Below are 56,614 nucleotides of genomic sequence, written 5' to 3' on the forward strand. Positions count from 1 at the left end.
TTCGATGAGCGGGGAGAGGAAACGGAACGATGGCCGCTGGCCTCAAGTCACCGCGCCTCTCCTCGACTCTACCAAAGGTGCGGCCGTGCTGTCTCCCCATGCGAGGTCGCGGTGGCGCCGTGCCCACCGTCGCGCAGTGGAATGCGCTGATGCGCGGTGGGCACGCGACGACTTTCGGCGTCGCTTTGCCCACCCTACGGCTCGGCCCAGTCCGCTACAGCGGCGCGGTTGCCTGGTCGAGCCAGTGCTGGTCGGCCTCGTCGAGCGACGCGCGAACAATGTCCCTGACGCGGGCATGATAGGCGTCGAGCCAGGCCCGCTCCTCGGCGCTGAGCATCGCCACGTCGATCAGCCGGCGATCGATCGGCGCCAGCGTCAGCGCCTCGAACCCGTTCATCGGCTTTTCGGCGCCGGGGATATCCCTGGGCACGACCAGCTCGAGATTCTCGATGCGGATTCCGAACGCGTCGGTCTTGTAGTAGCCGGGCTCGTTGGACAGGATCATGCCGCGCTTCAGCGGCGTGGTGCCGAGCTTGGAGATCCGCGCCGGACCCTCGTGCACCGACAGATAGCTGCCGACGCCGTGGCCGGTGCCGTGCTCGAAATCGATGCCCGCCTGCCACAGGAACTGCCGCGCCAGGGTGTCGAGCTGGGCGCCGGTGGCGCCGTCCGGGAAGGCCGCGCGGGCGATCGCGAGATGCCCGCGCAGCACGCGGGTGAAGCGGTCGCGCATCTCCTCGGTCGGCGTGCCCACCGCGATCGTGCGCGTGACGTCGGTGGTGCCGTCCTCGTACTGCGCGCCGGAATCGATCAGCAGGAGATCACCGGGCATGATGCGGCGGTTGCTCTTGCGGGTGACGCGATAATGCACGATGGCGCCGTTGGGACCGGTGCCGGAGATGGTCGGAAACGAGACGTCCTTGAGCGCGCCGGTGTCGCGGCGAAAACTCTCCAGCGCCTCGACGGCGTCGATCTCCGTCAGGGAGCCCTTCGGCGCCTCGCGATCGATCCAGGCCAGAAAGCGCGCCAGGGCTATGGCGTCGCGCCGGTGCGCGCGCCGCGTGCCCTCGATCTCGACGGCGTTCTTGGCTGCCTTGAGCAGGCTGACCGGATCGGCGCCGCGCACCGCCTTGCCGCCGGCCCCCTGGATCAGCCGCGTCAGCGCGTCCGCGGCGGTGGCGCTGTCGAGCGCGATGGCTGCTCCGGTTTGCGCGAGCTCCGTCAGGCGCGGCGACAGCATGTCCGGCTCGGCCACCTCGGCGCTCTGTTCGAGATGATCGCGCGTCAGGTTCGAGAGCTTGCGGGAATCGATGAAGATGGTGGGGCGCCCCGTCTTCGGCACCAGCGCGTAGGACAGCGGCAGCGGCGTGTGGGAGACGTCGCTGCCGCGGATGTTGAAGGTCCAGGCGACGTTGTGGGAATCCGACAGCACCAGCGACTCGACGCCGAGCCGTTCGATCTCCTTGCGGATGCGTGCGAGCTTCTCGGCCTCGACCTCGCCTGACAATCCCGCGCCGTGAACGGACACCGCGCCGAGCGGCGGCAGCGGGCGCTCACTCCAGATGCTGTCGATCGGATTGGTCTCGACCGGCACGAGTTCGGCGCCGGCCTTGGCGCAGGCGGCCGCGAAGCGCTCGGCGGCGGCTGTCGTATGCAGCCACGGATCGAAGCCGACGCGGTCGCCGCGCTGCAGATGGCCGGTCAGCCAGCTCTCGGGCGGCGGCTCGATCAGCGATTCCACCGTCCACGCCTTGCCGTCGACCTGCTTGCTGGCCTGCAGGGTGTAGCGGCCGTCGACGAAGATCGCGGCTTGTTGCGGCAGCACGATCGCAAGGCCGGCCGAGCCGGTGAAGCCGGTCAGCCATGCCAGCCTCTCCTCCGACGGCGGCACATATTCGTTCTGCTGCTGGTCGGCGCGCGGCACGATGAAGCCGGTGAGCTTGGCGCTTGCCAGCTCCTCGCGCAGAGCGGCAAGCCGCGCCGTGAGCGCCACACCGGTTTCGGGTTCTTCGAACGTCTGGAACAGAGCTTCGAACATCGGTCTCATACTTTAGGCGGTGAGTCTCGTCTGCGACAGATACTCATCCAGTTGACGGTGCAGTGCACGAAGAATCTCCTTGCATTCGCTTGTGCAAAAAGATTTGCTGTCGCACGCCGGTCATCCGCAAGAGATGTCGCGAGGAAACGTTTGGATGTTGCGACCACGATCGTAAAGATCAACCACGGTCGCCAAATCCGGGGAGTGCCTCAACTCAATGGCGAGGGGGTGCGCGATGCCTGCTTTTACCTTCGAGAAACTGTCGGCGCCGACGCCACGCGCACCGGCTCCAGCACCCGTCGAGAAGCCGCGCAGTGCGCTGGCCGATCTCGTCAACCGTCTCGTCGAACCGCGATTGCGACGTGCGCCGCGTGATCAGTCCGAATCCGCCTCCCAGCAGAGCCAGCCGAAAACGTAGAAGACTTAACGGGCGAGACGTCACCTGATCCTCGTTCACAGCCGCCTCTGCAACAGCAGGCTGCTCCATCCTTCGATTCTCAGATGCCGGACTGGAACCACGCCGCGCGCCCGATAGGCGGCGACAACCGCGCGTGATTGCGGCGTCAGCAGGCCGGACAGGATGACGAAAGCGCCGGGTGCCAGATGGCGCTGCATCGGCGCGGCCAGCTGCCGCAGCGGATTGGCCAGGATGTTGGCCAGCACCAGGTCGAACGGGCCGCCTTCGGCAAATTCCTGCGCGGCAAAGCCCGTGGCGCGGATCACCTGGACCAGGGGTCCCGCGCCGTTGAGCCGGGCATTGTCCCGCGCGACCTTGACGGACGGCGCATCGATGTCGCTGGCCAGCACGGAACGGTGGGTCGCCTTGGCCGCGGCGATGGCGAGCACGCCGGTGCCGGTGCCGAGGTCCAGCACGCGCCGTGGCGAGCGGCTCTTCAGGACATGGTCGAGCAGCAGCAGGCAGCCGCGGGTGGTGCCGTGATGGCCGGTGCCGAAGGCGAGCGCCGCCTCGATCTCGATCCCGAGCTTGTTGCCGGGCACGCGCTCACGGTCGTGGGCGCCATGAACCATGAAGCGGCCGGCCGGTACCGGGACGAGGTCGTCCAGGCTGGCCTTGACCCAGTCCTTGGCTTCGACCGCCTCGAACGTCAGGTTCTGGGCCACATCGGCGCCAGCCGCCCCGCCGACGAGCTCACGCACCAGCGCCTGGTCGGGCGGATCGGCGAAATGAACCGTGACGTCCCAGCGCCCGTCCGGCCGCTCGAAGGCGGCAACGGCTGCATCGCCCTCGAAGAACACCTCGGTCAGGATATCCACCGCCGGCCGCGCGGCCGCCTCGTCCGCGACCGTGAAGCTGGCTTTGTGGGTCGCAGGCGTCGTGGATGATGTCATCTGGTTGGGTCCGGGCTGATTTCGATGGCGTGGTTAAGCAATCTGACCGCCAGTGCAAGCTCCTTGGCGCGAATCTGCCCCGTTTTTGCGCAGCCATTGATTGTATTTGGGTGTGGGGATCACTCGTCTAAAATACGTCCGGCAATTGCTGCAAAATACGCCGCGACTTGAGCCGGGCTCATTATCTCAACTTTAGGTTCTCCTGAGCTAGGGTTCCCGCGTTGGGAACCGGCTGCCCTCGGTTCCCGGTTGGGAAACGAGGTACAGATGAAAACCCTTCTCTCGAAGTTCTTGCGTGACGAATCCGGCGCGACCGCCATCGAATACGGTCTGATCGCAGCCGGCATTTCCCTGGCGATCATCGCAGCGGTGAACGGGCTGGGCTCCTCGCTCAGCAGCAAGTTCGACTCCATCAACACGTCGTTGAAGTGACGTCTCAAGCGATACGGCGCTCTCGACGGACCGGGCCCTGGTGCCCGGTTTTTCGTTTCTGAGGGCGGATTTCCACAGCCTGGCTCCCGCGATTCCCGCAGGTATTGCACAGCCTTCGGGGCGCTTTTTCCCCATGGTCGATCGCCTCAGGTCCACAGCTTTTCCACAGGCTTGCTCGCAGGCCTTTCCACCGTCCGTCCTCAGCCGAACGGGGCGCGGTGGTCGGCCAGAATCGCCCGGGCCGCATTGTGGCCGGGTGCGCCGGTGACGCCGCCGCCGGGATGACTGCCCGATCCGCAATGGTAGAGACCCTTCAGAGGCGAACGATAGTCGGCATGACCCAGCATCGGCCGGGCCGAGAACAGCTGGTTCAAAGTCAATGCGCCGTGGAAGATGTCGCCGCCGAGCAGCCCGAACTGGCGTTCCAGATCCAGCGGCGACAAGACCTGCCGGCCGATCACGCTGGCCGCAAAGCCAGGCGCATAGCGATCGACGGTCGCGATCATGAGGTCGGCCACCTCGTCGCGATGATCGTCCCAGGAGCGGCCGTCCGGCAGCTCCGGCGCGACATGCTGGCAGAACAGGCTGGCAACATGCTGCCCCGCGGGCGCCAGCGTGGCGTCGAGCGTGGATGGGATCAGCAGTTCGACAACCGGATCGCGGCTCCAGCCCTGCGCGCGAGCATCGAGATAGGCCTGGTCCATGTAGCCGAGGCTGGGCGCCAGGATGATGCCGGCTGAAAGATGGTCGCCGTCGCCGGGCAGGGCGCTGAACGAGGGCAGGCGGCTCAGCGCCACGTTCATGCGGAACGTTCCGGAGCCGTTGCGCCAGTTTCGTATCCGGCTCAGGAACGGCGCGGGCAGGGCGCCTCCCGGCACCAGCCGCGTATAGAGCAGTTTCGGATTGACGTTGGCGACGACGTAACGGGCGCGGATGGCGCGGCCGTCCTCCAGCACGACGCCGACGGCGCGATCGCGCTCGACGATCACCTCGCGGACGCCGCAGTCCAACTGGACCAGTGTTCCCAGCTCCTTCAGCGCGCGCGCCATGGCCTGCGTGATTGCGCCCATGCCGCCGATGGCGTGGCCCCAGACGCCCTTCTTGCCGTTCACCTCGCCGAAGGCATGATGCAGCATCACATAGGCCGACCCGGCCGCGTAGGGGCTGGCATAGTTGCCGACGATGGCGTCGAAGCCGAACAGCGCCTTCACCAGGTCGGTCTCGAAGATCTCGTCGAGCATCTCGCCGGCCGAGCGCGTGAACAGATCCAGCAGGTCGCGCTGCTGCTCCAAGGACAGCGCGCGCAGCGTGTTGGCGGTGCCGAGCGCGTTGAACGCCTCGCGGATCGCGGGCAAGCCGAATTGGGCCACCAGGTTCGGCGGCGCCCGCAGCACCAGGCTGCGCAGCACGTCCGCGATCGCCTCGAGCCGCGCCGAGAACGGGCCGATCGCATCGGCATCCCCGGGGCTCAGCCGCGCCACCGAGGCCTTCGTGCGGCCCTCGCCGGTCAGCAGATAGCGGCCATCGGGGGACGGCAGAAAATTCTGCGCACGGCGCTCGACGATCTCGAGCCCGTGGTCGTGCAGCCGGAGGTCGGAGATGACGCGCGGATTGAGCAGGCTCACCGTGTAGGACGCGACGGAGTTGCGGAAGCCGGGGTGAAACTCCTCGGTGACGGCGGCGCCGCCCACCACCTTGCGGCGTTCGACCACATGCACGCGCAGGCCGGCCATCGCGAGATAGGCCGCACAGGTCAGGCCGTTATGGCCCGCGCCGATGATGATCGCGTCGGTCTCGTTCATGTCCGCTTCAAAAAGCCCTGATTAATGACCGCAGGTGCCGTCGTTCGGGAACCTCGACTGGTGCTGTCGCCCCGGAGCGGCGCCGCGTCAAGGAAAACTCGGTTTTGCCACGGCTGCTCGCCATACCGCCCTTCGATCCGCTATGTGTCGTCTGCACGCCGCGGTCTGGCCCTCGGACCTGACGCCGGCCGCCGCTGGAGTTGCCATGACCTCAATCGCCTCGTCCGTCGCCGTCGCTCAGCCTTCCGCCGCACGCAACCGGCTGGTGCTCGTCGTCTACACCGCCGCGATCTTCGTCAGCGCGCTGCTGCTGTTCTCGGTGCAGCCGCTGTTCACCAAGATGGTGCTGCCGCGGCTCGGCGGCTCTCCGGCAGTCTGGTCGGTGGCGATGGTGTTCTTCCAGACACTGCTGCTGGCGGGCTATGCCTATGCGCATTTCCTCACCCAGCTGCCCAGCCGGGTGCTTCCGATCGCGATCCATCTGCTGTTGCTCGGCTTCGCCATCCTGACGCTGCCGCTGTCGATCGCGGGTCATTGGGGTGATCCGCCGAATTCGGGCTATGGGCTGTGGCTGCTCGGCCTGTTCACCGTGTCGATCGGCTTGCCGTTCTTCGCGCTCGCCGCCAACAATCCGCTGTTGCAGGCTTGGTTTGTTCGCACCGGTCATCCGGCCGGCCCCGATCCGTACTTCCTCTATGCGTCGTCGAACATCGGCAGCTTTCTGGCGCTGCTGTCCTATCCGCTGCTGATCGAGCCGATCTTCAGCCTGCGCACGCAGAACCTGATCTGGACCGGTGGCTACGCCGTGCTGATCGCGTTGATCGCCGGCTGTGGCGTGCTGCTGCTGCGTTCGCCGGTCACCGTTGCGAGCCTGCTGCACGGCGATGACAGCGCCGCGCCGGCGCCGCGCTGGCTGCTGCGCCTGCGCTGGATCTTCCTCGCCGCCGTGCCTTCGGGCCTGCTGATCGCGGTGACCGCGCACATCTCGACCGACGTCGCGGCGGCGCCCTTGCTGTGGGTGCTGCCGCTGTCGCTCTATCTGTTGACCTGGGTGCTGGTGTTCCAATCGCGGCCGCTGCTGCCGCACAAATGGATGCTGGCGCTGCAGCCGCTCGCGATCGCCGGCGTCGTCATGCTGCTCGCCTTCGGCGGCGAGCAGAACCTCGCGTTGACGCTCGGCGGCCACCAGCTCTGCTTCTTCGTGATCGCGATGGCCTGCCATGGCGAGCTCGCACGCACGCGTCCGGCCGCAAAATATCTCACCGGCTTCTACGTCGCGCTGTCGTTCGGCGGCATGGTCGGCGGCCTGTTCGCGGGGCTGATCGCGCCCTACACCTTCTCGTGGGTCGCCGAATACCCGATCCTGCTGGCGCTGGCCGCGCTGTGCCGCCCGGCGGCCGGCGAGCGGCTGCCGAAGCTCACGCGCTGGTACTGGATCGCGCTGGCTGCGATCGCGCTCGCGCTGCTGGTGCCGGCCGCGATGACCGGCAAGGTCACGACCTATCTGGAGGAGCACCGCGTCTATGTTGCGGGCGCAGTGGGCGCGCTGGCGGCACTGATCGCGCTGCTGCTCAACGCCGGCCGTTGGAAGGTGTTTGCGACCGCGGCACTCGCGCTGGTGCTGATCCGCGCCTATCCGGCCGACGACGGCCGCGTCGAAACGGTGCGCAGCTTCTTCGGCGTGCACAAGATCGTGGTGACGTCCGATGGCCATTACCACGTGTTGATGCACGGCACGACCATCCACGGCGCGCAGAAATATCTCAATGCCGACGGCTCCAAGGCGACGGGCCGTCCCGAGCCGATCACCTACTATCACAAGGACGGCGGCATCGGCCGTGCGATCAGCGCGATCCGCGAGCGCAAGGGCGCGCCGTTGAAGGTCGCCGTCATCGGCGTCGGCGCCGGCACGCTCACCTGCGCCGCCGAGCCCGGCGAGAGCTGGAACTATTTCGAGATCGACCAGACCATGGTCGATACCGCCAGCGATCCGAAATATTTCAGCTACATCAGGAACTGCGCGCCCGACTTCAAGCCCGTGATCGGCGACGCCCGGCTGACCTTCGCCAAGGAGCCGGACGGGGCTTACGACCTCATCATCGTCGATGCCTATTCGTCCGATGCGATCCCGATCCATCTGGCAACCGAGGAGGCGATGGCGATCTACAAGGCCAAGCTGGCGCCGCAGGGCGCGGTGGTGATGCACGTCTCCAACCGTCACCTGGAGCTCGAGAGCGTCGTCGTCGGCATCGCCGATGCCAACGACCTGAAGAGCTGGGTCTACAACGAGGACTCCGGCCGCGACGACGAGTACATCTTCTCCACCGACGTCGTCATCAGCGCGCGCGAGGAGGCGGATGTCGGCAAGCTGGCGGCCTCGGACAAATGGACGGAGACCGAGCCGACCGACGGCGAGCGGGTCTGGACCGACGACTATTCGAACATTCTCGGCGCGGTGTATCGGCGGCTGCGCGACGGCGAATAGCGGGCGACGCGCGGTTCGCGCGCTCCGGCGTCGACCGCGTCATCGTGGAATCTCGCGCGACCGATTGAGAGGTGCGTGCCTCGGCTGGAGCTGGACGTCGGTTGCAATGCCGCAAGGCAACCCCACGGACGCCGTCCATCATCAGACGTACTGCATCGCAAAACAGCGGTGTTTCTTGCTTTATGCACGGGCATCTGTTGCACGCCTGAGATGACCATGCTACCTTGAGGTGCGCCCCTCATTCGAGGCCCGGGCCAACCTTCGTCAGGCGGGCTGCGTTTGGGGCGCGCACGTCTAGCCAACTTCAGTAGTCAATTTCACTAGCCAACTTCAGACGACATCCGAGCGGCGAGGGGCCGGTCCGATCGCGCCGAGCAGAGCGAAACTCACTCGGCGCTGTCAGGACTCAACCATGCGTGTTGTCTCGTCTGGGCCGCAGCGGCTCCTTCGGGCAAGAGATGTCTGTCGAGCGTATCTGTCGTGACCACAAAAATGCCGGCTGCATGAAAGCAAGCCGGCTTCACATGGGAGGGGTTCGATGAAGCGTCTTTGGATTGCCGGTGCGTCTGCCTTGTTGTCGATGGCGCTCGGTGTCGGCTCGGCGGGAGCCGCGGACAAGAAGGTACTTGCCTTCGTGGTCAACGGCGCGTCCGATTTCTGGAAGATCGCCGAGGCCGGGCTCAAGAAGGCGCAGGGCGAACTTCCCAACTATAATCTGCAGCTCAAATATCCCGAGCAGGCCGCAGCCGCCGTGCAGCAGCGGATGCTCGATGATCTCGTCGCGGCCGGGGCTGCCGGAATCATGGTGAGCGCCGTCGATCCGAAGAACCAGACCGAGCACCTCAACAAGGTCGCCGCGCAGACGGTGCTCTTCACCACCGACAGCGACGCGCCGCAATCGAAGCGCATCGCCTATATCGGCTCCTCCAACACCGAGCTCGGCAAGGATGCCGGTAAGCTGATGCTCAAGGCGCTGCCGAACGGTGGCAAATGCGTTGGCTTCGTCGGTCTGCCCGGCGCCGACAATGCGCGCGAGCGCATCGAAGGCGTGAAGGAGACCATCAAGGGCTCCAAGATCGAGCTGGTCGACGTCCGCGGCGACGAGATCGATCAGACCCGTGCCAAGCGCAACGTCGAGGACATCCTGGCCAAGATGCCCGATGTCAGCTGCCTGGTCGGCTTCTATTCCTACAATACCCCGCGCATCTACGAGGTGCTGAAGGAGGCGGGCAAGCTCGACAAGATCAAGATCATCGGCTTTGACGAGGATCCGATCACGCTCGGCGGCGTCAACGAGGGCAGCATCGTCGGCACCGTGGTGCAGCAGCCGTTCGAGTGGGGCTATCAGGGCATGAAGCTGATGGCGAAGGCCATCGAAGGCGACAAGTCCGGAATTCCCGCCAACGGCATCATCATCGTGCCCGGCAAGGTCATCGACAAATCGAATGTCGGGGACTTCATGGCCCAGATGAAGCAGATGTTGCAGAAGTAGAAGATGTAAGGGAGTGCCGGCACTGCCTGCAGTCCGGCCGTCGAAAGCAGCCCAACCGGCGGATGGTCTCATCCCGCCGGTTGGCTTTGCGATTGGTCCCGTCACGCTGGCGACGTCGGTCTGAATGCAAGCCCCCCATGGCAGAGCCGTTTCTCGAACTGGTCGACATCAGCAAGATCTATCCCGGCGTGGTCGCGCTCGACCACGTCAGCTTTGCCGTGGCGCCCGGTGAAGTGATCGCGCTTGTCGGCGAGAATGGTGCCGGAAAGTCGACCTTGATGCGCGTGCTCGGCGGCGTCGTCGCGCCGAGCGGCGGTCTGATCCGGGTCGATGGGGCCGAACGTCCGGCGTTGAGCGTCACGGATGCGATCAAGGCCGGAATCGCCTTCGTTCACCAGGAACTCAATTTGTTCGACAATCTTGATGTCGCCGCCAATGTCTTCATCGGCCGCGAGCCGGTCTATGGCGGCCCGTTGAAGCTGATCGATCGCAAGCGGCTGCACGCCAAGGTGCGGCCGCTGCTCGAACGCCTGGGGGCGGATTTTGCCGCCGATGCGCCGTTGGCCTCGCTGTCGCTGGCGCAGCGCCAGCTGGTCGAGATCATCAAGGCGTTGTCGCTCGATGCTCGTCTCGTCATCATGGATGAGCCGACCTCCAGCCTGACCTTGACCGAGACGGACCGGCTGATGCAGGTCATCGCCGGCCTGAAGGCCGAGGGCGTCAGCGTCATCTTCATCACGCATCGGCTGAACGAGGCGCAGCAATGCGCCGACCGCGCGATGGTGCTGCGCGACGGACGCATGGTCGGCGCGCTGGCGCGCTCCGAGCTCACGCCGGCGGCGATGATCCGGCTGATGATCGGGCGCGATCTCAAATCGCTCTACGTGCCGCCGGCGGCGCCTCCGGGCGACACGGTGCTCGACATCGTCGACGCCGTCACCCAGACCTATCCGGAGCGGGCCGTCAGCCTGCAGGTCCGCCGCGGCGAAATCCTCGGGCTTGCGGGCCTCGTCGGCTCGGGACGCACCGAACTGGCGCGCGCCATTTTCGGTGTCGATCCATTGCAGGGCGGCGGCATCAGGCTCGAGGGCGAGCCGATCCGCATTTCCACGCCGCGCGCGGCGATCGCGCATGGCGTCTACCTGATCCCGGAGGACCGCAAGGCGTGCGGCCTGCTGCTCGACCTCTCGATCGCCGAGAACATCTCGCTGCCCGACCTTGCGTCCTATTTGCGCTGGTTCCTGGTGGACACAGAGCGCGAGACTTCGAACGCGAACGGCCTGCGCGAGCAGCTCAAGATCCGCGCGCCCGACGTCGCGACCCCGGCGGCGGCGCTGTCTGGCGGCAATCAGCAGAAGGTCGTGCTCGCCAAATGGCTGTCGATGCGGCCGAAGGTCCTGATCTTCGACGAGCCGACCCGTGGCGTCGATGTCGGAGCGAAGCAGGAGATCTACGAGATGCTGCGCCGGCTGACCGATGCCGGCGTCGCCATCCTGATGATCTCGAGCGACATGGAGGAGGTGATCGGGGTGAGCGACCGGATTGCGGTGATGCACGAGGGCGCGATTTCGGGCTTTCTGACGCGCAGCGAGTTCAGCGAGCACCATGTGCTGAAGCTTGCCGTTGGCGAAACGATCGAGGTGAGGGACCGTGCGTAAGAAAGATCTGAGCCTGCTGGTCCTGATCCTCGTGGTCGGCGCGGTCGTCACCCTGATCAACCCGCGCTTCCTGTACGCCGGCAATCTGTCCAACACCGCCAACCAGATCGGGATGTTCGGCATCTTCTCCATTGCGGAGGCCTGCGTCATCATCATCGGCGGTATCGAGCTGTCGGTCGGCTCGGTGATCGCGCTGCTGGGCGTGCTGTTCATCGACCTGATCGTCAACCATGACGTCGACTGGATCCTGGCCCTCGGGCTCATCTTTGCCGGTGGACTTGCGATCGGGGCCGCGCACGGCACGCTCGTCACCAAGATGAAGATCCAGCCCTTCGTGGTCACGCTCTGCGGGCTTCTGATCTATCGCGGCGCGGCGCGCTACTACACGGAGGATGCCACCGCCGGGTTCGGGTTCGGCGCGAGCTTTCCGATGCTCGAATGGCTGACCGCCGGCCGCACCAACGTGCTCGGCTTTCCGTTGCCGCACAGCGTGGTGGCGCTCGCCATCGTCACGGCCATTGCATGGGTGGTGCTGCATCGTTCGGTGTTCGGCCGCTATCTCTACGCGGTCGGCAAGAACGAGGAGGCGGCGCGCTACTCCGGCATCCGTTCCGATCGCGTGGTGATCGCGGCCTACGTGATCTGCGGCGGGCTGACCGCGCTGTCCGCGGTGCTGATCGCGATGTACACCCGCTCGATTTCGCCGGCGGTGCACGGCTCGTTCTATGAGCTCTACGCGATCGCCGCGGCCGTGCTCGGCGGCTGCTCGCTGCGCGGTGGGGAAGGCTCGGTCATCGGCGTCGTGCTGGGGACGATCCTGCTGCAGGTGCTGCAGAACCTGGTCAACCTGCTCGGCATTCCGAGCTCGCTGAACTTCGCCGTGATGGGGACCGTGATCCTGATCGGTGTGCTCGCCGACCAGTATTTCGTGCAGCGCCGCAAGCATGCGCCGGCGGTCCGCGGGCAGGCCGCTGCCGGATCCACGCCGGCCGCGCTGGAACGCGTCAGCGCCGAATGAATGCGGATGGCTGGGTGGAGCCGGATGCCGCAAAGCGGGCCCGGCCCCACCGCTCGGCCGGGATCAGTTCTGGTAGGTGTAGAAGCCGCGCGGCTGATAGGGCCGCGGCTGGTAGTAGCGCGGCTGCGCGTAGCTCGGATTGCCGTTGTCGTAATCATACGACGGCTGCTGCTGCGGATAGGCCTGGGCGTCGTAGACGCGGCGGGCGGTGCCGCGCGGCGCCGGATAGCGCACGCCATTGTCGGTGCCGTCGGCCGGATAGATGTAGCCGTCGTCCGCGCGCGCCTGCGGAACGACCGGGCGGCCGGGCAGCAATTGCGGCTGCGGCGTCAGCACGACCGGCTCGCCATTGTCCTCATATTGCGGCTGCTGAATCTCGCGGCGTGCCACGGCAGTGCCGCGACGTGGATTGCGCGCCAGCGCGACCTCGGCCGATCCTGTCAGGGTCACCGTGGTGTTGAGCACGCCGTCCTTCTCCACAAGCGCGTAGAGCGTGGCGGCATTGGCTTTCGACAACCGGACGCAGCCATGGGAGGCGGGCATGCCGAGCCGGCCCTCCGAGTCGGTGCCGTGAATGGCGTGCCCGACCTTGGTGAAGAAGATCGAGTGCGGCATCGGCGCGTCGTCGAATTCCTTGGAAAAGTGATCGGCTTCCATGCGGAAGGCCCGGAAGGTGCCGCTCGGGGTCTCGCGCGAGGGGATGCCGCTCGACACCGGCCAGCGATAGCGCTCCACGCCATCGACCGCGACGGTCATGATCTGGTTGTTCTTATCGACGGTGATGTCGATTTTCGCCAGAGCCGGCGTGCCCGACAGCAGCATGAGACCTGCAAGTGCAAATAAAGTGGTACGCATGTAACCTCTGGCCTCCAGGCTCTCGACGTGGCGAGGCCTCAGAACGGGTACGTTGAAAACGCCGCGCATCATCGTCACGGCCTGCACTATGTCGGAAATCGGGGCTTTGTTCCAGCCAAGGGCGCCCTCAACCTTAATGGCGTGCGCATTTCGCGCATAGTCTCCCGCACGTTCATCTGGCTGACATTCTCGCGAGCGACAATCGCGTGTCGGGCCGGTGTTTAGGACCTCTCTAATCCGCCCATTCGACACCGCCGTGCAACTTTTTCGCCGCATCTGCGTTTCAACCATTCCTTCCATGCGGTTCCCAGGATTCAAAATGTTGACGATGAAGGCGAAGACGGCGGTGCTCGACGATCGCGCTCCGCAGAAGCTGACCTATGCGCTCGCCGCGCTCGCGCTTCTCACCCTTGCGCTGGCATGGCTGGCGCTGCCGCAGTTCGCTCATGCCCAGGGCATCATCCGCGGCGCTCATGAAGGGGCCCACGAAGGCAACAGGATCGCAGGACCGGTGGGCGGTGTCGTTGGCGGCGCCGTCGGCGCGGGAGTCGGCGGAGTGGTCGGTGGCGTCGAGGGTGTTCTCGGTATTCCGCACCGGTCGTATTATCACCGCCATTATCACTGCCGCGGCTATCGCGACGGCTATGGCCACTTTCGCTGCTACCGCTGAGCCGAACCTGGATTTGAGGCGGCGCCGGCTCAGCGCTTGAGCCGGTAGCCGGTCTTGAAGATCCACCAGATGATGGCCATGCAGATCACCAGGAACGCCAGCGTCATCGCGACGCTGATTTCCACCCTGACGTCGGCGATCTCGTAGAAGCTCCAGCGGAAGCCGGAGATCAGATAGACGACCGGGTTGAGCAGCGCGATCGTGTGCCAGGCCGGCGGCAGCATGTTGACCGAGTAGAAGCTGCCGCCGAGAAACGTCAGCGGCGTCACCACCAGCATCGGAATCATCTGCAGCTTCTCGAAACCGTCGGCCCAGATGCCGATGATGAAGCCGAACAGGCTGAAGGTGACGGCGGTGAGCACCAGGAACGTCAGCATCCACACCGGATGCTGGATGTGCAGCGGCACGAACAGCCCGGCCGTGGCCAGGATGATCAACCCGAGAATGATCGATTTGGTGGCGGCCGCGCCGACATAGCCGAGCACGATCTCGATGGGCGAGATCGGCGCCGACAGGATCTCGTAGATCGTGCCGATGAATTTCGGGAAGTAGATCCCGAACGAGGCGTTGGCGATGCTCTGCGTCAGCACCGACAGCATCACCAGTCCCGGCACGATGAAGGTGCCGTAACTGACGCCCTGGACCTCGCTGATGCGCGAGCCGATCGCAGCACCGAACACCACGAAATAGAGCGAGGTCGACACCACCGGCGACACGATGCTCTGCAGCAGCGTGCGCCAGGTGCGCGACATCTCGAACTTGTAGATTGCGGCGACCGCGCGAAAATTCATTACCGCACCAGGCTCACGAAGATGTCTTCCAGCGATGATTGTTTGGTTTCGAGATCGGCGAAGCGGATGCCCGCGGCCCTGAGATCGCTGAGCAGGCTGGTGATGCCGGTGCGCTCGCCCTTGGTGTCGTAGTCGTAGGCGAGCCGCCAGCCGTCGTCCGACAGCGTCAGATGATAGGGCGCCAGCGCCTCGGGAATGGCGTCGATCCGGTGCTGCAGATGCAGGCTCAGCCGCTTGCGGCCGAGCTTGGCCATCAGCTTGGCCTTGTCCTCCACCAGCACGATCTCGCCCTTGTTGATGACACCGACGCGGTCGGCCATCTCCTCGGCTTCCTCGATGTAATGCGTGGTGAGAATGATGGTGACGCCGGCGGCCTTGAGTTCGCGCACGACGTCCCACATCCCCTTGCGCAGCTCGACGTCGACGCCGGCCGTCGGCTCGTCCAGGAACAGCACCCGCGGCTCGTGCGACAGCGCCTTGGCGATCATGACCCGGCGCTTCATGCCGCCGGACAGCGTCATGATCTTGGCGTCCTTCTTGTCCCAGAGCGACAGGTCCTTGAGGATCTTCTCGATCAGGGCCGGGTTCTTCGGCTTGCCGAACAGGCCGCGGCTGAAGCTCACGGTCGCCCACACGCTCTCGAACGAATCGGTGTGCAGCTCCTGCGGCACCAGCCCGATCATCGCCCGCGCCGCGCGATAGTCGCCATCGATATCATGGCCGCCGACCGCGACCTTGCCTGCGGAGGCGTTGACGATGCCGCAGACGATGCTGATCAGCGTGGTCTTGCCGGCGCCATTGGGGCCGAGCAGCGCGAAGATCTCGCCGGGCTCGATGGCGAGATCGATATTGTTGAGCGAGGTGAAGCCCGAAGGATAGGTCTTCGAGAGGCCGGTGACGGAAATGACGGGAGACATTCGACGGATTCGATGCGATTCGGGAAACTGCGCGGTCGGTCTCCGCGGGGCAGGGCGAAGCGCACAGATAGGGACGTCGATGCTCTCCCGCAATCACAGCGGCGGCGGTCGATCGTGTCGCTCGTCGGGTTTTTTTGCGGCCGAATTGGGCAAGTGTGGCCGCGCGGTCACGTCTGAGCGATGAACGCGCCCCGCGACGCCTGACGATGTTGCGTCTGCGAGCGCCTCGGGTACGGTTCGCGCCGTCTCGACAGTTCCACGGTGGAGAAGGACCGATGACGCCGCGCGCCAGTACCGTTCGAACCCTTGCAAGACGCAGCCTTTCGGCGCGCTGGTTTGGCATGGCCGCGTTGGCGCTCGCGCTGGCGCTACCGCTCGGGACCGCATCGGTTCGCGCCGCGCCGAGCCAGGCCGCTGCCAGCGCGGCCGGCACGACGCATGTCTACCTGTTGCGCGGCGTCCTCAACATTTTCTCGCTCGGGCTCGACGACATCGCCGCCAAGCTCGATTCGCAGGGCATCCCGAACACGGTCGCCAACTTCGTGTCCTGGTCGTCGCTGGCTGACGAAGCGGCGGCCGCTTATCGCGCCGGCCGCGTCAAGACCATCATCCTGGTCGGCCATTCCTCCGGCGCGACCGCGCTGCCGGACATGATCAACAAGCTCGGCCAGCTCGGCGTGCCGGTGAAGCTCGCGATCGGCCTGGATTCCGTGTTCAAGACCAAGCTGGTCGGCGGCAACGCCGAGCGCTACATCAATTTCTACATCGCCAGCGGCGCCGGCGAGCCGGTCCGCCGCGCCGATGGTTTCCGCGGCAAGCTCGAGAATGTCGACGTCCAGTCGGTTCCCGGCGTCGGTCACGTCACCATCGAGAAGAACCAGGTCATGCAGCAGAAGGTGATCGGCGCGATCGACGCGGTCGTGTTCGGCGGCAAGGGCCGGCCGGCGGCGCCGCCGACCCGTATGGCCGCCCCGCAGCCTGCGGCTACCGGATACCGCTAAGCCGGCGGCGGCCCGTCCGGCATGCCCCAAAATGCTCCCATTCGGCAACGACAAGCGGTATGGCAGGGTGACATGACCCTGCTCGATCAAAGTTCTGAGCTGTCCCGGGAGCGCGGATGACCGGCGTGTCGCGAATCGCGAAGGGCTGCCGCCGTGCAGCCCAGGCTGCAGCTGAGCTCGCGGCCGGCCGCTGGCTGCCCGCGCTGCTGATCGTGGGGCTCGCCGCGTCCACCCTCCCGCAGACCGCCGGAGCCGCGTCGGCCACCGCGCCCACCCGATCTGCCAAGGCCGCCACGCAGCCGGCGCCCGCGGCCATCCGTTCGGCGCCCACCCCACCCGCCGAGGCGCCCCAGCCGCTGCCGCCGCCGCGGGTCTACCTGTTCCGCGGCGCGCTCGGGCCGCTGTTCTCCACCGGCATGGACCGCCTGGCCGAGAAGATCGAGCAGGCCGGTTATCGGGCCAATGTCTATGAATTCACGCTGTGCGACCTGATCGAGCTCCAGGTGGCCAAGAACTACCGCCAGGAGCCGGGGCCGATCGTGCTGATCGGCCATTCGATGGGCGGGCTGTGCGGCGTCCGCATCGCGATCGCGCTGCAGGAGCAGAACATTCCGGTCAGCCTCGTCGTCACCATCGACCCGGCCCATGCGACCAAGAGCGTGCCGCCGAACGTGCAGCGCTTCATCAACCTGTTCCTGTCGGACAACATTCTCGGCGGCGGCGACGTCAAGCCGGAGCCGGGCTTCCGCGGCCATTACGCCAGCTTCGACATGAAGGATCATGACGAGGTCACGCACATCAACATCGACAAGATGGAGGACGTGCATGCCCAGCTGGTGGCGATGATCAGCCAGCTCTCGCAGACCTCGGCCACCGCCGAGGCCGACCCGGTGCCGCTGCGCTATCTGGTGCCGCCGACGGCGTCGGTGGAGCTGTGGGACAGCGGCACCGCGCTGGCGGTGCGGCCGGGCGAGACCCTGGACCAGATCGCCGCCAATTACCGCGTTCCGCTCTGGGCGCTGCAGCAGTCCAACCGCGGCCTCGCCGCCCAGCCGCTGGTGCCGGGCCAGCGCATCATCCTGCCGCGGCATCTGCTGCCGCAGGCCGCCAGTCCGCCGCAGCCGGAAGTGGCCGTCCGGCGCTGAGCGCTCTGCGGTCAGCCCGGCGGCAGGAACGGAATGATCATCGGCACGCGCCGGCAGTAGGTGACGTAGTCAGGGCCGAGCTCCTGGCCGAGGAAGCCCTCTTCCATCTTGGCCTTCCAGGTCATGCCGAGCGAGATCAGGATCGCGCCGAGCACGGCGCTGATGGTGCCCACAGCAAGACCGGTCGCGAGCATGCCGAGGATCAGGCCGGTGTAGATCGGATGGCGGACCATGCCATAGGGACCGGTATCGATGACCTTGTGGCCTTCCTTGTGGGTGATCGCGTTCGACCAGAAGCGGCCGAGATGGATGCGCGCCCACCAGGTGAAGGCGATTCCGGCCAGGGTCACCACGGTCAGCAGATAGACGCCGGTCTCGCCCGGGTTCCAGAACGGTCTCTCGCCGAGCAGGCGCGAGGTCCAGGGCGTGAACAGGATACCGCCGAGCACGATCAGCGCGTGATAGCGGCTGGTCTTGATCACGGTCACATGCTTGCGGGTCCGCCCCGACCAGAACGAGGCCCCGACCCAGCTCGCGAGCCAGATCAGCCAGATGATGGCGAGCAGCGAGGTGGGCCAGGTGGTGGTCCACCCGTTGAACGCAAACGACGAGACGGGGTTGGCATCACCGGACATGTCTTGGCACCGTTATGAGACGTGGGACCGGCTGCTCTTAGCTATTCGGCCGCGGTGCGAAAAGGGTGTTGTTTCTCGTCGAGCCGCTTGCCCTGCTCGGTATCGAGCAGGAAGGCGATGGTCTCGCGCAGGGTCGGCTCGATCGGGCGCGGTACATAGCCAAGCTCGCGCTTGGCCCGGTCGATCGACAGGTCCGAGGCCGACCGGGCGATCCGCACGCCCTCGGCGGTGCCGGATGGGCAGCGCTTGGTGAGGTGATCGGAGACGAATTCCAGCATCCCCGCGGACAGTTCGGCGAACCGGCCGGGCACCGAGATCGCCACATGCTTGCGGCCGCTGATCGCCGCCATCAGGTCCAGGATGCGGCCGAGCCGCAGGCTCTCGCCGCCGAACACGTAGCGGCCTCCGACCTTGCCGCGCTCCATGGCCAGGATCAGGCCGGTGGCGACGTCGCGGACGTCGACCAGATTGACGATGAAATCGAGATAGAGCTGGACCCGGCTGTCCAGGAAGTGACGCAGCATCGCCGACGGCGGTGTCAGGTTGCTGTCATGTGGTCCGATCGGCATCGTCGGCGTGCCCACCACGACGGGGAACCCGTCCGCGGCCGCAGCCATGGCGCGTTGCTCGGCCAGCGCCTTGGAGCGGGTATAGGCGCCCGGCATGGCGTCGGCCGGCGGCGCGGTCGGCGCCGATGCCGCGCCGGTCGAGCCCGGATAGTCGAACAGGATGGATTCGGTCGAACAGTGCAGGAAGCGGCGGACCCGGCCGGCGCGCGCCGCCGCCAGCACCGTTTCAGTGCCGCTGCAGTTGACGCGGTAGAAATCCTCGCGGTCCGGCATCCACATGCCCGGCAGTCCGGCCAGGTGATAGACCTGATCGACGCCGGCGACCGCCTGCCTCACCAGGCCCGCATCGAGCACCGAGCCTTCGATGTACTCCACCTCGGCGATCATGTGCGTCGGACAGCGGATGTCGAGCACACGCACCTCGGCGCCCCGCGTTGCGAGCGCAGAGACGAGGTGATGTCCGATAAATCCGCTGCCGCCGGTGACGAGGACTTTCATTAGGGACGCGAGTGCTGATCGCCTTGAAGGTGGTCCGATGCGAGCCGAGCCGGCGACCCGCCGGGCGTGACGAGATCAGCCACCGAAGGCGTAAATCCCAGCGCCACGTACAATTTCGCCATCACGAACATCGGTCCAAGAAAGAGATGCGCCGGATGATCCAGCAGAGACGGGTTGTTGCGCTCGAACAGCTTGTGGCCGACGGCCTGCGACACCAGACCGAGGATCACGAGCGCGGCACACAGGGCCCAGAGGGCAAATCCGTGGACGTGATCGGCAATCATCATGGCCACAGAAAGGAAGAGAACGGCAAAGGCGAGAATGCCGGCGCCGAGTGCGGCGTCGAGCAGCAGCCAGTAGATCAGCACCGGCAGCGCCAGAACGGCGCCAAGGCTGATGCGGATACCGAACGCGTCGAAATGCCACAAGCTCAAGGGGAGCACCGCGCCCAGGAACAGCAGGATGATCCCGAGCACGTGCATCAGGCCGTTGCGCGGATCGCGATGATATTCGACGTAGTCGATCATCTGGCGTCGGAACATGGCGTTCATGGCTGGCTCACTCGTCACTGAGATCGACCACCGCTCAATCGACGGCCGTAAACATGGGGCTATACCATCAAGCGGCTGCATCGACAAACCGGCAATCGCGGCCCTTCCATCCGCCCAACGCAGCCGTGACGCGATCCAACAACGGGTTCCATTCGCGCCGACGGGCCGCGCTTACCGGCACAATATCCCATGATAGGAAGTCGCGCCGCGACCGCCTGGGGTTCATGGCCTTCGCGCAGGGCGCGATGGCATCACTTGCGATGCTTGCGCGGGGCCTGCTTGCCGGGCGCTGCCGCAGCAGGTGCCGGGGGCGGTGCTGCGACCTCTTCGGCGGCCTTCGCGACCGTCATGATCTGGATCTGCTGATTGACCGGCGCGGTCGGCTTGGACGGATCGAGCAGCTGCTCCTCGCCGAGTCCTATGGATTGCAGGCGCTTGACCGAGATCTTGAAGGTGTTCGCGAGGATGTCGCGGATCGCGTCGGCGCGGCGCTGGCTCAGGATGACGTTGGACTCGCGCTTGCCGTTGGCTTCGACGTGGCCAACGATCAGGAACGTGTAGGGCAGCAGGTCGGAATACACCATCGCATCGGCGATCCGCCCGACGGTCTGGTAGGATTCCGGACGCACGATCGGCGTATCCTGGTCGAACTGGATGTCGACGTTGAAGGTCGGCAGCGTCATCAGCTCCGGCGCGATCGGCGTCCGCTTCGAGGCCGGCGGTTCGTTGCGGCTGCGAATCTTGGAGCGTTCCTGGGTCTGCTGCTTGAGCGCCGGCAGGTCGAGCGCGGCGGCGTTTTCGAAGCGGGCGAGCTGGCGCACGATGTCCTCGCGCGTCACCTCCTGCGCGCGTGCAGGTGCGCTCGCCACCGAAGCGGCGATCAGTGCGAGCAGAGATGTCGCCATCCGCCGCATCAGCGATACCCCGCCTCGCCCAGCGCCTGCTGGCAACGTGCATTGACACCGTTCGCGGTCACCAGGCACGGAATCGATTTGCTGGTTTCCTTGGTCGAGCCGCCGCACAGCTTGACGATCTCACGCTGGCAGGCGTTGGCCACCGTGACACGGGCGGCGATGCGCTTCTGGATCGCCTCGAACGCCTTGAAATAGGTCGCCTTGCACGGCGCGGAGACCACGTCCTGGTTGCGCGACAGGCATTCCTTGAGGCGGTTGGAATCGAGATTGACGCCGCGGCAATTGGCGGTGATGTCGGCGCCGCAACTCGCCGCGATCGTCCCTGCGGACTCGCCAAAGCTCATCGTCTGCGCCGCCGCAAACGACGGAACACCGAGCGCAACCACGACACTCAACAGAATGTATCCCCGGACCATGATTGCATCTCATACGATGCGCACTGCCATGGTCAAGGCCTAACGAAGGCGAAGTGTGAAGTTCGATTGCCTTGATCCGCTTGCCGCCGGGCGGGGGCAGGCCCGCCGCAGCCGTCGGGTCACGCCCGCTGCACGAAGCTGTCGACGACGTGCTTTTCGCCGGCCTTGTCGAACGCGATGGTCAGCTTGTTGCCATCGACCTTGATGACGTTGCCATAGCCGAACTTCTGGTGAAACACGCGATCGCGGGGCGCGAATTCCGACGTGGTGCCGGTGGATTTCGCCACCAGTTCGCCCTCGATCGTCAGCGGCCCGCGCTTGTTGCGGCCGAAAGTACCGCCGAACGGATCACGCCCGGAGAACGGCGACTGCTCTTCCTTGAAGCCGCCCCCCGACGAGCCGCTTGCGCCGGGGCGCCGTGCCTGCGCGCGCTGCCAGCCCGGCGTGGAATAGCTCGATCCGAACGATTCGACATTGTCGAAGCGCGAGGGGCCATAGCTGCCGGCGCCGCCCCAGCCCGAGCCGCCCTTGGACTCGGTGATCTCGACGCTCGCGGCCGGCAGTTCGTCGAGGAAGCGCGACGGGATCGTCGTGGTCCAGGTGCCATGGATGCGGCGGTTGGTGGCGAAATAGAGTTTGGCGCGACGGCGCGCGCGCGTCAGGCCGACATGGGCCAGGCGGCGCTCTTCTTCGAGGCCGGCGCGGCCCTGTTCGTCGAGCGTGCGCTGGCTCGGAAACAGCCCTTCCTCCCAGCCCGGCAGGAAGACGTTGTCGAATTCCAGGCCCTTGGCGGAGTGCAGCGTCATCAGCGACACCGCCTCCTCATCGGCGGCGCCCTCGCGATCCATCACCAGCGAGATGTGTTCGAGGAAGCCGTGCAGGTTCTCGAACTCCTCCATCGAGCGGATCAGCTCTTTCAGATTGTCGAGGCGCCCGGCCGCATCGGCCGAGCGGTCCTTCTGCCACATCTCGGTGTAGCCGCTCTCGTCGAGCACGATCTCGGCGAGCTCGGTGTGCGGCGTCACCTCGCGCTGGGCGCGCCAGCGCTCGAACTGCAGGATCAGCCCGCGCAGCGAGCCGCGCGCCTTCGGCTTCAACTCGTCGGTCTCGACCACGGCACGCGCCGCCTCGAACAGCGGGATGCGGCGCTTGCGGGCATGGTCGTGCAGCATCTGCACGGTGGCGTCACCAAGCCCGCGCTTCGGCACGTTGACGATGCGCTCGAAGGCGAGGTCGTCGGCCGGCGAGTTGATGACGCGCAGATAAGCGAGCGCATCGCGGATCTCGGCGCGCTCGTAAAATCGGGGACCGCCGATGACGCGATAGGGCAGGCCGAGGGTGACGAAGCGGTCTTCGAACTCGCGCATCTGGTAGGAGGCGCGCACCAGGATCGCGATGTCGTTGAGATGCTCGCCCTTGCGCTGCAGCTCCTCGATCTCCTCGCCGATGCCGCGCGCCTCCTCCTCCGAATCCCACGCCCCGGTGACGGTGACCTTCTCGCCCGCGACGTCCTCGGTGCGCAGCGTCTTGCCGAGCCGGCCTTCATTGTGCGTGATCAGATGCGAGGCGGCGGCGAGGATGTGTCCGGTCGAGCGGTAGTTGCGCTCCAGCCGGATCACCTTGGCGCCGGGAAAATCGTGCTCGAAGCGCAGGATGTTGTCGACCTCGGCGCCGCGCCAGCCATAGATCGACTGGTCGTCGTCGCCGACGCAGCAGATGTTCTTGGGTGCGTTCTTCTCCCTCTCCCCGCTTGCGGGGAGAGGGTCGGGGTGAGGGGGACTCTCCGCGAGCTCCGCTGTTGGAGAGTCCCCCTCACCCGGATTGCTTCGCAATCCGACCTCTCCCCGCAAGCGGGGAGAGGTGGAGGACGACGACGGCGCCTGCGACAGCAGCCGCAGCCACAGATATTGCGCGACGTTGGTGTCCTGGTATTCGTCGACCAGGATGAACTTGAAGCGGCTCTGGTACTGCCGCAGTACGTCCGGATTCTCGCGGAACAGCCGGATGCTCTCGAGCAGCAGGTCGCCGAAATCGGCGGCGTTGAGGATCTTCAGCCGCTCCTGATAGCTCGCATAGAGCTTGCCGCCCTTGCCGTTGCCGAACACGGCGGCCTCGCCCGACGGCACCTGCGACGGCGCCAAGCCGCGATTCTTCCAGCCGTCGATCAGGCCGGCCAGCATGCGCGCCGGCCAGCGCTTGTCGTCGATGTTCTCGGCCTGCAGCAGCTGCTTCAACAGCCTGATCTGATCGTCGACATCGAGCACCGTGAAATTCGACTTGAGCTGCACCAGCTCGGCATGGCTGCGCAGGATGCGGCCGGAGATCGAGTGGAAGGTGCCGAGCCACGGCATGCCTTCGACCGCCTGGCCGAGCATCTCGGCGAGCCGCGTCTTCATCTCGCGCGCGGCCTTGTTGGTGAAGGTCACCGACAGGATTTCGCTCGGCCGGGCGCGGCCCTGGCTGAGAATGTGCGCGATGCGCGTGGTCAGCACGCGGGTCTTGCCGGTGCCCGCGCCAGCCAGCACCAGCACCGGACCATCGAGGGTCTCGACCGCGTCGCGCTGCTCCGGATTGAGGCCGGCCAGATAGCGTGCGCCGCCGCTGGCTGCGGCACGCGCGCGCGCGGCGATGCCGCCCGCGACCGGCTGGTGGTCAGGCACAGGAAAAGGGCTCACGCGGTTGGGCTCGGTCATCGGCGAATCAGTCTCGTCCCTGTGATGGCATCATACGACGACATCAAAGGGTCTGCAGGAAGGAGCCCTCATAGCAGGGATTGACGGCTATATGGGGCCGTCCGAGGCGTTTTACAGCCCTAAATCGGGTCGGTAGCCGGCGTCGTGGCCGTCCGGATGCGCAATTGTTCCGGCGAATCGCGAATTTTTAGCGGCGCGAACGGCCGGAACCTTTGTTCCCGGCCCCGATTGTCCTGGCAACGGCGCAAGATCAGCGTCGCATTGAACCGCAATCGAGAGACAGAGGTCGTGTCATGTTGAGCTGGGTCGTCACCTTCCTGGTCATCGCATTGATCGCCGGCATCCTCGGCTTCGGCGGCGTCGCCGGTGCCTCCATCGAGATCGCCAAGATCATCTTCTTCATCGCCATCGTGCTGTTCCTGGTGTCGGCCGTCGTGGGCCTCGCCCGCGGCCGCACCCGCGTGTAGTCGGCCTCATCCCCTGACAATGAGGACGGCGAAGGGCGCAGGACCTCTCATGAGGTTCTGCGCTCTTTGCGTTTTGCAGCGGCCTGATCAGGCCGGCGCCGTCAGCGCCACCTGAACCTTGGCGAGCGCGGGATCGAGCGCCACCGAGGCGAGCCGGGCATCGCTGGAAAGCGCGGTGAGCGTCAGCGTCTGATCCTGCACCCGGAAAATGCGGCACAGCGTCGTCGCTTCCGACGAGTCGCGCAGCATGACCGACAGTGGCGCGATGTGGTTCTCGTCGGCGATCTTCTCCGCCACCAGCGCGAGCCGCGTCGCCGCTGCAGCAAGCCGCTCGGTGTGATGGGCGGTCGTATTGGCGGCGAGCGGCAGACCTTCCTCGTTGGTCAGGAGCACGGTCTCGAAGCGGCCGACCTCGGCGATCCTGTCGAGCAGCGGCACCAGTTCGCGCCGTCGCCCGGGGCTGCTCGCCAGTTGCGCGAGGTCGAGCGAGATGCGCTCGCGTTCGACCAGCGGTGCCAGCACGTCCTGGATGGCGTTGCGCAGGCTCGTCTCCCGCTCGGACGCGTCGTGACTGCCGTGCTCCTGCAATTGGTCGAGGCTGGCGGCCTGCATCTGCACCTGCCGCCGCAACAGGTCGCGCGCCTGCGCGCCCTGCCGGGCGCCGAACAGATAGCCTGCCGTCAGCAGGAGGATGGCGGCGCCGAGGCCGCTCACGATGGCATAGATCGTCATGGTCGCTTCGTCGCTGTGAGTTGATTGCAATCGTCGACGCCGGCGATGCGCAGCAGCGCGCTGCGTTCGCCAGCGGCGGCGTCCGCGTTGCCGCGCGCCTCGCCGGATCCCGCGGCGCGTACCGACATCCGGTCGGTCGCGATCCCTTCCTGCTTGAGCAGCGCCGCGACGGCCTTGGCGCGCGAATAGCTGAGCAGCACGTTCAACTCCTCGCCGCCGGTGGCATCGGTGTGGCCCTCGATGATGATGGTCGCGCCGCGATGTTGCGCCAGCCAGCGCTGAAGAACGGCGAGCGAGCGCTTGATGTCGGCAGGATTAGGCCGCGCACTGCCACGCTCGAACAGGATGCTCAAAGGGCCGAAGCAGGCGGGTGCCGGATCGCCGCGCTCGGCAGCGCGCGCGGTGGAAGTCGCCGCTTGTGCCACTGGAGGCAGGACCGCAGCGCTCGGCGGAGCGGGCGGCTCCGCAGCGACGGCGGCTATTACAGGCCTGGGGGCGGCCATCGTCGGGGCCGGCTCCGGCGACGGCGCCTCCGGTCGCCGGGGCGCGGCGTCGGCCGTGCTCGCCTCCCGTGCGGGCTCGGGCGGGGCTGCGGCGAAGGCGACCGGCGCTTGGGCCTGCGGTGGACGCGCGACGCTCTGCTGCCAGAGCGCTGCGGACATCATGGCGATCAGCGTCCCGGCAATCGCGAACGCCGCTGCGAGCCAGGCGGGCGCTTCCTCGCCGGCGACGATGCAGGAATCGATCCGAAGTCCGGCCGGCGGCATTGCCGATCGCCGCGGCGATGAGTTGAAACCGGGGGAGGGCGCGAGCATGTCAGGCCGTGGGGACCTTGTACATCGGCGTGATCAGATCGATGCCGCATTCGAGGCCGGCGCACCAGTCTATGAACTGGCGCGACATTGCCGCATCCGGAAACAAGGCGCCGTGCTGCGGGGCGATGATCTCGATGTCGAGCGGCCGCACCATCTGCGCCCAGGCCTTCATGACGCGGTTCGACACCATGTAGCGCCGGTGAAAGCCTTCCATGAAGCGCGTATGTGCCTTGAAGTCGCGCACCACCGTGTAGTCGATGCCGATCGAGGCGCCGAGGTCGCCGCTGTAGAGGATCTTCGAAATCGGATCGTAGAGCTGGAAATTGCCTTCGCTGTGCAGGAAGTGCGCCGGCAGCGCGTAGAGCTGGCTGCCGGCGAGATCGAACACCATGCCCTGGTCCGGAATCGGCTTCAGCCGGTCGGCGACGATGTGGTCGAAGCCGAAATGCGGCACGAAGCGGGTCCACAGCTCCGAGATGTAGGCGTCGGCATCGGTGGTCATCAGCCAGCCGTTGATGGCCGCGACGATGTCGGGGTCCTGATGCGACAGGAACAAATATTTCAGCCGGCCGCCCGCGAGCTCGCTGAACGTCTCGCCCAGCACCTTGGAATAGACCTTGTGCCCGCCGGGATCGAGCAGCATGCCGACGCGGTCATGGATGATCAGGTGCTGGTTCGCCTGCACCGCGAGGTCGCCGGCGCCGAAATCCTCCAGCAGGATGTTCTTGTGAACGCCGTCGTCATAGAGGACGGTATTGGCCATGAAAATACTCCCGCCGGCGCTGCGCGATCGAAGCGCGTTCGGCTCATTGCTAGGACGCCGCTACAGAACCTTCTGCAGCGACCGGACCGCCTCGCGCATGTCGAAGAATGTGAGTCCGAGCTTGCTGTTCTCATTGGTGAGCGCGAGGAGCAGCGCGCCGCGGCCGGCGCTGACCAGCACGGCGTAACCGGACTCGCCGCGGATGATGACTTCCTGCAGATGACTCCGGCCGAGCTCCGTCGCAGCGCGGCCGCCGAGCGACAGCAGCGTCGCGGTCATGCCCGCCACCCGCGTCTCCTCCATGTCGGCCGACAGCACGCTTGCAATCATCAGCCCGTCTTCCGAGATCAAGGCGCACGCTTCGACGCCAAAGGAGTCGCTTTGCAGCTTGCGCAGAACACGGTTGATTTCATCGAGTCGTGACATCGGCTTTTCCTCGACGGCGCGGGGCGAAAACTTGGACTGGAACGGACTCTGGGCCATGGCATCATCATCTTCGGTTGTTGAAACGGAACGATCGGAAATGGCGGCAAAAAGGGCCGAGAACGGAATGGGCGGGTTTTCCTGTGCCGGCGCCATGGGATCTTCGGCGGCGTCCGGCTGCGTGGTGAGAGCCCGAGTCTCGATCGTCTCGACCGCATCTTCCAGGGCGCGCTGTTCAGCCCTCAGGCGCGATCGCGAGACGGGAGGATCCATCCCCTCGAGCTGGGTCACCAGGGCATGGCGTGCCGATTTGTAGACCTCAGCGCGACTTTCGGCGCTCGGATCTGATAGCCCTTCCATCGCGCGCGACAGCAGAATGAAGTAGTCGGCTGTGGTCGCGGCCACGATGGACGTCTCCTCACGGGAGGCTTGCGGTATCTTGAGCAGGCTCGCGAGTCGTCCCATCGTTGTACTCACTACTCGATGCACACAACGACGAGCAGCGTAGTGGGTGGTCCATGCGCGTAAGAATGATCTGAATCAAATTGGCGCGAATCCTGACGCAGAAAGTCGCTCAATTCGCCGAATGAGCTGACGGCGGTCATATTGTGGCCGGACCGGCCGTCGTGACGCCGCAATGCCGCCGAATTTGCTGCGAGTTTGCCATCTTTCGCGCAAGAATCGGCTACGATGAGAACGCGCTTGGTTCGTGTGTCATGTGAGGACGAGACGTGAACGCCTTCGAATATATGCAGCGCGATACCGTTGCGCTCGCGGAAGCGATTGCTCGTGGCGAAACGACCGCTGCCGAGCTCCTGCAGCTTGCGTTGAAACAGAGCGAGCGTACTCAGCCCACGACAAATGCAATGAGTACGTTGATGGAGCGCGAGGCCCGCGCACAGCTGGCACGGCTGGGAGCCGGCCCCTTCACCGGGGTACCGTTTCTCATCAAGGACTGCGCGCAGGACTATGCCGGTCTGCCGACAGCCTATGGCAGCAAGGCATTGGCGGGCAACGTCGCGGCCGAACATGCCCATGTCGTCCGACGATATCTCGAGGCGGGCCTCGTTATCTTCGGCAAGACCAACCTGCCGGAGCTCGCGCTCAAGGGCGTCTCGGACTCGCGTGCCTTCGGCCGCGTCAGCAATCCCTGGAATGCGGCGCATACGCCGGGCGGCTCCAGCGGCGGCGCCGCGGCGGCGGTGGCCGCCGGCGTCGTGCCGATGGCCGCCGGCAATGATGGCGGCGGCTCGATCCGCATTCCCGCCGCCTGCTGCGGCCTGTTCGGGCTGAAGCCGTCGCGCGGGCTGGTATCGTCGGGGCCGGGCTTCGGCGAATATTGGTTCGGTGCCTCCTGCGAGGGCGTGATCTCGCGCAGCGTGCGCGATACCGCGCTGGCGCTCGATATCATCGCGGGCGCCGAGCCCGGTGATCCGTTCCTTGTCGACGAGCCGGGCGTGGTGTTCGCCAATGCGGTGAAGCGCGATCCGCCGCGCCTGCGCATCGGTGTCACGACGGCCTCGCCGATCGGCACCGAGGTGCACGCCGAGGCGAAGCTGGCGGTCGAGAACGCGGTGAAGCTGCTGCAGGGGCTCGGTCACGAGGTCGAGGAGGCGGCGCCCGACATCGACGGCGCCGCGCTCGCGACCTCGTTCCTGCACATCTATTTCGGCCAGGTCGCAGCCCTCGTGACCGAGGCGCGCGCCAAGGGCGCGAAGCGCGAGGAGTTCGAACTCCTGACCCGGGTGCTGGCGACGCTGGGCGGGGCGATCTCGGCCGGTGCGCTGACGACGCAGCTCCTGAAATGGAACGGCTTTGCCCGCGCGCTGGCACGCTTCCATGCCCGCTACGACCTGCTGCTGACGCCGACGCTCGCGCACCCGCCGATTCGGCATGGTCAGGGCGATCCGACCACGGCCGAACAGACGCTGCTCGACATGCTCGACCGCGCTGGCCTGCTCGGACTGCTGGCGCGCTGGGGGCTGCTCGACGGCATGATCGAGAAGATCGCCCGCGACAGCCTGCAATACGTCCCGTTCACGCAAGCGGCCAATCTCACCGGCACGCCGGCGATGAGCGTGCCGCTGCATTGGACCGCCGACGGCCTGCCGCTCGGCGTCCAGTTTGTTGGCCGCCTCGGCGACGAGGCCCGGCTGTTGCAGCTCGCCCGCCAGCTCGAACAGGCGCAGCCCTGGTTCGACCGCCTGCCCGAGTGGGTGACGCAGAGCTGATCGTCTCAGCGTTTGGTGACGACCACCTCGAGATAGTCCGACGGCACCACCATCGTGCCGTCCTCGGCGCGATTGAGCGCCCCGATCAGCGCCAGCATGTCGCGTTCGAGCTCGGCCTGCCGGCCGCCATCGAGCGCAGCGAAGGCCTTGAGCACGGGGCCATAGTAGGTCTTGAACACGTCGACGAAATGCTCCGGTGAGCGGTAACGCATCGTGAAATGACGCCGATCGCAGCGGATGTCGGCGGCATCGGCGAACATCTCGCGGATGCGTGCTTCGGTGCCCCACAGGGCCGGTGATTTGGCGCCGGCCGGAGGCGGCAGATATTTGCCGAGGGTCTTGAACAGCTGGCCGATGAAGCCGTCAGGCGTCCAATTGGCCAGCCCGATCTTGCCGCCGCTGCGACACACCCGCGCGAGTTCGGCGGCGGCGCGCTCCTGTTGGGGCGTGAACATCACGCCGAACGTCGAGACCACGACGTCGAACGTGCCATCACCGAACGGGAGCGCCTCCGCGTCGGCCTCCTTGAACTGAACGGAGAGGCCATCGGCGGTGGCACGTTGGCGGCCACGGTCGAGCAAAGCGGGCACGTAGTCGGTCGAGACGACGTCGCACCAGCGCCGCGCCGCAGCCAGCGTGACGTTGCCATTGCCGGCGGCGACATCGAGCACCTTCTGGCCGGCGCGGATGTCGAGCGCCTCGCAGAGGCCCTCGCCGACGATCTGCAGCGTGGTGCCGACGATGGCGTAGTCGCCGGCCGACCACGCGCCATGCTGGCGTGCCTTCAGCGCGGCGAAATCCGGTTCTGCGGTCACGCCGGTCTGAATTGCAGGTGATGCGGTCATGATGGTCTCCTCCGGAGAATGCGGCACAGATGCGCGTACGGTGCGCGAGACGTACCCGGCAGGCCGCGGGCCGCGCTATCCAGATCGCGACACGGCCATCCGTATCGTGAACTTTTCCGGCGTCGCCGGTGACCCATTGGCAATTGGACATCGTCGCATGATGGACAGAGATCTCGTTCCCCAGGCTGCGCGGCAGCCCTTGCCGCGCAGCGTGCGCCGCGCGCTCGAGGCAATGCATGACGACCTCGGACGGCGCTGGACGCTGGGCGATCTGGCGAAGCTGGCCGGCGTCTCCGGGCGGACCTTGCAGCGCCATTTCCTCAGGTCGATCGGCAGATCGCCGCAAGCGGTGCTGCAGGAGATCGGCTACGCGCGCGCCCGCGTCGAGCTGCTGCAAGGCCGCAGCGGCGAGAGGGTGATGGACGTCGCGCTGCGCTGCGGCTTCCCGCATTACGGCCGCTTCGCCGCGGGCTACCGTCGCTATCACGGCGAGACGCCGTCGGAGACGTTGAAACGGCAGGCGGTGTTGATGGCGCAGCTCGCGGCATCCCGCACCACCATTGCGCCCGTGCGTGATCGGCCGACCGTCGCCTTCGCGACGATTGCGGCCGATCCAAGCGCGCGCGAACTGGCAGACGACCTCGCGGCCGAGCTCACGCTGGCGCTGACCCGTGCGGGCCTGGCGGTGACGACCCGACCGGACGCGGCGCGCTACCGCATGAACGGGTCGCTTCGCGGTCGCGACGGCGCGTCACGGCTGCTGCTGCAATTGATCGACGACGACAGCGGCGCGCTGATATGGGCGCATCGCGGCGAGGTCATGCTGCACGGGGAGGCCGAAAGTCATGAACGGCTGGCCGCCCGGGTGGCGGCGTCGCTGCTCCCCAGCCTGCGCCGCGCCGAGATCGATCGGGCGTTGCGCAAGCCGGATGAGCATTTGACCGCGCAGGATCTCGCGCTGCGCGCCATGCCCGGCGTGCTGTCGCTCGACGCCGACGGCAACCGCCGCGCGCTCGAGCTGCTGCATCAGGCGATCGCCAGCGATCCCGATCACGCTCTGGCCACCGCGCTTGCCGCCTGGGCCTACGGCCAGCGCGTGGTCTATCATTTCGGCACCGCACCCGGCCCGGACCGTCAGCTTGGCCGCGCCCTGGCGCTGCGCGTGCCGACCGAGCTTGCGGATGCGACCGTGCTCTGCGTGCTCGGCAATGCGCTGACCTTGCTGGATGAGCTCGCCGAGGCCGAGCAGGTGGTGGGCCGGGCGCTCGCGCTGGATGGCGGCGCCGCCTGGGCCTGGAGTCGCAGCGGCTGGCTCGATGTCTATCGTGGTGATGCCGCGTCGGCGATCGAGCGCTTTCGGATTGCGCTGGACCTCGCGCCGCAGGACCCGCTCGCCTTCAATGCCTTCGTCGGAATCGGCTGCGCGCATTTCGCCGCCGGGACCTACGCGGAGGCAGCGCGCTGGCAGCAGCGCGGCCTGCGCCAGCACCCCTCATCGCTGTGGGTGCACCGGACCATGTGCCCGTCGCATGTGCTGGCGGGCGAGCGGTCCGAGGCCCTGCGCAGCCTGCGGGAGTTGCGCGCCGGCTATCCGGACCTGACCCTGGCCGAGGTCCAGCGCGGCATGCCGCCGCTGCCGGATACCTATTCGACCCGGGTGTTCGAAGGCTTGTCCGACGCCGGGCTGCCGGCGTAGCAGCGGCCGATCACGTCATCTCTTCGGCATGCCGATGGCGCGGCCGAGCCCGTCGGGACGCGGCAGCGCCGCATGGGCCTGCAGCACGCGGCTGATGTTGGCCTGGATGTCCGGTGGGAACGGCGCGACCTTGCGCCTGGTCATGTCGATGTGCACCGACATGTTCTCGGAGGTGGCGGAGACCCAGCCTTCTTCCGCATGGCGCAGCTCCTCGAAGGTGTGCAGCCGCTTCTCATCGGCGGCGATCAGCCAGACCGCGACCCGGACGGGATCGCCGAGATGAATCTCGCGCAAATAGCGCACGTGGCATTCGGCGGTGAAGGTCGAGCCCTGGCGCTCCTGCATATAGGCCGGCCCGATGCCGAGTTCGGCCCAGATCTGGTCGATCGCGCGGTCGAACATCACGTTGTAATAGGCCATGTTGAGATGGCCGTTATAGTCGATCCATTGCGGCTCGATCTGCATGACCTGTGACAGGAACGGCCCGTTCGCGGCCGGCGTGGGCACTGCATTATCGCTCATCGGCTCTTCCGTTTGCTCCCTTGACCCCTGTGGCGTCCTTTGCCACGGTCCGCCCAACTCGCGGAGGACAAAGTGGCGACGACGATCCCCCATCATGACCTGAAGCGGCCTGCGCCGGAGGCGCTGAAAAGCGCGCTCGACGCGCTCGCGGCCCGCTTCGGCAACAAGCTCATCACCTCGCAGGCCGTGCGCGAGCAGCATGGCCATACCACGACCTGGCTGCCGACGCAGCCGCCGGATGGTGTGGTACTGGCGCAGGAGACTGCCGACATCCAGGACGTCGTTCGCATCTGCGCTGCCCACGGCGTGCCGATCATTCCGTTCGGCACCGGTACCTCGCTGGAGGGCCAGGTCAATGCGCCGGCGGGCGGCATCTGCATCGACATGCGCGACATGAACAAGGTGCTGGAGGTGCATGCCGAGGACCTCGACTGCGTGATCCAGCCCGGCGTCACCCGCAAGGCGCTGAACGAATATCTGCGCGACCAGGGCCTGTTCTTCCCGATCGATCCCGGCGCCGACGCGTCCCTCGGCGGCATGGCCTCGACGCGCGCCTCCGGCACCAACGCGGTGCGCTACGGCACCATCCGCGAGAACGTGCTGGCGCTGAAGGTCGTGCGCGGCGATGGCGAGATCATCAAGACCGGCACCCGCGCCAAGAAATCTGCCGCCGGCTACGACCTGACGCATCTGTTCATCGGCGCCGAGGGCACGCTCGGCATCATCTGCGAGATGACCATCCGCCTGCGCGGCATCCCCGAGACCATCGCGGCGGCGTCATGCTCGTTCGAGACCGTGCGCGGCGCCTGCCAGGCGACGATCCTCGCGATCCAGACCGGCATTCCCGTCGCGCGCATCGAGCTGCTCAACGCAGCGCAAGTGAAGGCGTGCAACGCCTATTCGAAGCTGACGCTGCCGGAGACGCCGCTGCTGCTCCTGGAGTTTCACGGCAGCGAGGCCGACGTCGCCGAACAGTCGAAGAACTTCGCCGAGATCGCGGCCGAATGCGGCGGCGGCGACTTCGCCTGGACCACCAAGCCCGAGGACCGCACCAAGCTGTGGCAGGCGCGGCACGACGCCTACTGGTCCGTCAAGGCGATCCGGCCCGGCGTCGGCGTGGTCGCGACCGACGTCTGCGTGCCGATCTCGCGTCTCGCCGATTGCGTGACCGAGACCGAGGAGGATCTCGTGCGTCTGCGCCTGACCTCGCCGATCGTCGGCCATGTCGGCGACGGCAATTTCCACTGCTCGCTGATGTGCGACGTCGACGATGCCGACGAGATGGCGCGCGGCGAGGAGTTCATGCATCGCTTGGTCGAGCGCGCCCAGGCCATGGGCGGCACCTGCACCGGCGAGCACGGCATCGGCCAGGGCAAGCAGAAGTACCTCAAGTCGGAACTCGGCCAGGAGGCGCTGGACGCGATGCGCGCGGTGAAGGCCGCGCTCGATCCGCAGAACATCTTCAACCCCGGCAAGATCATCCCGGCGAACTGATCGGTTTTGTTGGTTCCGTGCTGTCGCCGCGCAGCGGTCTCGTCGTGATAGCTCGGCTCGCACACGAGAGATGGCCAAGCCCCAAACAGAAAGCGCCGCCGCGTTTGGCACGCGGCGGCGCTTCTGTCGTCAGATGGATGGATCAGCGGCAGACGCGGCGCGGTCCCCACGGTGTCGGTCGCACCCAGCAGGTGCGCGGGCCGTAGCCGCCATAACCATAATAGGGGCGCGGTGCCGGGCGGCAGCGACCCCAACGGTCGGGGAACCAGCCGGGACCGCAGCCACCGGCGACGCGCTCGACGTTGCTGTCCGGAGCGGCGGGCTGGGCCGGCAGCGTGAAGGCCTGGGCGGCCGATGCACCGACCATGACGGTCGCGGCGAGCAGGGCGGAGGTGAACAGATTGCGCATGCAGTGCGGTCCTCTCGTTGATTTCGAATCAGTCCAGTCGTTAGACGTCGTCGGACGTGGTTTGGTTTCGCAGTTTTTTCGACGTCGCGAAACCTCTCCCCATTACCATAGGGCATCAGCGGCGGAGCAGATCGTGCCGTGCAGGGTTGCCGATGCCGTGACGCATCGCTGCCGCCGCTCACGAGAGCCTATTCACCATCGTCCTTCGCTGACAGTATATTTGCTGCATTGAACATGAATGCAGGCTGAAGTCCTGCCTGCATTGGACCGGAGGCGGCATCATTTGCCGGCCTGCTGCGCCTTCGCGTCCTTCAGCGCCGTCCTGCAGCCGTCCGAGAGCTTGTCGAACTTCTCGATCATGCACTGCTTGATGCGGCCGCCGCCGGGCATGATTCCGGAACAGAGGGTGCGGACCTCGCTGCCGCAGGCCTGGCGCACCGCGCCGGTGTCCTGCGCGTGCGCGCTCGCGATCGAGACAACGGTGAACAGCAATGGGAGCAGCTTGCGCATCGACGATGATCCTTATCCGGTGCCGCGGCCGACGGGCCTGGCGTCATGAAGGTTCGCCTTGTCGTCGCCGAAGTTTGCCGGGATATGTCGCGCAAGGCAGCGCTCCGTAACGATTTGTATCACGCGTCCGCATGCGAAGAGCCACGTGAAGCCGCGGCCGCGGGCGGCAGCCCCCGGCAGGCTCACGCGCGCGTCTTCAGTCGATCGCCCTGCAGCTTTTGCAGTGCGAGATCGACGCTGTGGAACACGCGGTCCCGCGGCAGCAGGTCGTAGAGGCCGAAGCGTTCGAAGGCCTGCTGCGCCCGCAGCGATTCCAGCCGCGCCACGGCGAAGATCGTCCCGGTGTCGTTGCAGGTGCGGATGACGTCGCGCAGCGCCTGCGCGGCGGTGAAGTCGACCTCGACGATCGCGCTCGCCTCGAACACGACGAGCCGGGGCTTGCGGCTCCGCAGCATGTGCTCGAGGTCGGCGCGGAACGTCGCGGCGTTGAGGAAGCTGAGCGGCGCCTGGAAGCCGACCACGGCGACGTCGGACAGTTTTTCGCCCTTGATCTGCGGATGCGCCGGCCACCAGATGGTCGTGTCCGGCACGCGCTCGAAGGCGATGAGATGGGCCCGTGTCGTGCTCCAGATGCCGTGCAGCAGGGAGAGCGAAATGCCGAGCGCCACGCCCTGCTCGATCGGCAGAGCGACGATCGCCGCCGCCGTCGCCAGGATCAGCAGGAACTCGCCCTTGGACTGCCGATAGACGCTGGCGATCTGCCCCGCGCGGATGATGCGCGTCGCGACGAACAGCAGCACGCCGCCGAGCGCGGCCTCCGGCACGTGCGCCAGCAGCCGGCCGCCGAACAGCAGGAGCAGCAGCACGATCACCGCCGCGAGCAGGCCTGAGAGTTGCGAGCGGCCGCCGGTCTCGACCACGATGCCGGTGCGCGGCGGGCTCGCATTGACCGGGAATGCGCCGAACAGTCCGGCCAGCACGCTGCCGGCGCCGGCGCCGAGAAAGTCGCGATCGACATCGGCCGGACGATCGGGATCGGACGGGAACGAGCGCGTCGTGGCCGAGGTCTGCATCATCACGATGACGGCGATCAGGAACGCGAGCGGCACCAGCTTCGCCCACTGCTCCGGCCCGATCAGCGGCACCGACGGCATCGGAACGGCGCCGGAAATGCTGCCGATCACCGGCACGCCCCGCGTCTCCAATCCGGCCGCGAGCACGAACAGGGTCGCGGCGCCGAGCGCAATCAGCGCACCGGGAATGCGGGCGCTGATCTTCTCGCAGATCATGACGGTCGCGAGCACGCCGACGCCGATGACGAGCGTGTTGCCATTGGTTCTGCCGAGCTCTCCCGCCAGGGCCACGATCCGCGCCAGCGTCGGCCCGCTCGGTGCGGGCAGACCGAGCACGCCGGGCAATTGCGAGACGATGATGTGTACGGCGATGCCGGCCAGGAAGCCGACCGTGACCGGCACCGACAGCAAATTGGCGATGCCGCCCAGCTTGAAGCCGCCGGCCAGCACCAGCATCACCCCGACCAAGAGCGCCAGCGCCGCAGCCATGTTGCCATACTCCGGCGTGCCGCTGGCGGCGAACAGCGCCAGCCCGCCGGCAAAGATCGGCGTGATGGTGGAATCGGCGCCGCACGACAGGAAACGGTTGGCGCCGAACAGCGCGAAGCCGAGGGAGCCCGCGATGAAGGCGAAGAACCCGGTCTCCGGCGTGAAGCCGCCGAGCTTTGACGTGGCCATCTGCTCGGGAATGGCGATGGCGGCGAGTGTCAGCCCGGCGGCGAGATCGGCTGGCAGGGCGCTCAGCCGCAAGTCCTGCAGCGAGCGAAACATCGGCCAGTGATGGTCATGGTCGTCGCGTGGTTCATCTGTCATGCCGATGTCTCCGGGTCCACGACATGCGCCGGGTCGTCTGCTCACGCAAGGTCGCGATCCCAGGGTGGCTCCGGCGCAAAGGCGTCGCCAAGAAAATCGATGAAGGCGCGCACCTTGGCCGACGGCCTGCGGTCCGGCAGGTAGACGGCATGAACCGCCAGCAGGTCCGACGGCGGAACGTCGAGCGTCACCGGCACCAGCCGTCCGGCGCGGACCTCGTCGCCGACGATGAAGGTCGGCTGGTAGATCATCCCTTGTCCGGCCAACGCCGCGGCGAGCAGCGCATCGCCATTGTTGGCGCGCAGGTTGCCGCTCACGGTCACGTCGACCGCCGCCTTGCCGCCCATCCGCCAGCGCGATGGTCCCGCGGCCGCGAGCGTGTAGCCGAGACAGTTATGGCCGGCGAGATCGGCCGTGCTGCGCGGCGTGCCCTTGGCGGCGAGATAGGACGGCGCGGCGCAAATCATCATCCGGCACGGCGCCAGCCGCCGCGCCACCAAGGTCGAGTCCTTGAGCGTGCCGATTCGGATCGCCAGATCCCAGCCTTCCTCGATCAGGTCGACCAGCCGGTCGTTGAGGCCGAGTTCGACACTGACCCCGGGATGGAGCGCGGCGAACCGGGCCAGCAGCGGTGCGATCTGGCGGGTGCCGAAGGCGAGCGGAACGTTGAGCCGCAGCAGCCCGCGCGGCTCGACGCGATCGGCCGCGATCGCGCTCTCGGCCGCCTCGAAATCGCCGAGCACGCGCTCGGCGATTTCGAGGTAGCGGCGGCCGGCCTCGGTGATCGTCAGCCGGCGCGTGGTCCGATGGAAGAGCCGGGTGCCGAGCCGCGTCTCGAGCGCTGCCAGATGTTTCGTGACCATGGTCGGCGACATGCCGAGCGCACGTGCGGCCGCCGACAGGCTGCCAGAACTGGCGATCCGCGACATCACTTCCAGTCCAGTCAGACGGTCCAGCATTCAGCCTCACTCGCGGGGTGTGAGGTATCTCGCTAGCAGACTCGCGAGAGACAGGAAATCGTCACTCTGACGGACCTGAGGGCAGGCGCGGGCTCCGTCATAAAGATGGTCGAATCAATCACGCCGCCTTCGGGTCATCGCACTGCGTGTGAAAAGATGTCGCAACAAATTCGGGTTCTCGCCGGTATCAGTTGCCGCGTCACAGTGCGGTCCCGAACAATGCCGCATTTGATCACGTCCTCACCCAAAGCGGGTCAACTTGGTGCCCGACTTCGTTTTCAGTTTCCGCCCGCTCGAGCGCCTCTGGGGGACGTGCTCGCTTCCAGATGTACTGAGTTTGTGAGGATGAGTTGATGAAAGCAGTATACAATCTCGTTGTTGCCGCCTGTGGGGTCCTGCTTGCCGGCACGGCCGCGCAGGCAGGAGATTTCAGGGGCCAGCGGCCCGTAGCAGTCTACGATGCACCGTACTACAATTGGACCGGCTTCTACGCAGGCGCGTTTGCCGGTGGTGCGCACGGGCTGTGGACCGTCGACTTCTATCGCAACAACAATCACGGTCATGCCGAGGAGGGCGCTGATGGCGTGGCCTTCGGCCTCTATGGCGGCTACAACTATCAGTTCGCCAATCGCTTCGTGGTCGGCGCCGAGGTCGATCTCGGCAAGTCGACCGCGTCGCAGAGCAACGACATCTTCGACAACGATTCGTCCTACGCCAAGTACGGCATGTTCGGCTCGGTGCGCGCGCGCGTCGGCTATGCGTTCGACCGCCTGCTGGTCTTCGGCACGCTCGGTGTCGGTATTGCCAACTTGACCAACAATATCCAGAAGGGCCGCAATGCCGGCGAGCAGGTGGTCTGGGAGGATCAAGTGAAGGCCGGCCTCACGACCGGTGTCGGTGTGGAATACGCCTTCACCAACAATTGGGTCGGACGTGGTGAATATGTCTACACCGATTACGGCAACGTGACGCTGTTCAATCGCGACGGCAACCGTGCCGACTTCAAGAACGAACTCCACCTGCTCCGCGTTGGCGCGAGCTACCGGTTCTGATGAGCAGCGCCGGCATGTGTCACCGGGTTTCCGGAAGCATGCCGGCGTCTTGCATCGGCGGACGCACGTGCGCGGCATTCGCGTTGCGCAGGTGCACGGGCGGGTACGTCGATTCCGAACCACAATTTCACCCTATGGGTGTGAGCTATCTTTCCTGGTGGCCGGATTATCGTCTCCCAGGGAATGATCTATGTCTCGGCGCTATCCATTGGGAGCCCGAGATGATCGATTCGCGCACTGCACCCTACGCCGCCCTGCTGCTTCGCCTCACCCTCGGCGGCCTATTCCTGGCCCATGCCGGCCTCAAGCTGTTCGTGTTCAGCCCGGCCGGCACCGCAAAGTTCTTCGGCAGCATCGGCCTGCCGCCCGAACTCGCCTATCTCGTCATCACGGCCGAGATCCTCGCCGGCATCGCGCTGATCCTCGGCATCTACACCCGCTGGGTCGCGCTCGCGGCAGTGCCGATCCTGCTCGGCGCCATCTTCACCGTGCATGGCTCCGCCGGCTTCTTCTTCAGCAATCCGAAGGGCGGCTGGGAGTATCCGGCGTTCTGGGCGGTGACCCTGGTGATCCAGGCCCTGCTCGGCGACGGCGCCTACGCCCTCGGCGGCCTCCGCACCAGCCTTGCCGGCGCCCAGCTCCGCAGCGCGCATTGACGTCCTTGTGAGCTGGGCCGACTGTCGCCACACCCTCAGTGTCATCCCCGCGAACGCGGGGATCCATAACCACAGGCAGGACTGAGTTGAGCACGTGGTCGACGCTCGGCCTGCCTCAAACCTCGATCACGCGGTATGGGTCCCGGCTCAAGGCCGGGACGACAGTTGTGGTTGGCGCGCGACCTGAGATACCAATCGAACGAGGAGAGATGACATGACCCTGCCCAGCATCTTCCTGTCGCACGGCTCGCCGATGCTGCCGCTCACGGCCTCGGCGGCGCATGACTTCCTCGTCGGTCTCGGCCACAGCCTGCCGCGGCCGAAGGCCATCCTCGTGATCTCGGCGCATTGGGAGACCGACATTCCCGCCGTGAATGCGGTCGCTGCCAACGAGACGATCTACGACTTCTTCGGCTTTCCGCGCGAGCTCTATCAGCTCCGCTATCCCGCACCGGGCGCGCCCGATCTCGCGCTGGCCGTGGCCGCGCGGCTGCAGGCGGCGGGCCTTCCCGTCGGCGTCGACCGCGAGCGCGGCCTGGATCACGGCGCCTGGGTGCCGCTGCTGCTGATGTATCCGCAAGCCGACATTCCCGTGCTGCAGCTCTCGATCCAGACCGAGCAGGGACCCGCGCATCACCTCGCGCTCGGCCGCGCGATGGCGCCGTTGCGCGACGAGGGCGTGCTGATCATCGGCAGCGGCAGCTTCACGCATAATCTCGGCGAGTTCCGCAAGCGGAGGCTCGACATCGACGATCCCGCGCCGTCCTGGGTGGTCGACTTCGCCGACTGGGTGCATAGGGCCGCGATCGAAGGCCGCGTCGACGATCTCGTCGATTACCGCCGTCTCGCCCCGCATGCCCGCGACAACCATCCGACCGACGAGCACTTCCTGCCGCTGTTCGCAGCGCTCGGCGCCGCCGGCGAGGGCGCCCGCGTCGAGCGTCTGCACAACAGCGCCAATTATGGCGTGCTTCGCATGGACGTGTACGCGTTCCATGGCGCCGATGCGGCGAAGGCTGCGGCGTGAAGCCGATGAACTAATCCGTTCGGCGGCGGTGATCTAGCTCCGTTGCTTCCTTGAGCAATCGGATCTGACTGATTGGTCTTTAGCCTCTCCGTTCACTCCGTCATGGCCGGGCCTGTCCCGGCCATCCACGCAGCCCGGCATTCTCGGAAGGACGTGGATGCCCGGGACAAGCCCGGGCATGACGAGCAACTCATCAGCAGGCGTGGGCGTCGCTGTCGCCCGTCCTCACCATATGCGATGGGTTTGTTGTTAGCCCGTCGGGTTACTATGTCGCAGCTGATTTCGCTTGTGTCGTCGGGCAAATCACCGCGATCTTCTCCCGCATCCCGTCTCACTTCGGAGGGGCGTTGCGCGCGATCGTCACGACACGCGAGGCGGGGAGCGGTGGCCGCGAGGGGTCGCAGCATGTCCTTCGGATGTGCGGACGAACGATGCTCTCGTGGACGTGAAGTTGCAGGGTTCTGATACCTCGACGCTGGTATCACCGCGCAGCGCGTGAAACGCGTTGTCGCGCATGGCGGCCAACAAGCCGAGCGCCAGGAAGCCTGCATATAAGCGTGAAGACCATCGCGCAGGGAGGGCCGGGCGATCTCGGCTGAACCTGTGGTACCTGCCGCCTGCATTTTTTTGAGCAGGCGGGCCACGGGCGCGGCCAGCGCCCGGCCTTCCCTGCGCCCTTCTGTTTGATGAGGGCGAATGATGAGCACAGCTCGGACGCCAATGGCGCCGCGAGGAGCGTGCAGTCATGATCGACAAGGCGCGCCACGCATTCGGTGTCGTCCCGGCCTTGAGCCGGGACCCATAACCACCGGCGGTCGTGGGACGCGCAACTGGCAGCTACGTTCCTCGCGAAATCACGCGGTATGGGTCCCGGCTTTCGCCGGGACGACGCCGGAGAGAGCATGCGGTGCACCGCACACATGACCTCGGAGGTAACTGACATCACCGTGTCCTGCGCAGAAACTGCTTGACCCGTTCGCGCGCAGATGATGCGAAGGATGCACCGGGGAGTGAGAACAACAATGCGCCTGCCGTTCTATTATGGCTGGATCATCGTCGCCGTGACCTTCGTGACGATGGCGATCGGCGTCAATGCGCGCACCGCGTTCTCGCTTTTCTATCCGCCGATCATCGCCGAATTCGGCTGGGACCGCGGCGTCACCGCCGGCGCCTTCTCGTTCGGCTTCGTCGTCTCCGGCATCGTCAGTCCGCTGATCGGACGGCTGATGGACCGCAGCGGCCCGCGGGCGGTGATGGAGATCGGCGTCGCGCTGATGGCCGGCGGCCTGCTGCTGGCGCCGCAGACGACGCAGCCCTGGCACCTCTACGTCACGATCGGCGTGATGGTCGGCGCCGGCAGCGTCTGTCTCGGCTATTCCGGGCAGTCGCTGTTCCTGCCGAACTGGTTCATCCGCCGCCGCGGCCTTGCCATCGGCATCGCGTTCGCCGGCGTCGGCATCGGCTCGATGACGCTGCTGCCCTGGGTGCAGCACATGATCGCGCAGACCAACTGGCGCACCGCCTGTACCGCCATGGGCATCGTCGTGCTGGTCGTGCTCGCGCCGATCAATCTGCTGCTGCGCAGGAAGCCCGAGGACCTCGGTCTACGGCCCGATGGTGACGCCGCGCCGCTCGCGACGGCAGCCAAGCCCGTTTCCAACGTCGTCGATGCCGCCTGGGCCGGCATCGACTGGACACTGGCGCGCGCGCTGCGCACGAGCCGGTTCTGGTGGCTCGCGCTCGGCTATTTCTTCGGCCTCTATGTCTGGTACGCAGTGCAGGTGCACCAGACCAAGTACCTGCTCGAGATCGGCTTCAGCTCCAACGTCGCGGTGTGGGCGCTCGGCGCCGTCAGCCTGCTCGGCATTCCCGGACAGATCGCGCTCGGCCATCTGTCGGACCGGCTCGGCCGCGAGGCGGTGTGGGGCCTCGGTTGCCTCGGCTTCGCGATCTGCTTCGCGGCGCTGATCGCGCTGAAGGCCACACCGTCGCTGCTGCTGATCTATGTGATGGTCGCGACGCAAGGCGCGCTCGGCTACGGCATCACCTCGGTGATGGGCGCGGTGGTGCTCGAAATCTTCCAGGGCGCGCAGTTCGGCAGCATCTTCGGAACGCTGATGATGATCGGGCTGTGCGGCGGTGCCGCGGGCCCATGGGTGACCGGCGTGCTGTATGATTACACCCTGAGCTACACGCCCGGCTTCCTCATCGCCTTCGCCGGCGCTTTCATCTCGGCCGCCGCGATCTGGATCGCCGCGCCGCGGCGGGTCCGCGTCGTGGCCGGCCAGTTGCACAGATTGAAGACGGCCGCTGCGGCATGATGTGTAATCCGGCCGGCTTGCCAGAGGGCCGCGGACGTGACTGAATTGGCGGATAACGGGAGAGGAACCCCATGAACGAGCATGTCCAGGCCGCCAAGGCCGCGCCGCTGTTCAATCCGCTGTCGCCGGAGTTCATCCGCGATCCCTATCCCTTCTATCGGAAGTTGCGCGACGACGATCCGATGCACGTCACGCCGTTCGGCTCGTTCCTCGCCAGCCGCCATGCGGAATCCAGCCTCGTGCTGCGCGACAAGCGGTTCGGCAAGGATTTCGTCGACCGCTCGATCCGCCGCTACGGGCCGGACATCATGAAGGAGCCGGTGTTCCAGAGCATGAGCCGTTGGATGCTGCAGCAGGATCCGCCGGATCACACGCGGCTGCGCGGCCTGGTCGTGAAGGCGTTCACGGCGCGGCGGGTCGAGGACATGCGGCCGCGTATTCAGGAGATCGTCGACCGTACGCTCGACGAGGTGATCCCCCGTGGCCGCATGGACCTGATCGAGGATTTTGCGTTCAAGCTGCCCGTCACCGTGATCTGCGACATGCTCGGCATTCCCGAGGAGCATCGCGAGGCGTTCTACAAGAGCTCGCGCGAGGGCGGCCGGCTGCTCGAGCCGGTGCCGCTGTCCAAGGCCGAGATCGCCGAGGGCAATGCCGGCAATGCGGTGTCCAGGGCCTATTTCCAGCATCTGTTCGAGCTGCGCCGCAAACATCCCGGCGACGACCTGACGACGCAGTTGCTGCAGGCGGAAGAGGACGGCGCCAAGCTCAGCCATGACGAGCTCACCGCCAACATCATCCTGCTGTTCGGAGCGGGGCACGAGACCACCGTCAACCTGATCGGCAACGGCCTCTTGGCGCTGCACCGCAATCCGGACCAGCTTGCGCTGTTGAAAGCGCGGCCCGAGCTGATCACCAATGCGATCGAGGAGTTCCTGCGCTACGATTCCTCCGTCCAGCTGACGGGCAGGGTCGCGCTCGAGGACATCGAGGATCTCGGCGGCCGCCGGATTCCAAAGGGCGAGACCGTGCTGTGCCTGCTGGGCTCGGCCAACCGCGATCCGGCGGTCTATCCCGACGATCCGGAAAAGCTCGATATCACCAGGCCGAACGTGAAGCCGCTGTCGTTCGGCGGCGGCATCCACCATTGCCTGGGCGCGCAGCTCGCCCGGATCGAGGCCGAAATCGCGATCGGAACCCTGCTGCGGCGCCTGCCGGAATTGAAGCTGGATGATGCGGACAACCCGGAATGGCGGCCGACCTTCGTGCTGCGCGGCCTCAAGCGGCTGCCGGCCAGTTGGTAACCATCTTCGTTAACGGAGTTGTGCAACGCCCTCGGAAAGACCGACAGCGCTGTGACTTCGCCATACTTAATCCTATATGATGCAGCGCTCCGGTATCGATGCCCGTGGGGCTGTAGCCGCATTGGTGGACAGGTTGGGACGCCGGAGCGTTGTCCTTTGAGGGAGACCCCGTGCAGACGACCCTGCTCGGCTTGGCGATTGCCTTCATCCTTGCGCTCCTAGCTGCGCTGATCGGCCCGTACTTCGTCGACTGGAACCAGTTCCGGCCGCAGTTCGAGGCCGAGGCGAGCAAGGTCATCGGCGTGCCCGTGCGGGTCGCCGGTGCGCTGGACGCACGGCTGTTGCCGACGCCGACCCTGCGGCTGCGCCAGGTCGCGTTCGGCGGCGCCAACCATCTCGGCAAGCTGCGCGCCGACCGGCTCGACGTCGAGTTCAGCCTGGGCGACCTGATGCGCGGGGAGTGGAAGGCCAACGAGCTCACCATCGGCGGCATGGCCGCCGATCTCGGGCTCGACGCCAAGGGCCAGGTCGACCTGCCGGCCGCCTCCGGCCGGTTCAATCTCGCCGCCCTGTCGATCGACCGCTTCAACCTGACCGGCCGTGTGGCGCTGCATGACGCCGCCAGCCGGTCGACGCTCGAACTGACCGACATCGTGTTCTCCGGCGACGTCCGTTCGCTGGCCGGATCGCTGCGCGGCGACGGCGCGGTCTCGATCCGCGGCGGCCGCTATCCGTTCCGGCTGTCGTCGAGCCAGGACAAGGATTCCAACGGTCTGCGCGTTCACCTCAACATCGATCCGGGCGAGCGTCCGGTCGTGGCCGATGTCGAAGGCCTGATCAGCTTCCCCAACCGTTCGCCGCGCTTCGAGGGCGCGCTGACGCTGTCGTCGCCGCCGAACGAGCAGGGCGCCGACAAGGCCAGGCCCGCCAAGGACCAGGCCGCCAAGGAGCCTGTTGCGAAGCAGGCGCCGGCGCAGCAGGCCAGGAATGGTGCGCCGACTCAGGCCGCCGCCACGCCGTGGCGGATCGCCACCAAGATCGTTGGCGACCAGGCCTCCGCCAAGCTCGACCAGATCGAGGTGACGTTCGGCCAGGAGGATCGCGCGCTGAAATTTGCCGGCGGCGGCGACATCCGCTTCGGCGCCGCGCCAACCTTGAAAGCGTCGCTGTCGGCGCGCCAGCTCGATGCCGACAAGCTCCTGGCTGGTGGCGACGAGGTGAAGGATCGGCGGTCGATCGCGCCGGCGCTGGTGCTTCCGGCGTTGCGCAACTGGATCGCACAACTGCCGACCCTGCCGATGCCGGCCAACGTCCAGTTCTCGACCGAGCAGATCATGCTCTCCGGCCGCCCGGTGCAGAACTTCACCGCGGATCTTCACAATGAGCCGACGGCGTGGAGCCTGGAGAAGGTCGATCTGCGCGCGCCGGGCTCGACCCGCCTGACCTTCCGCACCATCGGCATCTCGACCTCGGTGACGTCAGGCTTCACCGGCGCGCTCGATCTCGACTCGTCCGAGCCGGATTCTCTGGTGGCCTGGCTGCAGGGCCGCAGCGACACCAGCTATCGCACCCAGCGCCCGCTGCGGCTGCGCGGCGACCTCAACGTGGCGCCGGAGCGGGTCGCGATCGACAGCCTCAAGGCCGACATCGATGGCGGCTCCGTCGACGGACGCGTCGCGCTCATCAATCGGCCGGGCGGCGCCGGCTCGCGGTTCGAAGCTGTCCTGAAGGGCGACCGGCTCGATCTCGACGCCGCCATGGCGGTGACGCGCTCGCTGGTCGGTGTCACCGGCGAGTGGCCGGCCGAGGCGAGCGTGTCGCTGGACGTCGGCCGCGCCAAGCTCAGCGGCCAGGAGCTGCGCCCGCTCACCGCGCGGTTTTCCTATGATCCGAAGACCGTCGCGATCGAGCAGCTCAAGTTCGGCCAGAGCGGCGGCGTGACCAGCGAGGGCTCCGGCCGCTTCGACCGCGCGGACGCGACGGGGCGGCTCTCCATGACGTCGATGGCCGGCTCGCTGAAGGAGATCACGGCGCTGCTGCAGCCCTTCGCGCCGCAGATCGCAGCGCGCTTCGATGGACTGGGCACGCCTGCCGGCGCGGCCCGGCTGAAGCTCACGGTCGATCTCGTCAAGGATCCGGGCAATGCCGACCGCAGCCAGGCCAAGGCCGTGCTCGATCTCGATGCGCCGCAGCTGAAGGGCTCGGCGACGCTGACGGCGAAACCGTCGGCGGCCGCGCTGCGCAGCTTCGAGGTCGACGCGATCGATCGGACGGAGCTGGGGGTCGAGAGCCGGTTGTCCTCGGAGCAGGGCAGTGCCGTTCTGGCGCTGCTCGGGCTCGATCGTGTCGTGGCCGTCGGCAATGGGCCGGCCGAGTTTCAGTCGAGCGTCACCGGCAGCTGGCGGGCACCGCTGCGGGTGAATGCCAAACTCTCCGGCATCGGCCTCGACGGCGATGCCCAGGGCACCGTCGAGCCCTGGGGCGATGCCGCCAAGGCGAACGTCAATCTGCGCCTGCGCGTCGCCAATCTGGCGCCGCTGGCCGGATTGAAGCCGCAGGATCCGGCCATCCAGAACATCCGCCTGTTCGGCCGGCTCGGACTGTCCGGCAGCAGGGTGACGCTCGACGACATCGACAGCACGGTCGGCGGCTCGCGGCTGCGCGGCCGGCTTGCCGCGAACCTGGACGACGACAAGCAGATCGATGGCGAGCTCGGGCTGGACGCGATCAATGTGCCGCAGGTGTTTTCGGTGCTGGTCGGCGCCGCGGGGCGTGAGCAGGCCGAGCCGCTGGGCGCCGGTCTGTTGAAGGGCTGGCGCGGCCTCGTCTCGTTCCAGGCGCTCAGCGGCGCCGTCATCAACGGCACGGAGCTGCGCCCCCTGGGCGGCGCCATCAAGAGCGACGGCCAGTCGCTGACGATCGAGAATCTGAAGGGCAAACTCGGCGGCGGCGACGTGACCGCCACCGTCGAAGCGCGGCCCAACGCCAACGGGCTCGTCCTGAACGGACGCGTGGAACTCGCCGGTATCGACGGCAATGCGCTGCGCTACCGCAATCTGAAGATGCCGGCGGCCAAGGTCTCGGCGCAGATGACGCTGGCTGCCGAAGGCCGCAGCGTGCAAGGACTGGTCAACGCGCTCTCGGGCAACGGTACCGTGACGCTCGACAATGCATCGATCGCCAACCTCGACCCGCGTGCGTTCGAGGTGGCGTTGCGCGCCGCCGATGCGGGGCAGGTGGGCGATGACGGCAAGCTGCGGCAGGTGGTCGAGCCGGCGCTCGCGTCGGGGACCTTGTCGGTTGCGTCCGCGCAGGTCCCCTTCATCATCCGTGATGGCCGCGTGCGCGTCGGCGCCACTCCGCTCGAAGCCCAGGGGGCGCGCGCGATCGTCTCCGGCGGCTTCGACATTCCCGCGGATCAGGCCGACATCCGCGCCAGCCTGAGTTCGAATACGGTCGGCAACGCCAACAGCCGCCCCGAGGTGCAGCTGTTCGTGATGGGCACGCCCGACACGCTGACGCGGGTGGTCGACGTGACGTCGCTGTCGTCCTGGCTCGCGGTCCGGGCGATCGACCGCGAGACCCGCCGTCTCGATGCGATCGCGCGCGGCGAGGCGCCGCCGACCTATCCGTCGTCGACGGCGTCGCTGCCGGGCGGGCCCGATGCCAATGTGGTTGCGCCGGAAGTGCCGTTGCCGGGACGCGACCCGCGACGCGATCCGCGCACCAAGCTCGGCGGTCCGCGCGCGGCCGTTCCGCCGCTGTCGGCGCCGTTGTCGGCGCCCGCCGCGACTGCGCCGGCTTCGGCTCCGCCGGTGGCGGCGAGCCAGTCGCAACTCGCCCCGCTGCCGCCGCCGGTCGAGATCAGGCCCGCGCCCGGCGCCGCGCAGCCGCGCCCCCGGCCCGTGCCGCGCCCGCCGGTCGTGCTGACGCCGCCGGGCAGCCCGTGATCAGGGGGCGCGTCGGGGAGGGGCCGCGCCGATGATGACGTTGCGCCAGGTCGAGGTCATCCGCGCGGTCATGGTGACCGGCACCATCAACGGCGCCGCGCGGCTGTTGAAGGTTTCGGCGCCGGGCGTCAGCCGTCTCGTGAAATACACCGAGCGCTCGCTCGGCATCCGCTTCTTCCAGCGCCAGAACGGCCGCTACTTCCCGACCCCCGAGGCGCAGAGCATCTTCGAGCAGATCAACAGCGTCTACGAGAAGGTCGACGATCTCAGCTACATCATCTCCAGCATCGGCCGCGGCGCGCTGTCCGAGTTGCGCATCGGCTCGGTGCCCAGCATTTCCCAGGTGATGGTGCCGCGCGCGATCGAGCGCGTCCGCCGCCGCTATCCCGATCTCGGCATCGACATCAACATCCTCAAGATCGAGGAGGCGATCGACTATCTGATGCTGGGCAAGGGCGAGTGCGTGGCGATGAGCTACCGGCTCGATCATTCCGGCCTCGAATTCCTGCCGCTGGCCTCGGGCGAGCTGTTCTGCATCGTGCCCGACGGCCATGAGCTTGCCGGCCGCAAGCAGGTGTCCGCCGCCGAGATGACGCGCTATCCGCTGATCGGTATCGATCCCAACGATCCCTACGGCCGGATCATGGCGGAGATCTTCGCGCGCAACAAACTCAGCTACAACATCTCGATCAAGGCGCGCTTCGGCACGACTGTGTGCGCGCTGGTGAAGGCTGGGCTCGGCATCGCCGTGATCGACCAGTTCACGGTCGCGCATGGCGGCTATCCCGGCATCGAGCTGCTAAAGATCGCGGAGCCGACGCGGTTCGACACCTATGTCGCGGTCAAGCGGGGCACGCCGCTGTCGCTCTATGCCGAGCATTTCATCGACGGCCTGCGCGCCGAGATGCGCGCGCTCGAGCCGGGGCGCCGCCAGGCGGCAAAGTCCGCGAAAGCCGCGATCGGCAAAAAATAACATGATGTTAGGTTTGGCGGATAATTGGGTAATTGTGTTAGTCGCGGGACGCGCTATCGTCCGCGGCGAGATTCAGCGCTCGTGCGGCGATCGCGCGAGGCAGCAGCAGAGATTGCAACGAACGTGGCCGATCTTTCCGCACTCAAAGCCCGCAAATTCCTGACCGGCTTGATCGGTGCGCCGATCGCGCATTCGGCGTCTCCCGCAATGCACGAGCATGCCGCAGCGGCCCTCGGCGTGCGCTGCCACTACCAGCTGATCGAGGTCGCCGGCGCTGACCGCGCAGGCCTCAAGATGCTGCTGGAAGGCGTGCGTCAGATGGGCTTTGCCGGCGTCAACGTGACCTACCCCTACAAGGAAGCCGTCGTCGAACTGCTCGACGAATTGGCGCCGAAGGCGGCGGCGATGGGGGCCGTCAATACCGTCGTCGTCCGCGACGGCCGGCTGATCGGCCACAACACCGATACCACCGGCTTCGAGCGCGCGGTGGCGTCGCTGGTCAGCCAGACCCATCGCGGCACCGTGGCGCTGATCGGCGCCGGCGGGGTCGGCAAGGCGATTGCCTTCGCACTTGCGAACCTCGACGTCGCGGGCTTGCGCATCTACGACACCGAGCGCGCGCGGGCCGAGAAGCTGGCGAGCCTGCTGCCGGCCGGCAAGGCGGCCGCGGTCGTTGTCGACAGCGTCGACGAGGCGCTGCGGGATGCGGTGGGCGTCGTCAACGGCACGCCGATCGGCATGCTGCCGAACCGCAACACGCCGGTGCCCGATCACTTGCTGCGCGCCGATCTCTGGGTCGCCGACGCCGTCTATTCGCCGCTGTGGACGCCGCTCCTGAAAGCCGCCAAGGCCAAGGGGGCGCAAGTGCTGCTCGGGCGTGAGCTCGCGATCCATCAGGCAGCCGACGCGTTCGAACTGTTCACCGGCCTCGCGCCGTCGACGGAGGCCATGGGTGCGGCCTTCGACAACCACATGGCGGACAGATATCCGGCGGTTGACGCCGCCTGAGCAACCGGCCAATCCGCGCCGGACCAAGTCGTTCAAGCAAGAAACGCAAACAAGCGTTAGAACCAGAGGAGGAAACAACGTGAGATCGATCATCCTGGCTGGCCTGTGCTCGGCCGTGCTGCTGTCCGGAGCCGCCTACGCGCAGTCCGGCGCCCCGATCAAGATCGCCAACGTCGCCGAGTTGTCCGGCGGTGGCGCCACCGTCGGCAACAATTGGAAGAACGGCATCGACCTCGCCGTCGAGGAGATCAACGCCAAGGGCGGCATCCTCGGACGCAAGATCGAGGTCAGCCACGCCGACTCGCAGTCGAACCCCGGCGTTGCGCGGGCCCAGGTGCAGAAGGCGCTCGACGCCGAGCCCTATGTGCTGCTGGGGCCCGGCTATTCCGGCTCGGTGAAGGTGACGGCGCCGCTCGCGGCCGAAGCCGGCATCACCCAGATCATGGGCGGCGAGGCGGCCGAACTGACTCAGGGCGGCAACAAGTTCCTGTTCCGCACCTCGTTCGGCCAGCAGTCGTCGATGCCGAAGGTCGCGAAGTACATCAACGACGAGATCAAGGCAAAATCGGTGGCCGTGGTCTGGGTCAACAACGACTTCGGCCGCGGCGGACGTGACGTCATCACCAAGGAATTCAACCGCCTCGGCATCAAGGTTGCGGCCGACCTGTCGACCGAAGCCGGCCAGGCCGACTTCGCCGCCGACGTCAGCAAGATCAAGGCGGCGGCTCCGGACGCGGTCTTCATCTACGTCAACGAGGAGGAGAGCGCGCGCATCCTCAAGGAGATCAAGCGCCAGGGCGTGACTGCGCCGCTGATCGGCGAGACCACGCTGGTCGGTCAGAAGGTGATCGAGCTCGCCGGTGATGCCGCTAACGGCGCCCGTGGCCATGTCGGCCTGACCACGGATGCGCCGGTCGAGGCGATCAAGGCGTTCCGCGACCGCTTCGTGAAGAAGTACAACTACGTGCCCGACCACAACGGCCTGAAGGGCTATCTTGCGATCTACATGGTCAAGGCCACGACCGAGAAGATGGGCAAGGTCGACTCCAAGGCGTTCGCCGACACCCTGCACGGTCTGACCATCAAGACCTCGGCCGAGCCGAACATCCTGATGGATGTGACCTTCGATCAGAACGGCGATATCGATCGCCAGGGCTTCCTGGTCGAAGTCGTCGAAGGCAAGCAGGTCGTGAAGCAGGTGCTGCCGAAGCTCAACTAAGGACACGGTCGATCGGCGGCGCTGGTCGGGATGCCTGCCGCCGTCACCCAAGGATCACGGGGAAACGATGTCCAATCTGCTCGACCTGATCGTGGCGGGACTCGCCACCGGCGCCATCTACGCGCTCGTTGCCGTCGGCTTCACCTTGCTGTGGCAGACCTCGCAGACCATCAACTTCGCCCAGGGCGAGTTCGTGATGCTGCCGGCCTTCCTGATGCTCGCGGTGATGCATCTCGGCGCACCGTTTTGGCTCGCGGTTCTCGTCGGCATCGTCCTGTCGGCGCTGCTGCTTGGTCTCGGCTTCAAGATGCTGCTGGTCGATCCGATGTTGCGGCACGGCGTGCTGCCGCTCGCAATCGCCACCATGGCGCTGGCGATCGGGATCAAGGAGGCGGTGAAGCAGTTCTTCAGCGCCGAGGCCTCGCCGTTTCCGTCGATCGTGCCGGCCGGTGACATCTCGATTCTCGGCCGGGCTATCTCGCTGCAGAGCCTCGGCGTCCTCGCCGTCGCAATCCTGGCCGTCGTCGGCCTGACCACGCTGCTGAACCGCACCTCGGTGGGCCATCAGATGCAGGCCGCGGCGCAGAACCCGACGGTGGCGCGCATCATCGGCGTCCCCGTCGAGCGCATGATCCTGCTGACCTTCCTGATCAACGCCGTGCTGGTGGCGCTGGCCTCGCTGCTGATCACGCCGATCTATCTGGCCAAATTCTCCAGCGGCGAGGTACTCGGACAGGCGGCTTTCATCGCCGCCATCGTCGGCGGCTTCAACCAGGTGCGCGGCGCCATCGCGGGCGGCCTGCTGATCGGCGTCGTCGACAATCTCGCGGCGGCCTATGTCTCCACCCAGTATCGCGCCGCCGTGCCGATGCTGCTGCTGATCCTGATGATCCTGTTCCGGCCGCAGGGCCTGCTCGGACGGGCCGAGGAGCGCACGGTATGAGCAAGCACAGCAGACTGCTCCTCGCCGCGCTGGCCGTCGTCGTCATCGCCGGCCTGATCATCATCCCGATGAACTTCAATCGCTATGGCCTTTACATCCTGAGCCAGTGGGCGGTCATGACCATCGCGGCCATGGGTCTCAACCTCACGCTCGGCTATGCCGGGCAGGTGTCGCTGGCGCAGGGCGCCTTCGTCGGTATCGGCGCCTATGGTGCCGCGATCCTGACCACGCATGGCTGGCCGCTGATCGCAGCGCTGGGCCTCGTCATCGTGGTCTGCTTCATCGTCGGCTGGCTCTTGGGCTATCCGGCGCTGCGCGTGCAGCACCATTATCTCGCCTTCGTCACGCTGGCGTTCTCCACGCTGATGTTCCTGGTGTTCCGCAACGAGAGCTGGCTCACCAACGGCATCTATGGCATCAGCAACATTCCGCGCCCCGAGGTGTTCGGCTTCCCGACCCGCCGGCCGCTGCCGTTCTACTATCTGTGCCTCGGCTCGCTCGGGCTTGTGACACTTGCGATGTGGTGGCTGATCCGTTCGCCCTGGGGCCGCGCCTTCATGGCGCTGCGCGAAAATCCGATCCGGGCGCAGTCGCTCGGCATCGACACCCGACGCTACACGCTGATGGCGTTCGCGATCGGCTCCGTGCTCGGCGGCATTGCCGGCGTGTTGTATGCGCCGCTGACGCAATATGTCGATCCCGTGCCGTTCAGCCTGCAGCTCTCGCTCGACCTTCTGATGATGGTGATCGTCGGCGGCTCCGGCTTCATGCTCGGGCCGTTCCTCGGCGCCATGATCGCGGTGCTGCTGCCGGAATGGCTGCGCTTTGCCGAGGGCTATTACCTGATGCTCTATGCGGCTGCCGTCATCGTGCTGCTGATCTATTCGCCGAGCGGCATCCTCGGCATTCTCGACCGCTACCTCGGCGAGCGGCGAACCAAGGCGGCCTCGGCGCTGCGGGCCGCGGCCCAGTCCAAGCTGGAGGTCGCGCAATGAGCGCAGTTCTCGACGTTCGCGACGTCAAGAAGAGCTTCGGCGGCATCACCGCCGTCGATGGCGTCAGCTTCGACGTGCAGGAGGGCGAGATCCTCGGCCTGATCGGCCCCAATGGCTGCGGCAAGTCGACGCTGTTCAACTGCATCCTTGGCCAGCTGGCGCCGAGCGCAGGCGAGGTCAGGGTCGACGGCAAGCTCGTCACCGGGCAGCGTCCGTCGGACCTGAACCGCCTCGGCGTCAGCCGCACCTTCCAACTGCTGCAGGTGTTCCCAAAGCTGTCGGTGCGCGACAATCTCATTCTCGCCGGCCAGGAGCATCGCGGCAGCATGCTGTCGCGCCTGTTCGGCCCGTCGGATGCAGGCCTCACCACGACGGCCGATCAGATGATCGGCTTCTTCAAGCTGGAGCATCTCGCCAACGAGCCAGCAGGCGGCCTGTCCTACGGCCAGCAGAAGCTGCTCGATGCCGCAATGGCCTTCATGGGCGGCCCGCGGCTGGTGCTGCTCGACGAGCCCGCCGGCGGCGTCAACCCGACCATGCTCGGCGATCTCAAGGAGCGGCTGATCGCGATCAATCGCGAGCGCCGCGCCACCTTCGTCGTGATCGAGCACAACATGGAGTTCGTGATGTCGCTGTGCTCGCGCGTGATGGTGATGGCGGAAGGCAAGGTGCTTGCGATCGGCAAGCCGGACGAGATCAGGGCCAATCCGGCCGTGATCGAAGCCTATCTCGGACATTGAGGGAGCCGGCGATGAGCGATCCCATTCTCGACGTCCAGCACCTCGTCGGCGGCTACGGCAAGATGACGATCCTCAACGGCACGACGTTTTCGGTGCCGAAGGGATCGATCACCACCGTCATCGGTCCGAACGGCGCCGGCAAGTCGACGGTGTTCAAGGCGATCTTCGGCCTGCTCAATCTCCGCGAGGGCAAGGTCATCTTCAAAGGTCGCGACGTCACCGGCTTGAGCCAGCGCGCGCTGCTCGGCGCCGGCATTTGCTACATCCCGCAAGGCCGCAACATCTTCGGCGAGCTGTCGGTGCGTCACAACATCGAGCTCGGCGGCGTCGCGGCTGCCCGCGACTTTGATCTCACAGCCCGCGTCGAGGCGGCGCTCGACGTGTTTCCGGTGCTGCGCAAGAAGGCGGACCGGCAGGCCTCGACCTTGTCGGGCGGCGAGCAGAAGCAGCTCGAGATCGCGCGCGGCCTGCTGCTCGAGCCGCAGCTGGTGCTGATCGACGAGCCGTCGATCGGGCTGTCGCCGCTGATGGTGCAGCAGACCTTCGACATGTTGAAGCAGCTGCGCGATCGTGGCGTCTCGGTGCTCTTGATCGAGCAGAACGCGCGCTCGGCGCTGGAGATCTCCGACTACGGCATCGTGCTGGAGCTCGGGCGCACCCGCATCATTGACAAGGCCGATCGCGTGCTCGCCGATCCGCGCATCGGCCAGCTGTTCCTGGGCGGCGCGATGGAGGAGACAGCGGCATGAACAAGCGCTCGATCGCAACGGTCTCCATCTCAGGCGCCCTCGACGAGAAGCTCAAGGCGATTGCCGCCGCGGGCTTCGAGACCGTCGAGATCTTCGAGAACGATCTGGTCGCGTTCGGCGCGCGACCCCGTGAGATCGGGCAGATGTGCCGCGACCTCGGGCTGTCGATATCGGCCTATCAGCCGTTCCGCGATTTCGAGGGCATGCCGGAGCCGGAGCGGGCCCGCAACTTCATCCGCGCCGAGCGCAAGTTCGACCTGATGCAGGAGCTGGGCACCGACCTGATGCTGATCTGCAGCAGCGTGTCCCCGCTCTCGCTCGGCGGCATCGATCGCGCCGCCGCCGATTTCCACGAGCTCGGCGAGCGCGCCGCGAAGCGCGGCCTGCGTGTCGGCTACGAGGCGCTGGCCTGGGGCCGCCACGTCCACGACTATCGCGATGCCTGGGAGATCGTGCGCCGCGCCGATCACAAGGCGATCGGCGTGATCCTCGACAGCTTCCACGCGCTCGCGCCTGCGCTGCCCACCAACGCGATCCGCTCCATTCCCGCCGACAAGATCTTCCTGGTGCAACTGGCCGACGCGCCCAAGCTCGAACTGGACGTGCTGTCCTGGAGCCGGCATTTCCGCAGCTTTCCGGGGCAGGGCGATCTGCCGGTCGGGGAGTTCATGGAGGCTGTTGCCGCGACCGGCTATACGGGGCCGCTGTCGCTCGAAATCTTCAACGACCAGTTCCGCGCCGGCTCGGCGCCGCGCACGGCGCTCGACGGCATGCGCTCGCTGCTGCTGTTGCAGGATGACCTCGCTGGCAAGATGCCGGCGTCGCCGGATCAGCGCTTTGCTCCTCGTGTCGAAAGCCGCGGCATCGGCTTCGTGGAATTCGCTGTCAGCGAGGACAAGGCGGAATCTCTGGCGACGCTGTTCGGCCAGCTCGGCTTCCGCAACACCGGGCGGCATCGCAGCAAGGCGGTGCAGCGCTGGTCGCAAGGCGCGATCGAGCTCGTGATCAACTGCGAGCCGGCGAGCTTCGCGCATTCGCATTACGTGACCCATGGTGCCGGCGTCTGCGCCATCGCGCTCGATGTCGACAGTGCGGATCGTGCGATGGCGCGGGCGCAATCCTTGAAGACGCGCACCTTCGTGCAGCCGGTCGGACCAGGCGAGCTGGAGATCCCGGCGATCCACGGCGTCGGCGGCAGTCTTTTGTACTTCCTGGACACACATGGCCGACACTGGGATGTCGATTTCGAAGCGGTTGCCAGCGACGAGGGCACGGATCGCCTCACGGCCGTCGACCACATCGCGCAGTCGATGCCGCATGAGGAGATGCTGTCCTGGCTGCTGTTCTACTCGGGGCTCATCGACTTCTCCCGTCTGCCGCAGATGGAGATCGCCGACCCCAGGGGCCTCGTGCAGAGCCAGGCGATCGTCAATGGTGATCGCAGTCTGCGCTTCATCCTCAACGGCTCCGCGGCAACCCGCACGCTGTCGTCGCGCTTCATTTCCGAGTTCTTCGGCTCGGGCGTCCAGCACATCGCGTTCTCCTGCGACGACATCTTCGCGGCGGTGGCCGAGATGCGCGCCCGCGGCGCCAGCTTCCTCGACATTCCCGACAACTACTACGACGATCTCGAAGCCAAGTACGATCTCCCTGCCGAAACGATCGCAGCGCTCCGCGCCAACGAGATCCTGTACGACCGCGATGGCGACGCCGAATTCTTCCAGGTCTACACCCACATCTTCGAGGAGCGCTTCTTCTTCGAGATCGTGCAGCGCCGCAACTACCAGGGTTTTGGCGCGGCCAATGCCGCGATCCGGCTGGCCGCCCAGGCCCGCGAGGTGCGGCCGGAGACGATGCCGCGGCTGTAGCTCATGGCTCGGGCCGAATACCCGGCAAGCGAGCGATCTCTTCCGCCAGATAGTCGATCAGCAGCCGCACCCGCGCAATGCCTGCGCGCTCCGGCACGATCAGCATGTTGAGGGGAGTCGATGTCAG

Annotated in this window: 49 protein-coding genes (1 of these 49 cut by a window edge); 26 read left to right on the top strand and 23 right to left on the bottom strand. The window is 66.6% G+C overall.

Translation table 11 applies throughout. The features are described 5' to 3' along the window. Nucleotides 1–214: 214 nt before the first annotated feature. On the bottom strand, nt 215–2,038 hold the full coding sequence (locus ACQR1B_RS33110; protein WP_434836903.1) for an aminopeptidase P family protein: 1,824 nt from the start codon (nt 2,036–2,038) through the stop codon (nt 215–217). Between the two features lie 453 nt (nt 2,039–2,491). Continuing rightward, nucleotides 2,492–3,388, bottom strand: a complete 897-nt coding sequence (locus tag ACQR1B_RS33115) for a 50S ribosomal protein L11 methyltransferase (RefSeq protein ID WP_434836904.1) — start codon at nt 3,386–3,388, stop codon at nt 2,492–2,494. 267 nt (nt 3,389–3,655) lie between these two features. On the opposite strand from ACQR1B_RS33115, the gene ACQR1B_RS33120 reads away from it, so the two are divergent. Continuing rightward, complete coding sequence (locus ACQR1B_RS33120) at nt 3,656–3,820, top strand: Flp family type IVb pilin (RefSeq protein ID WP_434836905.1); 165 nt, start codon at nt 3,656–3,658, stop codon at nt 3,818–3,820. Nucleotides 3,821–4,020: 200 nt separating this feature from the next. Here the strand turns inward: ACQR1B_RS33120 and ACQR1B_RS33125 are convergent, their stop codons facing one another. Then, nucleotides 4,021–5,622, bottom strand: a complete 1,602-nt coding sequence (locus ACQR1B_RS33125) for a phytoene desaturase family protein (RefSeq protein ID WP_434836906.1) — start codon at nt 5,620–5,622, stop codon at nt 4,021–4,023. A gap of 205 nt (nt 5,623–5,827) precedes the next feature. Here ACQR1B_RS33125 and ACQR1B_RS33130 point away from each other — a divergent pair, with 205 nt between their 5' ends. The 4 genes from ACQR1B_RS33130 (at nt 5,828) to ACQR1B_RS33145 (ending at nt 12,275) form a co-directional block, all read left to right on the top strand. Continuing rightward, the gene (locus tag ACQR1B_RS33130; RefSeq protein ID WP_434836907.1) at nt 5,828–8,107 is read left to right on the top strand and encodes a fused MFS/spermidine synthase; all 2,280 of its coding nucleotides are present in this window, start codon (nt 5,828–5,830) and stop codon (nt 8,105–8,107) included. A gap of 538 nt (nt 8,108–8,645) precedes the next feature. Then, a complete protein-coding gene (locus tag ACQR1B_RS33135; RefSeq protein WP_434836908.1) occupies nt 8,646–9,599 on the top strand; it encodes a sugar-binding protein in 954 nt (317 codons plus the stop codon). Between the two features lie 137 nt (nt 9,600–9,736). After that, the gene (locus ACQR1B_RS33140; RefSeq protein ID WP_434836909.1) at nt 9,737–11,257 is read left to right on the top strand and encodes a sugar ABC transporter ATP-binding protein; all 1,521 of its coding nucleotides are present in this window, start codon (nt 9,737–9,739) and stop codon (nt 11,255–11,257) included. Further along, a complete protein-coding gene (locus tag ACQR1B_RS33145; RefSeq protein WP_434836910.1) occupies nt 11,250–12,275 on the top strand; it encodes an ABC transporter permease in 1,026 nt (341 codons plus the stop codon). Before ACQR1B_RS33140 ends, ACQR1B_RS33145 begins: the two co-directional genes overlap by 8 nt. A 63-nt stretch (nt 12,276–12,338) precedes the next feature. Here ACQR1B_RS33145 and ACQR1B_RS33150 read toward each other — a convergent pair whose 3' ends face one another. Next, a complete protein-coding gene (locus ACQR1B_RS33150) occupies nt 12,339–13,130 on the bottom strand; it encodes a L,D-transpeptidase (protein WP_434836911.1) in 792 nt (263 codons plus the stop codon). A gap of 319 nt (nt 13,131–13,449) precedes the next feature. Between ACQR1B_RS33150 and ACQR1B_RS33155 the strand changes: the two genes are divergently transcribed. Beyond that, nucleotides 13,450–13,800, top strand: a complete 351-nt coding sequence (locus ACQR1B_RS33155) for a hypothetical protein (RefSeq protein ID WP_434836912.1) — start codon at nt 13,450–13,452, stop codon at nt 13,798–13,800. 29 nt (nt 13,801–13,829) lie between these two features. On the opposite strand, the gene ACQR1B_RS33160 is transcribed toward ACQR1B_RS33155, so the two are convergent. Further along, a complete protein-coding gene (locus ACQR1B_RS33160) occupies nt 13,830–14,591 on the bottom strand; it encodes an ABC transporter permease (protein WP_434836913.1) in 762 nt (253 codons plus the stop codon). Continuing rightward, nucleotides 14,591–15,508: an ABC transporter ATP-binding protein gene (locus ACQR1B_RS33165; protein WP_434836914.1), complete on the bottom strand. Its 918-nt coding sequence runs from the start codon at nt 15,506–15,508 to the stop codon at nt 14,591–14,593. The genes ACQR1B_RS33160 and ACQR1B_RS33165 overlap by 1 nt, the downstream gene beginning before the upstream one ends. Before the next feature lie 275 nt (nt 15,509–15,783). Here ACQR1B_RS33165 and ACQR1B_RS33170 point away from each other — a divergent pair, with 275 nt between their 5' ends. Together ACQR1B_RS33170 and ACQR1B_RS33175 are read left to right on the top strand one after the other, a co-directional pair. After that, the gene (locus ACQR1B_RS33170) at nt 15,784–16,509 is read left to right on the top strand and encodes a hypothetical protein (RefSeq protein ID WP_434836915.1); all 726 of its coding nucleotides are present in this window, start codon (nt 15,784–15,786) and stop codon (nt 16,507–16,509) included. Nucleotides 16,510–16,625: 116 nt separating this feature from the next. Beyond that, nucleotides 16,626–17,654: an alpha/beta fold hydrolase gene (locus ACQR1B_RS33175; protein ID WP_434836916.1), complete on the top strand. Its 1,029-nt coding sequence runs from the start codon at nt 16,626–16,628 to the stop codon at nt 17,652–17,654. An 11-nt stretch (nt 17,655–17,665) separates the two neighbouring features. Here the strand turns inward: ACQR1B_RS33175 and ACQR1B_RS33180 are convergent, their stop codons facing one another. The 6 genes from ACQR1B_RS33180 to ACQR1B_RS33205 all read right to left on the bottom strand — a co-directional run bounded on the left by ACQR1B_RS33180 (nt 17,666) and on the right by ACQR1B_RS33205 (nt 23,930). Continuing rightward, nucleotides 17,666–18,289, bottom strand: a complete 624-nt coding sequence (locus ACQR1B_RS33180; protein WP_434836917.1) for a methyltransferase family protein — start codon at nt 18,287–18,289, stop codon at nt 17,666–17,668. 41 nt (nt 18,290–18,330) lie between these two features. Then, nucleotides 18,331–19,356, bottom strand: coding sequence for an NAD-dependent epimerase/dehydratase family protein (locus ACQR1B_RS33185; RefSeq protein WP_434836918.1), 1,026 nt, complete (start codon nt 19,354–19,356; stop codon nt 18,331–18,333). Further along, nucleotides 19,356–19,907, bottom strand: a complete 552-nt coding sequence (locus ACQR1B_RS33190) for a DUF962 domain-containing protein (protein WP_434836972.1) — start codon at nt 19,905–19,907, stop codon at nt 19,356–19,358. Before ACQR1B_RS33190 ends, ACQR1B_RS33185 begins: the two co-directional genes overlap by 1 nt. Nucleotides 19,908–20,158: 251 nt before the next feature. Next, nucleotides 20,159–20,821, bottom strand: coding sequence for an OmpA family protein (locus ACQR1B_RS33195; protein WP_434836919.1), 663 nt, complete (start codon nt 20,819–20,821; stop codon nt 20,159–20,161). After that, nucleotides 20,821–21,237 (bottom strand): hypothetical protein, encoded by a 417-nt coding sequence (locus ACQR1B_RS33200; RefSeq protein WP_434836920.1) that lies wholly within the window; start codon nt 21,235–21,237, stop codon nt 20,821–20,823. The genes ACQR1B_RS33195 and ACQR1B_RS33200 overlap by 1 nt, the downstream gene beginning before the upstream one ends. A 119-nt stretch (nt 21,238–21,356) precedes the next feature. Continuing rightward, the gene (locus ACQR1B_RS33205) at nt 21,357–23,930 is read right to left on the bottom strand and encodes an ATP-dependent helicase (protein ID WP_434836921.1); all 2,574 of its coding nucleotides are present in this window, start codon (nt 23,928–23,930) and stop codon (nt 21,357–21,359) included. A gap of 293 nt (nt 23,931–24,223) precedes the next feature. Here ACQR1B_RS33205 and ACQR1B_RS33210 point away from each other — a divergent pair, with 293 nt between their 5' ends. Further along, a complete protein-coding gene (locus ACQR1B_RS33210) occupies nt 24,224–24,397 on the top strand; it encodes a DUF1328 domain-containing protein (RefSeq protein WP_284420760.1) in 174 nt (57 codons plus the stop codon). An 87-nt stretch (nt 24,398–24,484) separates the two neighbouring features. Here the strand turns inward: ACQR1B_RS33210 and ACQR1B_RS33215 are convergent, their stop codons facing one another. Genes ACQR1B_RS33215 through ACQR1B_RS33230 form a run of 4 tightly spaced genes read right to left on the bottom strand, consistent with a single transcriptional unit; the run spans nt 24,485 to nt 27,595 of the window. Next, nucleotides 24,485–25,129 carry a hypothetical protein gene (locus ACQR1B_RS33215; protein ID WP_434836922.1) on the bottom strand — a complete coding sequence of 215 codons (645 nt, stop codon included), beginning with the start codon at nt 25,127–25,129 and terminating at the stop codon, nt 24,485–24,487. Beyond that, a complete protein-coding gene (locus tag ACQR1B_RS33220; protein ID WP_434836923.1) occupies nt 25,126–25,896 on the bottom strand; it encodes an OmpA family protein in 771 nt (256 codons plus the stop codon). Before ACQR1B_RS33220 ends, ACQR1B_RS33215 begins: the two co-directional genes overlap by 4 nt. A gap of 49 nt (nt 25,897–25,945) precedes the next feature. Next, nucleotides 25,946–26,707 (bottom strand): MBL fold metallo-hydrolase, encoded by a 762-nt coding sequence (locus ACQR1B_RS33225; RefSeq protein ID WP_434836924.1) that lies wholly within the window; start codon nt 26,705–26,707, stop codon nt 25,946–25,948. Between the two features lie 60 nt (nt 26,708–26,767). After that, nucleotides 26,768–27,595, bottom strand: a complete 828-nt coding sequence (locus ACQR1B_RS33230; RefSeq protein ID WP_434836925.1) for a roadblock/LC7 domain-containing protein — start codon at nt 27,593–27,595, stop codon at nt 26,768–26,770. A gap of 284 nt (nt 27,596–27,879) precedes the next feature. Here ACQR1B_RS33230 and ACQR1B_RS33235 point away from each other — a divergent pair, with 284 nt between their 5' ends. Beyond that, complete coding sequence (locus ACQR1B_RS33235; protein WP_434836973.1) at nt 27,880–29,361, top strand: amidase; 1,482 nt, start codon at nt 27,880–27,882, stop codon at nt 29,359–29,361. Between the two features lie 5 nt (nt 29,362–29,366). Here the strand turns inward: ACQR1B_RS33235 and ACQR1B_RS33240 are convergent, their stop codons facing one another. Next, the gene (locus ACQR1B_RS33240) at nt 29,367–30,206 is read right to left on the bottom strand and encodes a class I SAM-dependent methyltransferase (protein ID WP_434836926.1); all 840 of its coding nucleotides are present in this window, start codon (nt 30,204–30,206) and stop codon (nt 29,367–29,369) included. Between the two features lie 157 nt (nt 30,207–30,363). Between ACQR1B_RS33240 and ACQR1B_RS33245 the strand changes: the two genes are divergently transcribed. Continuing rightward, on the top strand, nt 30,364–31,902 hold the full coding sequence (locus tag ACQR1B_RS33245; protein ID WP_434836927.1) for a helix-turn-helix domain-containing protein: 1,539 nt from the start codon (nt 30,364–30,366) through the stop codon (nt 31,900–31,902). Nucleotides 31,903–31,917: 15 nt separating this feature from the next. On the opposite strand, the gene ACQR1B_RS33250 is transcribed toward ACQR1B_RS33245, so the two are convergent. Beyond that, a complete protein-coding gene (locus ACQR1B_RS33250; protein WP_434836928.1) occupies nt 31,918–32,424 on the bottom strand; it encodes a thioesterase family protein in 507 nt (168 codons plus the stop codon). Between the two features lie 72 nt (nt 32,425–32,496). On the opposite strand from ACQR1B_RS33250, the gene ACQR1B_RS33255 reads away from it, so the two are divergent. Further along, nucleotides 32,497–33,918 carry an FAD-binding oxidoreductase gene (locus ACQR1B_RS33255; RefSeq protein WP_434836929.1) on the top strand — a complete coding sequence of 474 codons (1,422 nt, stop codon included), beginning with the start codon at nt 32,497–32,499 and terminating at the stop codon, nt 33,916–33,918. 142 nt (nt 33,919–34,060) lie between these two features. Here ACQR1B_RS33255 and ACQR1B_RS33260 read toward each other — a convergent pair whose 3' ends face one another. From ACQR1B_RS33260 to ACQR1B_RS33275, 4 genes are all read right to left on the bottom strand, one after another. Further along, a complete protein-coding gene (locus ACQR1B_RS33260; protein ID WP_434836930.1) occupies nt 34,061–34,327 on the bottom strand; it encodes a GCG_CRPN prefix-to-repeats domain-containing protein in 267 nt (88 codons plus the stop codon). A gap of 279 nt (nt 34,328–34,606) precedes the next feature. Beyond that, a complete protein-coding gene (locus ACQR1B_RS33265) occupies nt 34,607–34,837 on the bottom strand; it encodes a hypothetical protein (RefSeq protein WP_434836931.1) in 231 nt (76 codons plus the stop codon). Nucleotides 34,838–35,019: 182 nt separating this feature from the next. Then, nucleotides 35,020–36,723, bottom strand: coding sequence for a SulP family inorganic anion transporter (locus ACQR1B_RS33270; RefSeq protein ID WP_434836932.1), 1,704 nt, complete (start codon nt 36,721–36,723; stop codon nt 35,020–35,022). Nucleotides 36,724–36,764: 41 nt separating this feature from the next. Further along, nucleotides 36,765–37,682 (bottom strand): LysR substrate-binding domain-containing protein, encoded by a 918-nt coding sequence (locus tag ACQR1B_RS33275; protein WP_434836933.1) that lies wholly within the window; start codon nt 37,680–37,682, stop codon nt 36,765–36,767. Between the two features lie 353 nt (nt 37,683–38,035). Between ACQR1B_RS33275 and ACQR1B_RS33280 the strand changes: the two genes are divergently transcribed. The 14 genes from ACQR1B_RS33280 to ACQR1B_RS33345 all read left to right on the top strand — a co-directional run bounded on the left by ACQR1B_RS33280 (nt 38,036) and on the right by ACQR1B_RS33345 (nt 56,487). Beyond that, complete coding sequence (locus ACQR1B_RS33280) at nt 38,036–38,734, top strand: outer membrane protein (RefSeq protein ID WP_434836934.1); 699 nt, start codon at nt 38,036–38,038, stop codon at nt 38,732–38,734. Nucleotides 38,735–38,955: 221 nt separating this feature from the next. After that, complete coding sequence (locus tag ACQR1B_RS33285; protein ID WP_434836935.1) at nt 38,956–39,390, top strand: DoxX family protein; 435 nt, start codon at nt 38,956–38,958, stop codon at nt 39,388–39,390. Between the two features lie 214 nt (nt 39,391–39,604). Then, nucleotides 39,605–40,417, top strand: a complete 813-nt coding sequence (locus tag ACQR1B_RS33290; protein WP_434836936.1) for a DODA-type extradiol aromatic ring-opening family dioxygenase — start codon at nt 39,605–39,607, stop codon at nt 40,415–40,417. 1,022 nt (nt 40,418–41,439) lie between these two features. Further along, nucleotides 41,440–42,738 (top strand): MFS transporter, encoded by a 1,299-nt coding sequence (locus ACQR1B_RS33295; protein ID WP_434836937.1) that lies wholly within the window; start codon nt 41,440–41,442, stop codon nt 42,736–42,738. A 71-nt stretch (nt 42,739–42,809) separates the two neighbouring features. Next, the gene (locus tag ACQR1B_RS33300) at nt 42,810–44,042 is read left to right on the top strand and encodes a cytochrome P450 (RefSeq protein WP_434836938.1); all 1,233 of its coding nucleotides are present in this window, start codon (nt 42,810–42,812) and stop codon (nt 44,040–44,042) included. A 170-nt stretch (nt 44,043–44,212) separates the two neighbouring features. Beyond that, nucleotides 44,213–47,992, top strand: a complete 3,780-nt coding sequence (locus ACQR1B_RS33305; RefSeq protein ID WP_434836939.1) for an AsmA family protein — start codon at nt 44,213–44,215, stop codon at nt 47,990–47,992. A 31-nt stretch (nt 47,993–48,023) separates the two neighbouring features. Further along, nucleotides 48,024–48,965, top strand: a complete 942-nt coding sequence (locus ACQR1B_RS33310) for a LysR family transcriptional regulator (RefSeq protein WP_434836940.1) — start codon at nt 48,024–48,026, stop codon at nt 48,963–48,965. A 123-nt stretch (nt 48,966–49,088) separates the two neighbouring features. Further along, entirely contained in the window at nt 49,089–49,973 is an 885-nt protein-coding gene (locus ACQR1B_RS33315; RefSeq protein WP_434836941.1) for a shikimate dehydrogenase, read from the top strand. A gap of 79 nt (nt 49,974–50,052) precedes the next feature. After that, nucleotides 50,053–51,192, top strand: a complete 1,140-nt coding sequence (locus ACQR1B_RS33320) for an ABC transporter substrate-binding protein (RefSeq protein WP_434836942.1) — start codon at nt 50,053–50,055, stop codon at nt 51,190–51,192. Nucleotides 51,193–51,259: 67 nt separating this feature from the next. After that, entirely contained in the window at nt 51,260–52,135 is an 876-nt protein-coding gene (locus ACQR1B_RS33325; RefSeq protein ID WP_434836943.1) for a branched-chain amino acid ABC transporter permease, read from the top strand. Next, nucleotides 52,132–53,130, top strand: coding sequence for a branched-chain amino acid ABC transporter permease (locus ACQR1B_RS33330; protein ID WP_434836944.1), 999 nt, complete (start codon nt 52,132–52,134; stop codon nt 53,128–53,130). The genes ACQR1B_RS33325 and ACQR1B_RS33330 overlap by 4 nt, the downstream gene beginning before the upstream one ends. Further along, entirely contained in the window at nt 53,127–53,870 is a 744-nt protein-coding gene (locus ACQR1B_RS33335) for an ABC transporter ATP-binding protein (protein ID WP_434836945.1), read from the top strand. Before ACQR1B_RS33330 ends, ACQR1B_RS33335 begins: the two co-directional genes overlap by 4 nt. Before the next feature lie 11 nt (nt 53,871–53,881). Further along, nucleotides 53,882–54,619: an ABC transporter ATP-binding protein gene (locus ACQR1B_RS33340; RefSeq protein ID WP_434836946.1), complete on the top strand. Its 738-nt coding sequence runs from the start codon at nt 53,882–53,884 to the stop codon at nt 54,617–54,619. Beyond that, complete coding sequence (locus ACQR1B_RS33345) at nt 54,616–56,487, top strand: bifunctional sugar phosphate isomerase/epimerase/4-hydroxyphenylpyruvate dioxygenase family protein (protein ID WP_434836947.1); 1,872 nt, start codon at nt 54,616–54,618, stop codon at nt 56,485–56,487. The genes ACQR1B_RS33340 and ACQR1B_RS33345 overlap by 4 nt, the downstream gene beginning before the upstream one ends. Nucleotide 56,488: 1 nt before the next feature. Here the strand turns inward: ACQR1B_RS33345 and ACQR1B_RS33350 are convergent, their stop codons facing one another. Continuing rightward, nucleotides 56,489–56,614, bottom strand: the end of a protein-coding gene (locus tag ACQR1B_RS33350; RefSeq protein WP_434836948.1) for a LysR family transcriptional regulator. The gene runs 798 nt beyond the window's last position; only the last 126 of its 924 coding nucleotides appear in the window; its start codon lies off the right edge, out of view; its stop codon occupies nt 56,489–56,491.

Source organism: Bradyrhizobium oligotrophicum (assembly GCF_051168495.1).
Classification (GTDB): Bacteria; Pseudomonadota; Alphaproteobacteria; order Rhizobiales; family Xanthobacteraceae; genus Bradyrhizobium; species Bradyrhizobium oligotrophicum_A.

What these genes read in the sequence shown, in the direction of transcription:
- ACQR1B_RS33195 (WP_434836919.1), bottom strand. Translation starts at nt 20,821, where the DNA reads ATGCGGCGGATGGCGACATCTCTGCTCGCACTGATCGCCGCTTCGGTG.
- ACQR1B_RS33300 (WP_434836938.1), top strand. Translation starts at nt 42,810, where the DNA reads ATGAACGAGCATGTCCAGGCCGCCAAGGCCGCGCCGCTGTTCAATCCG.
- ACQR1B_RS33325 (WP_434836943.1), top strand. Translation starts at nt 51,260, where the DNA reads ATGTCCAATCTGCTCGACCTGATCGTGGCGGGACTCGCCACCGGCGCC.
- ACQR1B_RS33115 (WP_434836904.1), bottom strand. Translation starts at nt 3,388, where the DNA reads ATGACATCATCCACGACGCCTGCGACCCACAAAGCCAGCTTCACGGTC.
- ACQR1B_RS33180 (WP_434836917.1), bottom strand. Translation starts at nt 18,289, where the DNA reads ATGTCCGGTGATGCCAACCCCGTCTCGTCGTTTGCGTTCAACGGGTGG.
- ACQR1B_RS33310 (WP_434836940.1), top strand. Translation starts at nt 48,024, where the DNA reads ATGATGACGTTGCGCCAGGTCGAGGTCATCCGCGCGGTCATGGTGACC.
- ACQR1B_RS33270 (WP_434836932.1), bottom strand. Translation starts at nt 36,723, where the DNA reads ATGACAGATGAACCACGCGACGACCATGACCATCACTGGCCGATGTTT.
- ACQR1B_RS33285 (WP_434836935.1), top strand. Translation starts at nt 38,956, where the DNA reads ATGATCGATTCGCGCACTGCACCCTACGCCGCCCTGCTGCTTCGCCTC.
- ACQR1B_RS33340 (WP_434836946.1), top strand. Translation starts at nt 53,882, where the DNA reads ATGAGCGATCCCATTCTCGACGTCCAGCACCTCGTCGGCGGCTACGGC.
- ACQR1B_RS33140 (WP_434836909.1), top strand. Translation starts at nt 9,737, where the DNA reads ATGGCAGAGCCGTTTCTCGAACTGGTCGACATCAGCAAGATCTATCCC.
- ACQR1B_RS33150 (WP_434836911.1), bottom strand. Translation starts at nt 13,130, where the DNA reads ATGCGTACCACTTTATTTGCACTTGCAGGTCTCATGCTGCTGTCGGGC.
- ACQR1B_RS33240 (WP_434836926.1), bottom strand. Translation starts at nt 30,206, where the DNA reads ATGACCGCATCACCTGCAATTCAGACCGGCGTGACCGCAGAACCGGAT.
- ACQR1B_RS33220 (WP_434836923.1), bottom strand. Translation starts at nt 25,896, where the DNA reads ATGCCGCCGGCCGGACTTCGGATCGATTCCTGCATCGTCGCCGGCGAG.
- ACQR1B_RS33265 (WP_434836931.1), bottom strand. Translation starts at nt 34,837, where the DNA reads ATGCGCAAGCTGCTCCCATTGCTGTTCACCGTTGTCTCGATCGCGAGC.
- ACQR1B_RS33290 (WP_434836936.1), top strand. Translation starts at nt 39,605, where the DNA reads ATGACCCTGCCCAGCATCTTCCTGTCGCACGGCTCGCCGATGCTGCCG.
- ACQR1B_RS33205 (WP_434836921.1), bottom strand. Translation starts at nt 23,930, where the DNA reads ATGACCGAGCCCAACCGCGTGAGCCCTTTTCCTGTGCCTGACCACCAG.
- ACQR1B_RS33225 (WP_434836924.1), bottom strand. Translation starts at nt 26,707, where the DNA reads ATGGCCAATACCGTCCTCTATGACGACGGCGTTCACAAGAACATCCTG.
- ACQR1B_RS33175 (WP_434836916.1), top strand. Translation starts at nt 16,626, where the DNA reads ATGACCGGCGTGTCGCGAATCGCGAAGGGCTGCCGCCGTGCAGCCCAG.
- ACQR1B_RS33210 (WP_284420760.1), top strand. Translation starts at nt 24,224, where the DNA reads ATGTTGAGCTGGGTCGTCACCTTCCTGGTCATCGCATTGATCGCCGGC.
- ACQR1B_RS33330 (WP_434836944.1), top strand. Translation starts at nt 52,132, where the DNA reads ATGAGCAAGCACAGCAGACTGCTCCTCGCCGCGCTGGCCGTCGTCGTC.
- ACQR1B_RS33215 (WP_434836922.1), bottom strand. Translation starts at nt 25,129, where the DNA reads ATGACGATCTATGCCATCGTGAGCGGCCTCGGCGCCGCCATCCTCCTG.
- ACQR1B_RS33190 (WP_434836972.1), bottom strand. Translation starts at nt 19,907, where the DNA reads ATGAACGCCATGTTCCGACGCCAGATGATCGACTACGTCGAATATCAT.
- ACQR1B_RS33260 (WP_434836930.1), bottom strand. Translation starts at nt 34,327, where the DNA reads ATGCGCAATCTGTTCACCTCCGCCCTGCTCGCCGCGACCGTCATGGTC.
- ACQR1B_RS33250 (WP_434836928.1), bottom strand. Translation starts at nt 32,424, where the DNA reads ATGAGCGATAATGCAGTGCCCACGCCGGCCGCGAACGGGCCGTTCCTG.
- ACQR1B_RS33155 (WP_434836912.1), top strand. Translation starts at nt 13,450, where the DNA reads ATGTTGACGATGAAGGCGAAGACGGCGGTGCTCGACGATCGCGCTCCG.
- ACQR1B_RS33335 (WP_434836945.1), top strand. Translation starts at nt 53,127, where the DNA reads ATGAGCGCAGTTCTCGACGTTCGCGACGTCAAGAAGAGCTTCGGCGGC.
- ACQR1B_RS33120 (WP_434836905.1), top strand. Translation starts at nt 3,656, where the DNA reads ATGAAAACCCTTCTCTCGAAGTTCTTGCGTGACGAATCCGGCGCGACC.
- ACQR1B_RS33275 (WP_434836933.1), bottom strand. Translation starts at nt 37,682, where the DNA reads ATGCTGGACCGTCTGACTGGACTGGAAGTGATGTCGCGGATCGCCAGT.
- ACQR1B_RS33135 (WP_434836908.1), top strand. Translation starts at nt 8,646, where the DNA reads ATGAAGCGTCTTTGGATTGCCGGTGCGTCTGCCTTGTTGTCGATGGCG.
- ACQR1B_RS33245 (WP_434836927.1), top strand. Translation starts at nt 30,364, where the DNA reads ATGATGGACAGAGATCTCGTTCCCCAGGCTGCGCGGCAGCCCTTGCCG.
- ACQR1B_RS33185 (WP_434836918.1), bottom strand. Translation starts at nt 19,356, where the DNA reads ATGAAAGTCCTCGTCACCGGCGGCAGCGGATTTATCGGACATCACCTC.
- ACQR1B_RS33200 (WP_434836920.1), bottom strand. Translation starts at nt 21,237, where the DNA reads ATGGTCCGGGGATACATTCTGTTGAGTGTCGTGGTTGCGCTCGGTGTT.
- ACQR1B_RS33170 (WP_434836915.1), top strand. Translation starts at nt 15,784, where the DNA reads ATGACGCCGCGCGCCAGTACCGTTCGAACCCTTGCAAGACGCAGCCTT.
- ACQR1B_RS33110 (WP_434836903.1), bottom strand. Translation starts at nt 2,038, where the DNA reads ATGTTCGAAGCTCTGTTCCAGACGTTCGAAGAACCCGAAACCGGTGTG.
- ACQR1B_RS33345 (WP_434836947.1), top strand. Translation starts at nt 54,616, where the DNA reads ATGAACAAGCGCTCGATCGCAACGGTCTCCATCTCAGGCGCCCTCGAC.
- ACQR1B_RS33295 (WP_434836937.1), top strand. Translation starts at nt 41,440, where the DNA reads ATGCGCCTGCCGTTCTATTATGGCTGGATCATCGTCGCCGTGACCTTC.
- ACQR1B_RS33130 (WP_434836907.1), top strand. Translation starts at nt 5,828, where the DNA reads ATGACCTCAATCGCCTCGTCCGTCGCCGTCGCTCAGCCTTCCGCCGCA.
- ACQR1B_RS33235 (WP_434836973.1), top strand. Translation starts at nt 27,880, where the DNA reads ATGCAGCGCGATACCGTTGCGCTCGCGGAAGCGATTGCTCGTGGCGAA.
- ACQR1B_RS33230 (WP_434836925.1), bottom strand. Translation starts at nt 27,595, where the DNA reads ATGGGACGACTCGCGAGCCTGCTCAAGATACCGCAAGCCTCCCGTGAG.
- ACQR1B_RS33125 (WP_434836906.1), bottom strand. Translation starts at nt 5,622, where the DNA reads ATGAACGAGACCGACGCGATCATCATCGGCGCGGGCCATAACGGCCTG.
- ACQR1B_RS33160 (WP_434836913.1), bottom strand. Translation starts at nt 14,591, where the DNA reads ATGAATTTTCGCGCGGTCGCCGCAATCTACAAGTTCGAGATGTCGCGC.
- ACQR1B_RS33165 (WP_434836914.1), bottom strand. Translation starts at nt 15,508, where the DNA reads ATGTCTCCCGTCATTTCCGTCACCGGCCTCTCGAAGACCTATCCTTCG.
- ACQR1B_RS33280 (WP_434836934.1), top strand. Translation starts at nt 38,036, where the DNA reads ATGAAAGCAGTATACAATCTCGTTGTTGCCGCCTGTGGGGTCCTGCTT.